The sequence below is a fragment of the Terrabacter sp. NPDC000476 genome, from assembly GCF_040300125.1.
Taxonomy (GTDB): domain Bacteria; phylum Actinomycetota; class Actinomycetes; order Actinomycetales; family Dermatophilaceae; genus Terrabacter.
Genome location: NZ_JBEPDF010000001.1, coordinates 2,345,795 through 2,403,465 on the forward strand (window position 1 = coordinate 2,345,795; position 57,671 = coordinate 2,403,465).

48 protein-coding genes and 1 pseudogene (2 of these 49 running past the window's edge) are annotated in these 57,671 nt (G+C 73.8%); 25 read left to right on the plus strand and 24 right to left on the minus strand.

Annotation, left to right across the window (positions count from 1 at the left end; translation table 11 throughout):
- Positions 1-571 carry the end of a PepSY-associated TM helix domain-containing protein gene (locus tag ABT295_RS11055; RefSeq protein ID WP_352394398.1) on the plus strand. 854 nt of this gene lie to the left of the window's left edge, so only the last 571 of its 1,425 coding nucleotides appear in the window; its start codon lies off the left edge, out of view; the stop codon is at positions 569-571.
- A gap of 175 nt (positions 572-746) precedes the next feature.
- Here ABT295_RS11055 and ABT295_RS11060 read toward each other — a convergent pair whose 3' ends face one another.
- Both ABT295_RS11060 and ABT295_RS11065 read right to left on the minus strand, forming a co-directional pair.
- On the minus strand, positions 747-1,940 hold the full coding sequence (locus tag ABT295_RS11060) for a glycine C-acetyltransferase (protein ID WP_352394399.1): 1,194 nt from the start codon (positions 1,938-1,940) through the stop codon (positions 747-749).
- 87 nt (positions 1,941-2,027) lie between these two features.
- Complete coding sequence (locus ABT295_RS11065; RefSeq protein WP_352394400.1) at positions 2,028-2,927, minus strand: alpha/beta fold hydrolase; 900 nt, start codon at positions 2,925-2,927, stop codon at positions 2,028-2,030.
- Between the two features lie 120 nt (positions 2,928-3,047).
- On the opposite strand from ABT295_RS11065, the gene ABT295_RS11070 reads away from it, so the two are divergent.
- The 5 genes from ABT295_RS11070 to ABT295_RS11090 all read left to right on the plus strand — a co-directional run bounded on the left by ABT295_RS11070 (position 3,048) and on the right by ABT295_RS11090 (position 6,057).
- Positions 3,048-3,341, plus strand: coding sequence for a hypothetical protein (locus tag ABT295_RS11070; RefSeq protein WP_352394401.1), 294 nt, complete (start codon positions 3,048-3,050; stop codon positions 3,339-3,341).
- Complete coding sequence (locus tag ABT295_RS11075) at positions 3,319-3,687, plus strand: hypothetical protein (RefSeq protein WP_352394402.1); 369 nt, start codon at positions 3,319-3,321, stop codon at positions 3,685-3,687. Before ABT295_RS11070 ends, ABT295_RS11075 begins: the two co-directional genes overlap by 23 nt.
- A gap of 342 nt (positions 3,688-4,029) precedes the next feature.
- A complete protein-coding gene (locus ABT295_RS11080) occupies positions 4,030-4,275 on the plus strand; it encodes a hypothetical protein (protein ID WP_352394403.1) in 246 nt (81 codons plus the stop codon).
- Between the two features lies 1 nt (position 4,276).
- Positions 4,277-5,659 (plus strand): DUF4331 domain-containing protein, encoded by a 1,383-nt coding sequence (locus tag ABT295_RS11085; protein ID WP_352394404.1) that lies wholly within the window; start codon positions 4,277-4,279, stop codon positions 5,657-5,659.
- Positions 5,660-5,661: 2 nt separating this feature from the next.
- Positions 5,662-6,057 carry a hypothetical protein gene (locus ABT295_RS11090; protein ID WP_352394405.1) on the plus strand — a complete coding sequence of 132 codons (396 nt, stop codon included), beginning with the start codon at positions 5,662-5,664 and terminating at the stop codon, positions 6,055-6,057.
- A gap of 48 nt (positions 6,058-6,105) precedes the next feature.
- Here the strand turns inward: ABT295_RS11090 and ABT295_RS11095 are convergent, their stop codons facing one another.
- Both ABT295_RS11095 and tdh read right to left on the minus strand, forming a co-directional pair.
- On the minus strand, positions 6,106-6,783 hold the full coding sequence (locus ABT295_RS11095) for an alpha/beta fold hydrolase (protein ID WP_352394406.1): 678 nt from the start codon (positions 6,781-6,783) through the stop codon (positions 6,106-6,108).
- Between the two features lie 11 nt (positions 6,784-6,794).
- The gene (gene tdh / locus ABT295_RS11100) at positions 6,795-7,832 is read right to left on the minus strand and encodes an L-threonine 3-dehydrogenase (RefSeq protein WP_352394407.1); all 1,038 of its coding nucleotides are present in this window, start codon (positions 7,830-7,832) and stop codon (positions 6,795-6,797) included.
- Positions 7,833-7,864: 32 nt separating this feature from the next.
- Here tdh and ABT295_RS11105 point away from each other — a divergent pair, with 32 nt between their 5' ends.
- Complete coding sequence (locus ABT295_RS11105) at positions 7,865-8,401, plus strand: Fur family transcriptional regulator (RefSeq protein ID WP_352394408.1); 537 nt, start codon at positions 7,865-7,867, stop codon at positions 8,399-8,401.
- 213 nt (positions 8,402-8,614) lie between these two features.
- On the opposite strand, the gene ABT295_RS11110 is transcribed toward ABT295_RS11105, so the two are convergent.
- From ABT295_RS11110 to ABT295_RS11125, 4 genes are read right to left on the minus strand one after another with little or no spacing between them, the layout of a single operon-like run.
- Positions 8,615-10,813, minus strand: coding sequence for an alpha-galactosidase (locus tag ABT295_RS11110; RefSeq protein WP_352394409.1), 2,199 nt, complete (start codon positions 10,811-10,813; stop codon positions 8,615-8,617).
- A 1-nt stretch (position 10,814) separates the two neighbouring features.
- A complete protein-coding gene (locus ABT295_RS11115; protein ID WP_352394410.1) occupies positions 10,815-11,732 on the minus strand; it encodes a carbohydrate ABC transporter permease in 918 nt (305 codons plus the stop codon).
- A 1-nt stretch (position 11,733) separates the two neighbouring features.
- Positions 11,734-12,627, minus strand: a complete 894-nt coding sequence (locus ABT295_RS11120; protein ID WP_352394411.1) for a carbohydrate ABC transporter permease — start codon at positions 12,625-12,627, stop codon at positions 11,734-11,736.
- A 14-nt stretch (positions 12,628-12,641) separates the two neighbouring features.
- Entirely contained in the window at positions 12,642-13,994 is a 1,353-nt protein-coding gene (locus ABT295_RS11125) for an ABC transporter substrate-binding protein (RefSeq protein ID WP_352394412.1), read from the minus strand.
- A 359-nt stretch (positions 13,995-14,353) separates the two neighbouring features.
- Here ABT295_RS11125 and ABT295_RS11130 point away from each other — a divergent pair, with 359 nt between their 5' ends.
- The 6 genes from ABT295_RS11130 (at position 14,354) to ABT295_RS11155 (ending at position 22,333) form a co-directional block, all read left to right on the plus strand.
- Positions 14,354-16,351 (plus strand): beta-galactosidase, encoded by a 1,998-nt coding sequence (locus ABT295_RS11130; RefSeq protein WP_352394413.1) that lies wholly within the window; start codon positions 14,354-14,356, stop codon positions 16,349-16,351.
- 2 nt (positions 16,352-16,353) lie between these two features.
- Positions 16,354-17,130, plus strand: a complete 777-nt coding sequence (locus tag ABT295_RS11135) for a DeoR/GlpR family DNA-binding transcription regulator (RefSeq protein WP_352394414.1) — start codon at positions 16,354-16,356, stop codon at positions 17,128-17,130.
- Complete coding sequence (galT, locus tag ABT295_RS11140) at positions 17,130-18,257, plus strand: galactose-1-phosphate uridylyltransferase (protein ID WP_352394415.1); 1,128 nt, start codon at positions 17,130-17,132, stop codon at positions 18,255-18,257. The genes ABT295_RS11135 and galT overlap by 1 nt, the downstream gene beginning before the upstream one ends.
- Positions 18,254-19,438, plus strand: coding sequence for a galactokinase (gene galK, locus ABT295_RS11145; protein WP_352394416.1), 1,185 nt, complete (start codon positions 18,254-18,256; stop codon positions 19,436-19,438). The genes galT and galK overlap by 4 nt, the downstream gene beginning before the upstream one ends.
- Before the next feature lie 66 nt (positions 19,439-19,504).
- A complete protein-coding gene (locus ABT295_RS11150; RefSeq protein ID WP_352394417.1) occupies positions 19,505-20,854 on the plus strand; it encodes an MFS transporter in 1,350 nt (449 codons plus the stop codon).
- A 36-nt stretch (positions 20,855-20,890) separates the two neighbouring features.
- A complete protein-coding gene (locus tag ABT295_RS11155) occupies positions 20,891-22,333 on the plus strand; it encodes a pyridoxal phosphate-dependent decarboxylase family protein (protein ID WP_352394418.1) in 1,443 nt (480 codons plus the stop codon).
- A 64-nt stretch (positions 22,334-22,397) separates the two neighbouring features.
- Here ABT295_RS11155 and ABT295_RS11160 read toward each other — a convergent pair whose 3' ends face one another.
- Positions 22,398-23,042: a superoxide dismutase gene (locus ABT295_RS11160; RefSeq protein WP_345506036.1), complete on the minus strand. Its 645-nt coding sequence runs from the start codon at positions 23,040-23,042 to the stop codon at positions 22,398-22,400.
- A 92-nt stretch (positions 23,043-23,134) separates the two neighbouring features.
- On the opposite strand from ABT295_RS11160, the gene ABT295_RS11165 reads away from it, so the two are divergent.
- Positions 23,135-26,269 (plus strand): AfsR/SARP family transcriptional regulator, encoded by a 3,135-nt coding sequence (locus tag ABT295_RS11165; RefSeq protein WP_352394420.1) that lies wholly within the window; start codon positions 23,135-23,137, stop codon positions 26,267-26,269.
- Positions 26,270-26,305: 36 nt separating this feature from the next.
- Here ABT295_RS11165 and ABT295_RS11170 read toward each other — a convergent pair whose 3' ends face one another.
- Entirely contained in the window at positions 26,306-29,788 is a 3,483-nt protein-coding gene (locus tag ABT295_RS11170; RefSeq protein ID WP_352394421.1) for a DEAD/DEAH box helicase, read from the minus strand.
- 171 nt (positions 29,789-29,959) lie between these two features.
- Between ABT295_RS11170 and ABT295_RS11175 the strand changes: the two genes are divergently transcribed.
- Genes ABT295_RS11175 through ABT295_RS11185 form a run of 3 tightly spaced genes read left to right on the plus strand, consistent with a single transcriptional unit; the run spans position 29,960 to position 31,473 of the window.
- Complete coding sequence (locus ABT295_RS11175) at positions 29,960-30,439, plus strand: acyl-CoA thioesterase (RefSeq protein WP_352394422.1); 480 nt, start codon at positions 29,960-29,962, stop codon at positions 30,437-30,439.
- On the plus strand, positions 30,436-30,918 hold the full coding sequence (locus ABT295_RS11180; RefSeq protein ID WP_352394423.1) for a TY-Chap domain-containing protein: 483 nt from the start codon (positions 30,436-30,438) through the stop codon (positions 30,916-30,918). Before ABT295_RS11175 ends, ABT295_RS11180 begins: the two co-directional genes overlap by 4 nt.
- A gap of 27 nt (positions 30,919-30,945) precedes the next feature.
- Complete coding sequence (locus ABT295_RS11185; protein ID WP_352394424.1) at positions 30,946-31,473, plus strand: hypothetical protein; 528 nt, start codon at positions 30,946-30,948, stop codon at positions 31,471-31,473.
- An 18-nt stretch (positions 31,474-31,491) separates the two neighbouring features.
- Here the strand turns inward: ABT295_RS11185 and ABT295_RS11190 are convergent, their stop codons facing one another.
- From ABT295_RS11190 to ABT295_RS11200, 3 genes are read right to left on the minus strand one after another with little or no spacing between them, the layout of a single operon-like run.
- Positions 31,492-32,307, minus strand: coding sequence for an SDR family NAD(P)-dependent oxidoreductase (locus ABT295_RS11190; protein WP_352394425.1), 816 nt, complete (start codon positions 32,305-32,307; stop codon positions 31,492-31,494).
- 10 nt (positions 32,308-32,317) lie between these two features.
- Positions 32,318-33,289 (minus strand): NADPH:quinone oxidoreductase family protein, encoded by a 972-nt coding sequence (locus tag ABT295_RS11195; protein WP_352394426.1) that lies wholly within the window; start codon positions 33,287-33,289, stop codon positions 32,318-32,320.
- Positions 33,290-33,303: 14 nt separating this feature from the next.
- Positions 33,304-35,598, minus strand: a complete 2,295-nt coding sequence (locus tag ABT295_RS11200) for an exo-beta-d-1,3/1,6-glucosidase (protein WP_352394427.1) — start codon at positions 35,596-35,598, stop codon at positions 33,304-33,306.
- A gap of 77 nt (positions 35,599-35,675) precedes the next feature.
- On the opposite strand from ABT295_RS11200, the gene ABT295_RS11205 reads away from it, so the two are divergent.
- Positions 35,676-36,944, plus strand: a complete 1,269-nt coding sequence (locus ABT295_RS11205) for a DUF4921 family protein (protein ID WP_352394428.1) — start codon at positions 35,676-35,678, stop codon at positions 36,942-36,944.
- Positions 36,945-36,978: 34 nt separating this feature from the next.
- Here the strand turns inward: ABT295_RS11205 and ABT295_RS11210 are convergent, their stop codons facing one another.
- The 3 genes from ABT295_RS11210 to ABT295_RS11220 all read right to left on the minus strand — a co-directional run bounded on the left by ABT295_RS11210 (position 36,979) and on the right by ABT295_RS11220 (position 39,395).
- Entirely contained in the window at positions 36,979-37,269 is a 291-nt protein-coding gene (locus tag ABT295_RS11210) for a DUF3072 domain-containing protein (RefSeq protein WP_352394429.1), read from the minus strand.
- A 51-nt stretch (positions 37,270-37,320) separates the two neighbouring features.
- Positions 37,321-37,854 carry a sigma factor gene (locus tag ABT295_RS11215; protein WP_352394430.1) on the minus strand — a complete coding sequence of 178 codons (534 nt, stop codon included), beginning with the start codon at positions 37,852-37,854 and terminating at the stop codon, positions 37,321-37,323.
- A gap of 83 nt (positions 37,855-37,937) precedes the next feature.
- Positions 37,938-39,395, minus strand: coding sequence for a flavin-containing monooxygenase (locus ABT295_RS11220; RefSeq protein WP_352394431.1), 1,458 nt, complete (start codon positions 39,393-39,395; stop codon positions 37,938-37,940).
- Between the two features lie 87 nt (positions 39,396-39,482).
- Here ABT295_RS11220 and ABT295_RS11225 point away from each other — a divergent pair, with 87 nt between their 5' ends.
- The gene (locus tag ABT295_RS11225) at positions 39,483-41,504 is read left to right on the plus strand and encodes an oxidoreductase (RefSeq protein WP_352394432.1); all 2,022 of its coding nucleotides are present in this window, start codon (positions 39,483-39,485) and stop codon (positions 41,502-41,504) included.
- A gap of 69 nt (positions 41,505-41,573) precedes the next feature.
- Here ABT295_RS11225 and ABT295_RS11230 read toward each other — a convergent pair whose 3' ends face one another.
- Genes ABT295_RS11230 through ABT295_RS11245 form a run of 4 tightly spaced genes read right to left on the minus strand, consistent with a single transcriptional unit; the run spans position 41,574 to position 44,931 of the window.
- Entirely contained in the window at positions 41,574-42,869 is a 1,296-nt protein-coding gene (locus ABT295_RS11230) for a glycosyltransferase (protein ID WP_352394433.1), read from the minus strand.
- Between the two features lies 1 nt (position 42,870).
- Positions 42,871-43,905, minus strand: coding sequence for an LLM class flavin-dependent oxidoreductase (locus ABT295_RS11235; protein ID WP_352394434.1), 1,035 nt, complete (start codon positions 43,903-43,905; stop codon positions 42,871-42,873).
- Entirely contained in the window at positions 43,902-44,549 is a 648-nt protein-coding gene (locus ABT295_RS11240) for a 2'-5' RNA ligase family protein (protein WP_352394435.1), read from the minus strand. The genes ABT295_RS11235 and ABT295_RS11240 overlap by 4 nt, the downstream gene beginning before the upstream one ends.
- Positions 44,494-44,931: a MarR family winged helix-turn-helix transcriptional regulator gene (locus ABT295_RS11245; protein ID WP_352394436.1), complete on the minus strand. Its 438-nt coding sequence runs from the start codon at positions 44,929-44,931 to the stop codon at positions 44,494-44,496. The genes ABT295_RS11240 and ABT295_RS11245 overlap by 56 nt, the downstream gene beginning before the upstream one ends.
- 90 nt (positions 44,932-45,021) lie before the next feature.
- Between ABT295_RS11245 and ABT295_RS11250 the strand changes: the two genes are divergently transcribed.
- From ABT295_RS11250 to ABT295_RS11260, 3 genes are read left to right on the plus strand one after another with little or no spacing between them, the layout of a single operon-like run.
- Positions 45,022-46,911 carry an ABC transporter ATP-binding protein gene (locus tag ABT295_RS11250; protein WP_352394437.1) on the plus strand — a complete coding sequence of 630 codons (1,890 nt, stop codon included), beginning with the start codon at positions 45,022-45,024 and terminating at the stop codon, positions 46,909-46,911.
- An 18-nt stretch (positions 46,912-46,929) separates the two neighbouring features.
- On the plus strand, positions 46,930-47,481 hold the full coding sequence (locus ABT295_RS11255) for a PH domain-containing protein (protein WP_352394438.1): 552 nt from the start codon (positions 46,930-46,932) through the stop codon (positions 47,479-47,481).
- On the plus strand, positions 47,478-48,989 hold the full coding sequence (locus ABT295_RS11260) for a PH domain-containing protein (RefSeq protein WP_352394439.1): 1,512 nt from the start codon (positions 47,478-47,480) through the stop codon (positions 48,987-48,989). Before ABT295_RS11255 ends, ABT295_RS11260 begins: the two co-directional genes overlap by 4 nt.
- A 26-nt stretch (positions 48,990-49,015) precedes the next feature.
- Here the strand turns inward: ABT295_RS11260 and ABT295_RS11265 are convergent, their stop codons facing one another.
- Together ABT295_RS11265 and ABT295_RS11270 are read right to left on the minus strand one after the other, a co-directional pair.
- A complete protein-coding gene (locus ABT295_RS11265; protein ID WP_352394440.1) occupies positions 49,016-50,320 on the minus strand; it encodes an ankyrin repeat domain-containing protein in 1,305 nt (434 codons plus the stop codon).
- Positions 50,317-51,273: an SMP-30/gluconolactonase/LRE family protein gene (locus tag ABT295_RS11270; RefSeq protein WP_352394441.1), complete on the minus strand. Its 957-nt coding sequence runs from the start codon at positions 51,271-51,273 to the stop codon at positions 50,317-50,319. The genes ABT295_RS11265 and ABT295_RS11270 overlap by 4 nt, the downstream gene beginning before the upstream one ends.
- 139 nt (positions 51,274-51,412) lie before the next feature.
- Here ABT295_RS11270 and ABT295_RS11275 point away from each other — a divergent pair, with 139 nt between their 5' ends.
- Together ABT295_RS11275 and ABT295_RS11280 are read left to right on the plus strand one after the other, a co-directional pair.
- On the plus strand, positions 51,413-52,612 hold the full coding sequence (locus tag ABT295_RS11275; RefSeq protein ID WP_352394442.1) for a sensor histidine kinase: 1,200 nt from the start codon (positions 51,413-51,415) through the stop codon (positions 52,610-52,612).
- Positions 52,605-53,252, plus strand: a complete 648-nt coding sequence (locus ABT295_RS11280; RefSeq protein ID WP_352394443.1) for a response regulator — start codon at positions 52,605-52,607, stop codon at positions 53,250-53,252. Before ABT295_RS11275 ends, ABT295_RS11280 begins: the two co-directional genes overlap by 8 nt.
- Before the next feature lie 304 nt (positions 53,253-53,556).
- Here ABT295_RS11280 and ABT295_RS11285 read toward each other — a convergent pair whose 3' ends face one another.
- Entirely contained in the window at positions 53,557-55,377 is a 1,821-nt protein-coding gene (locus ABT295_RS11285; protein WP_352394444.1) for a BCCT family transporter, read from the minus strand.
- 270 nt (positions 55,378-55,647) lie between these two features.
- Positions 55,648-57,029, minus strand: a pseudogene (locus ABT295_RS11290) (cation:dicarboxylate symporter family transporter).
- Between the two features lie 122 nt (positions 57,030-57,151).
- Here ABT295_RS11290 and ABT295_RS11295 point away from each other — a divergent pair.
- Positions 57,152-57,671: the start of a sensor histidine kinase gene (locus ABT295_RS11295; protein WP_352394445.1), read on the plus strand. The gene runs 1,151 nt beyond the window's last position; 520 of the gene's 1,671 nt are visible here — the first part of the coding sequence; the start codon lies at positions 57,152-57,154; its stop codon lies beyond the right edge, outside the window.

The window sequence follows — 57,671 nt, forward strand, 5'->3', positions numbered from 1 at the left end:
GGGGGCTGCGGGCGACGAGGTCAGCGTGGCGAACCTCGACACGGCCGTCGAGGTCGGTTCGCGTTCGGGGCTCGCCCACCCGATGACCGTGGCGCTGCCATCGGACGACCGCGGCGTCTACTCGGTCATCGGCTACGCGTTCGACGACCCGGGCGCCGAGCGCACCGTCCACGTCGACCGCTTCGGCGGCCAGGTCGTCAGCACGTACGGCTACGACGACTACCCGACCCTGGCCAAGGTCGTCAGCCAGGGCATCGCCCTGCACGAGGGCCGCCGCCTCGGCACGGTCAACTTCTGGCTGACGGCGCTCTTCTGCGTGGCCGTGGTCGTCTCGTGCGTCACCGGGCCGCTCATGTGGTGGCGGCGTCGGCCCCGCGGCGCCGGCGCCGTCGGTGCACCCCGCGGCCGTATGCCGCTCGTGGCCTCACCGCTGCTCGCCGTCGTCGTCGTGGCGCTGGCGGTCTTCCTGCCGGTGTTCGGCGCGTCGCTCGTGCTCGTGCTCCTGCTCGATCGGTTCGTCATCCGCCGGGTGCCCCGGCTGCGCCAGGCGTTCAGCACCGCGGACCGGTAGCCGGGGAGCGGGACCTCGCAGGGTGCGAGGAGCCGCCCCGAACCGCGCCGTGGCGCAGTTGCAGCGCAGAGTCGGCCGCGCACGCGGCTGCAACTGCGCCACGGCGCGCTTGCAGCCGAGTTTCGGCCCCGCACGCGGCTGCAACTGCGCCACGGCGGGGTTGCAGCCGGCCCGGTCAGGCGACCGCGTCCCGGGCGGCGACGAAGGCGTCGACGCAGGCACGGACGTCGGCCTCGGAGTGAGCGGCCGAGAGCTGCACCCGGATCCGGGCCTTGCCGCGCGGCACGACGGGGAAGCTGAAGGCGATGACGTAGACGCCGTTGCCGAGCATGTGGTCGGCGATCTGCGCGGCGCGGCGGGCCCCGTCCTCGCCCGGGAACATGACCGGGCGGATGGGGTGCGTGCCGGGCAGCAGCTCGAAGCCGGCCTCGGTCATGAGCGAGTGGAACAGGGCCGTGTTGGCCTTGAGCGTCTCGCGCTTCTCGGCCGAGCCCTCGACGAGCTCGAGCGCGGCCATCGACCCGGCGACGACCGACGGGGCGACCGAGTTGCTGAAGAGGTAGGGGCGCGAGCGCTGGCGCAGCAGGTCGACGATCTCGCGGTGCGAGCTGACGTAGCCGCCGGAGGCCCCGCCGAGCGCCTTGCCGAGGGTGCCGGTGAGGATGTCGACGCGGTCCATGACGCCGAAGAGCTCGGGCGTGCCGCGGCCGCCGTCGCCGACGAAGCCCACGGCGTGCGAGTCGTCGACGAAGACGAGGGCGCCGAACTCGTCGGCCAGGTCGCAGATCTGGTCGAGCGGTGCGTAGGAGCCGTCCATCGAGAAGACGCCGTCGGTGACGACGACCGTGCGCCTGGCCCCGGCGTCACGGGCGGCCTCGAGCTGCGCCCGCAGGTCGGTCATGTCGGCGTTCCTGTAGCGATAGCGCATCGCCTTGGAGAGGCGCACGCCGTCGATGATCGAGGCGTGGTTGAGCTCGTCGCTGACGATCGCGTCCTCGGCGCCGAAGAGCACCTCGAAGACGCCGCCGTTCGCGTCGAAGCACGAGGAGTAGAGGATCGTCGCCTCGGTGCCGAGGAACTCGCTGATCGTGTGCTCGAGCGAGGTGTGCAGCGTCTGGGTGCCGCAGATGAAGCGCACCGACGCCATGCCGAAACCCCACTCGTCCAGCGCCTTCTTCGAGGCCTCGACGACGGCGGGGTCGTCGGCCAGGCCGAGGTAGTTGTTGGCGCAGAAGTTGAGCGCGTCGGCCTTGAGGGTGGTGATGTGCGCCGACTGCGGCGACGTCAGCTCGCGCTCGTTCTTGTAGAGGCCGGCATCCTGGATCTCTCGCAGGGTCGCGGCGATCTCGTCCTTGACTGAGCCGTACATCGGTGTCCTTCGCGGGTCGTGGCCGGTGGGCGCGTGGGTGGCGCGGTGCGGATGGCGCCACCCAGCGTATGCCGTGCGGCGCGGCCGTCAGCGGCCCGCCAGGGCGAGCAAGTCGTCGAGCACGTCGCCCATCCGCATGAGCAGCGAGACGTGTCCCTCCCCCTCGACGAGGTGGGCCCGGGTGCCCGCCACGTGCGCGGCGAGCCACCGGGCGTGCGCGATCGGCACCATGAGGTCCTCGGTGCCTTGCCACACCGCCGTCGGCACCTCGATCGCGCCGAGGTCGAAGCCCCACGGGCGGGAGTGGGTCAGGTCGTCGTCGCGCCAGCCGACGATGCCCTGGGCGCCGGCGTGGCGTGAGGCGGCCGCGAGGTAGGCGGCGAGCTCCCCCGTCATCGCCGCCACGTCGACGGGCGGCAGCAGGCCCCCGAGCTCGCGGGCGATGTCGTCGGCGTCCGCCGAGAGCACCGGCGTCCCGTGCTCCGTGAGGAAGGCCGTCAGCGCCTCGGGCCCCGCCGCGACGGCGGCGTACTCGGCGACGTTCTCGGGCCCCATGCCCGCCGTGAGGTCGAGCCCGTCGGCGTCCGGCGGCGCGATGCCCACCCCGGAGGTCGCGGCGAGGCAGCGGTGGGGCAGCACGGCCGCGCAGGCGAGCGCCCTCGGCCCACCGCCCGACCAGCCCAGGGTGACGAAGCTGTCGTGACCGAGCGCGTCGAGCACCGCGGCGGTGTCGCGGGCGTCGTCGGCGACGGTGGCGGTCGTCGCGGCGTCGGGCCGCGGCGTCGACCGCCCGTAGCCGGGCCGTGAGACGGCGATCGTGCGCAGGCCCCGCTCGGTGGCCGGCCGCTCGAGGATGCCGAAGGGCACGGCGGCTTGCGGCGTGCCGTGGTGGAAGACGAGCGGCAGCCCGTCCGCCGGGCCGGTGGTCAGCACCTCGAGGGTGCGGCCGTCCGGGGCGTCGACGAGGTGCGTCTCATGATCGGTCATGCGCTCACTGAACCACGCCGACGGGCCTGTCGCCCCACGAGCCCGGGCGTCCCCGATGTACGACTGGCAGTCAGGTCGAAACGGCTTCGTGACGCAACCGTGCGCGCGCATACTCGTCGGGTGATGCTCACCCAGCGGCAGGCAGACATCGCTGTCATGTTCCTGTCGGCATCGGGCGGAGCGGTGGTCGGCGTCGCGGCCAGCGCCTGGTGGTGGGCGGTGGTCGGCGTGGCCGGTCTGGCGACTGCCGGTTGGCTGCTCCACGTCCGCTCCCGTCAGAACGCCGCCAATGCCGAGATGAGCGCCCTGGTGTCCGACGTGCACCTCGAGGGACTGCTCCGACGAGTGGTCGCCCAAGAGCTCGAGCGACGGGGGATCAAGGAGGAGAACGATGCAGATCCAGATACCTCATGACGTCGAGCTGGCCCGGGCGTTGCGCGGGTCTCCGGACGTCCGCGTCATCAGGGGCATCGAGGGTCCAGTACGCGTCGAGGGAGACGCTGCCGGTCTGTCTCGGGCCCTGACCACCTTCTGGCTTCGGAGAGCGCGGCCGTGGGGTCATCGGATCGACGCGACCCGTCGGCCACCGTCGACCGAGGAGGCGCCCGACGTCCCGTCGGGGTGCATCGTCGTCATCGACCCTGCCGGCCACGAACACGGGCCCTACTGCGATCCCGGCACGATGGGGGATTGGCTGACCGATCGGTTTCTCGCGCTGGGCGAAGAGGAAGGCATGGCCGGTGGACTCGTCGGCGTGTGACGGGCGAGCACCTCGTCCGTGATGCTGCGAGCTCGGGCCGGCTACGCCCTCGGGCGACGCACCCGTGCCCCCTCGGGGCCGGGCAGCACCTCGTCTGCTCTTGCAACCGACGCCCCGCCGGCGGGCACGGCGGCCTGCGGCGATGATCCAGCATCGGGCGCGGTGTCATGGTTCGTCCCCGGTCGACCCCTTTGTGAAACAGATTCGCGATGAAAGCTGTTGCGGGACTGTTCTTTTCGAGATCCGTGGGCGTAGCGTGACCGGTTGACGACCCCTCGACCGTGTTGCGCCCGCGACCGGCCATCCCGCCGATCCGTGGTTCCGCTGTTCGAAGGAGAAGTCATGTCCACGTCACGTCGAAGCTTCTTGGCCGTAGCAGGAGCCGGAGCCGTCACCACGGCGGCCGCCGGCTCCGCGGTCGCCGCTCCCGCCACCGCGGGCACCGCGGGCAGCGGACGGGGTGAACCCCTCGTCGCGCACGTGAGCGACCCGGAGCACGGCACGATCGTGCTCTACGTCGGCACGCGCGAGGTGGTCGTCCACGACCACGACCTCGTGCGCCGCCTCAACCGGGCTGCGAGGCGCTGACATGTCCTCTCACCGCGAAGCCCCAGAGATCTCGAAGGACCCCGTCGCCGACAACACCGACGTCTACGCCTTCGTCAGCCCCGACAAGCCGGGGTCGGTCACCCTCATCGCGAACTTCATCCCGTTCCAGAACCCGCAGGGCGGCCCGAACTTCTACGAGTTCGGCGACGACGTCGTCTACGCGATCCACGTCAGCAACCGGGACGACGCCAAGGCCGACGTCACCTACGAGTTCCGTTTCACCACCAAGGTCCTCGACAAGAAGACGTTCCTCTACAACACGGGACCGCTCACCTCCATCGACGACCCGAACTGGAACCGCCCGCAGTTCTACTCGGTGACCCGCATCGAGCGTGGCGAGAAGCCTCGACAGCTCGCCAGCCGGCTCGCCTGCCCGCCGGTCAACATCGGTCCCCGCAGCACCCCGAACTACGGCGCCACCTTCACCCCGGCCGGCGTCCACCCCATCCGCGGGGGCCGCACCGTCTTCGCCGGGCAGCGCGGTGACGCCTTCTTCGTCGACCTCGGCAGCATCTTCGACCTCGGCGCCCTGCGCCCGTTCCAGAACCTCCACCTGCTCCCGCTGCCCAGCGTGGCCGGCGTCAACGGGCTGCAGGGGCTCAACGTGCACACCATCGCCCTGCAGGTGCCGATCTCCGACCTGAGCCGCGACCACCGCGTGCCCACCGACCCGATGCGGGGCTCCTCTGTGATCGGCGTGTGGGCCACGGCGAGCCGCCAGAAGGCCCGCATCTGGGACGACTCCCACGGGCGGCACCGCGGGCACGGGCCCTACGCCCAGGTGTCCCGTCTCGGCAACCCGCTCTTCAACGAGGTCATCACGCCGATGGCCGAGAAGGACCGCTGGAACGCCGTCGCGCCGCGCTACGACAGCGCCTTCGCCAAGTACGTCGCCCGCCCCGAGCTGGCCAAGCTGCTGCCGGCCCTCTACCCCGGGGTCTTCCCGAACCTCGCGGCCTACACGAAGGACCGCGCCGACCTCCTCGCGATCCTGCTCACCGGCATCCCCGCCGGGGTCGTGCCCGGCTTCCAGAACTACACGGGACCGCGGCAGGCCGACCTGCTGCGGCTCAACCTCGCGGTGCCGCCGAGCACGTCGCCCAACCCGATCGGTCTCATCGCCGGGGACGCAGCCGGCTTCCCGAACGGCCGGAGGCTGATCGACAACGTCGTCGCCATCGAGCTGCGAGCGGTCGCGGGAGCCACGATCCCCCTCGTGGACCCCTCGTTCACCCCGGATGCCGCGGCGGCCGCCCTCACGGACGGCACGTCGAACACCAACCTCGCGGTGCTGCCGCACTTCCCCTACATGCCCGACCCCGCCGGCGGCTTCCAGACCGCTCCCGGGGTGCCGGCCGCCTGACCGTGGGCACCGCCGAGAACCCCGACGCCGGCCAGGGCCCGGTGCTGCTCGACATCGGAGGGGACGTGGGTGCCCTCGTCGTCACGATGCCCGGGTCGACCGACGGTCTCGAGGTCGAGATCCGCCCGGCCGGGTCGACGGCGCGCGGCTCCGGTCACGACCACCACCACGATCATGACCACGGACACGACCACGGCCACCAGCACCAGCACGGCCACCGGCATCCGCACGTCGCCGTGGTGGGCCGACCGAGCGCCGGTGGGGTCGTGCACACGCTCGTCTACCCGTCGGTGCCGGAGGGCGCGCACGAGCTCGTGCCGCTGCCCGACGGCGTGGTAGAGCTCACGGTGGAGGTGCGTGGCGGCGCCGTGACGCACGCGACGTGGCCCACCGGCTGAGCTGACGGCCGCCGGCCGCCCGGCCCGGTCCCGCTCCCGGGGCCGTGGTCAGGCGGCCGGGTCGGTGTCGTCGAGGAAGGCGTGCGCGAGGTCGGCGAGCTCTCGCGCCGACTCGGTGTTGACGAGCGAGCCGGCACCGTCGACGACCTGCACCCGCGCCGTCGGCAGCTGCTGCGAGAGCGCTTGCGCCGCAGTCACTCCCGCCTTGTCCTTGGACCCGGCGACGAGCAGCACCGGCGCCGTCACGTCGCGCAGCGACTCCGTGCCGTCGAAGCCCTTGAGCGCATCGAGCACGGCGAGCATCCGGGGGCGCGAGACGCCCGCGTCGACGAGCTTGCCCTCGGGCACGAGGCGCATCGCGATCTTCTGCAGGCGCAAGGCTCCCCGTCCGGGCCGCACGAGCGCGCCGGCCAGCACGAGCCGCCCCACGAGCTCGGGCCGCTGCACGGCGAGGCGCAGCGCGACGCTCGCCCCGACCGACACCGCGACGAAGTCGGCCTGTCGCACGCCCTGCAGCTCGAGCTCGTCGGCCACGCCGTCGGCGGCGGCCGCGAGGTCGAAGCCGACGGGGTCCTTGGGCCTCAGGCCCTTCATCCACGGGGCCGTCATCGGGCGACCCGCGCCGTAGGCCGAGACGAAGTCCTGCCACGCGATCGGTGACTGGCCGAGGCCGTGGAGGAGGACGAGGGGGCGGGGACGGTGCGGCTGGTCGGGTGCGGACGGCATACGAAAACCCTTCAGCTCCAGTCGAGGACGACCTTGCCGCACTGACCGGAACGCGCCGTCTCGAAGGCCTCCTCCCACTGCTCGGCCGGGAAGCGGTGCGTGATGACCTGCGCGACGGCCGAGCGGAAGCGCTCGCTCGTCGCGATCATCTGCGACATGGCGTACCAGGTGTCGTACATCTCGCGGCCGTAGATGCCCTTGAGCGTGATCATGTGGGTGATGACCTTGCCCCAGTCGAGGTCGTAGGACTGGTGCGGCAGGCCGAGCAGCGCGATGCGGCCGCCGTGGTTCATGTTCGAGATCATGTCGCTGACGGCGGGCGCGGCGCCCGACATCTCGAGACCGATGTCGAAGCCCTCCTTCATGCCGAGGTGGGCCTGCGCGTCGGCGAGGCTCTCGCGGGTCACGTTGATCGTCAGGTCGGCGCCGGCGTGCTCGGCGAGGGAGAGCCGGTAGTCGCTCGCGTCGGTGACGACGACGTAGCGCGCGCCCGCGTGCCGGGCGATGGCCGCGGCCATGACGCCGATGGGCCCGGCGCCCGTGATGACGACGTCCTCGCCGATCATGGGCCACTGGAGCGCCGTGTGCGTCGCGTTGCCGAGCGGGTCGAAGACCGCACCGAGGTCGGGGTCGAGGTCGGCGGGCTGGACCCAGACGTTGCTCGCCGGGATGACGACGTAGTCGGCGAAGGCGCCGTCGCGGTTGACGCCGATGCCCTCGGTGCGGATGCAGAGGTGGCGGCGCCCGGCGCGGCAGTTGCGGCAGCGACCGCAGACGATGTGCCCCTCGCCCGAGGCGCGGTCGCCGACGGCGACGCCGGTCACGTCCTCGCCGATCTCGACGACCTCGCCGTAGAACTCGTGCCCGATGACGAGGGGCGGCTCGACCGTCGAGGCCGCCCAGTCGTCCCAGCCGGCCAGGTGCAGGTCGGTGCCGCAGAGCCCGGCCCGCAGCACCCGGATCTTGACGTCGGCCGGACCGCACTCGGGCTCGGGGCGGTCGACGAGGGAGAGGCCGGGGCCTGCGGTCAGCTTGGTGAGTGCGCGCACGGGGAGAGTCTGCCACTGCCGATAATGGGGGCGTGACCCCCTCGAACGCCCCGCGTGCCACCCGCAGCTCGGCTGCCCCGGGGGGTGACAGCGGGCGCGTGACCGCCGTCGTCGCCCGGCTGCGGGCGGGCGGCGAACGGGTCACGCCCGCCCGGCACGCCGTCCTGCGCGTCGTCGACGCGGCCGACGTCGCCGACGAGCACCTCGACGCCGAGCAGATCGGCGCCCGGGTCGCGCTCCTCGCGCCGAGCGTGCACCGGGCCACCGTCTACCGCACGCTGGCCGCGCTCGTCGACGCCGGCGTGCTGGCGCACGTCCACCTCGGCGGGTCGGCGACGGTCTACCACCTGACGGACCCCGCGCCGGCGGGCGACCGGGCGGCGCCGCACCACCACGAGCCCGACCATGCGCACGTCCAGTGCCACGTGTGCGGGCGGGTGCTCGACGTGGCGCCGGAGCTCTTCGACGACGTGGCCGCACGGCTGCGCGCCGAGCTGGGCTTCGAGCTCGACACCGGCCACGCCGCGCTGCTCGGCCGGTGCGCCGACTGCGCCACCGTCCCACTCTGACGGGAGTCCTCCCTCACAGTGGCGAACGCCCGGGTGCGCACCCTCTCGGGCGGGCAGCGGCGTCGCTTCACCGTCGAGAGGCCACACTCTGCGAGATGGACCCGGTCGAGAGGCCAATGATCGTCGCCGAACGGTGGCCTCTCGACCAGCCGACACCCGCATCTCTTGGCCTTTCGACGGTTGAGGTGGGGGTGGGGGCGGGCGGGGACGGGGTCAGCGGGCCTGGACCTCGAGCAGGTAGCCCTGCGCGGGCGCGAGCACGGGCAGCGGCAGGCCGACGCCCGAGAGCACCGACCCCGGCACCCGCACCCCGTCGGCGGCGAGCGCCTGCTCCCACCAGGCCGGTCCCGTGTTCTGCACGACGGCCGCCAGGCCCGCCTCGGGGCGGAGGCGGACGGCATACGCCCTCGTCGGGTCGAGCCCCGGCAGCGGCACGCAGCCGGTGACGGCGTCGCGGCCGGTGACGAGCCGGGCGATCGTGTAGGCCGCGTGCGTGCGGTCGGCGTCGACGGTGCCCGTGACGAGCACCGTGCCGTCGGGCGTCTCCGAGCGCACGAGGTCGCCGGTGTGGAGCAGCGGCCGCAGCTCGCGCGCCAGGGCGGTCCACGCCGTCAGCGCCGTCAGCTCGTCGTCGGTGCATCCCGTGATGTCCCACTCGAGGCCGGGGTGGCCCTGCAGCGCGAGCAGCATGCGGAAGCCGAGGTCGAGCGTGCGGTGCGTCGTGTGCGCCGTGGCGGGGCCGATGTGGGTGCCCATCAGCTCCGCCGGCACGAGCAGGCTCGTCCAGCGCTGGATGGCGGCCCGCTCGAGCGCGTCGTTGCAGTCGCTCGTCCAGATGCGGTCGGTGTGGTCGAGCACCTCGAGGTCGACGCGCGCGCCGCCGCTGCTGCACGACTCGATCTCGAGCCGCGGGTGGCGGGCCCGCAGGTCGTCGAGGAGGCGGTAGTAGGCGAGCGTGTGCTCGTGGACCGCCGGGGCGTCGACGCGACGGCCGGACCCGTCGGCCTCGCCGACCGTGTGCACGGCCTCGAGGAGGTCGCGGTTGTGGTCCCACTTGATGTAGTCGATGCCGAGGCCAGCGACGAGGGCGCTGACCCGCTCGAGCAGCTGGTCGTAGGCGGCGGGGTTCGTCAGGTCGAGCAGCTGCTGCCAGCGCCACTCGCGGGGCGCGCCGGCGGCGGGCCGGAGCACCCAGTCGGGGTGCGCGCGCACGAGGTCGCTGTCCTCGTTGACCATCTCGGGCTCGAACCACAGGCCGAACTCGAGGCCGAGTCCCTTGACGTGGTCGACGAGGGGGTGCATCCCCTCGGGCCAGACGTCCGCGGAGACGACCCAGTCACCGAGGCCGGCGCGGTCGTGGCGCCGCCCGCCGAACCAGCCGTCGTCGAGCACGAAGCGCTCGACGCCGATGCGGGCGGCCTGGTCGGCCAGCGCCTTGAGCTGGTCGAGGTCGGTGTCGAAGTAGACGGCCTCCCACGTGTTGAGCACGACCGGGCGCGGACGCGACGGGTGGCCCGCGCGGGCCCGGAGGCTGCGGTGCAGGCGGCGCGAGAGGCCGTCGAGCCCCTCCGTGGAGTGGACGAAGACGACGGTGGGCGCGGCATACGTCTCCCCCGGTCCGAGGCGGACCTCGCCCGGCGCGAGCAGCTCGCCGCCGCCGATCACGGCGTGGTGGCGGCCGGCGCCCTCGGGCAGCGACTCGACGAGGTGCTCGTGGTTGCCGCTCCACGCGGTGTGCACGGCCCAGACCTCCCCCGTGCCCCAGTCGAACCCGCGCGTGCCGGCCATGAGCAGCAGCGTCGCGTCGTGGCCGGTGCGCCCGCGGCGGCTGGCCCGCAGGTGGGTGCCGTGGTCGAGCCGGCTGCGCTGAGGCGAGCGCTCGCGGCACCAGCGGCCGGTCAGGTCGAGCACCTCGTCGGCCCGCACCGGCAGCGGCAGGATCGCCCGCAGCGCCGCGACGTCGAGGGGGACGTCGGCCACGGCGGTGTTCGTCACCGCCGCGTCGACGCGGAGCACGCCGTGCTCGTCGAGGGCGTGCCGCAGCTCGAGCCGGATGCCGTCCGCCGACGTCGCGCGCGTGACGAGCGCGCCGCCCTCGGCCGAGCACGACACGTCGTGCCAGCGCACGGCACCGGCGCCGCCGGCCCGGTGGCCGGCCCAGCCGGGCGTGCCCGCCCAGCCGTCCGCCTCGCCGGGCAGCACGGTGAGCGGCCACGGCTCGTCGAGGGCGCTCGGGGGCGCGGGGGCCGTCGTGAGGGCGGCGAGGGCGGCATACGTGCTCGCCCCGCCCTCGAGGACGGGACCCCAGTGGATCACCTCGGGCAACCCCGAACCGCCGGGGCGCGGCTCGAGCACGAGCGCGGTCCCGGCGGACTCGAGGTGGACGATGGACGGGGTGGTCAGGTCGGTCACGTCATCCCTTGGTCGCGCCGAGCGTCAGGCCCGCCACGAAGTGTCGTTGGAGCACGAAGAAGATCACCAGGGTCGGGATCGCGATGATCATCGATCCTGCCGCGACGAGGTTGTTGTCGGTGAAGAACTGACCCCGGAGGTTGTTGAGCGAGCTCGTCACCGGGTACTTGTCGCCCTGCTGGAGCAGCACGGTGGCCCAGAAGAACTCGTTGTAGATCCACGTCGTCTGCAGCACCGCGAGGGCGGCGAGCGCCGGCCGGCAGAGCGGCAGCGTGATCTGGAAGAACTGCCGCGTCACGCTGGCGCCGTCGATGACGGCCGACTCGTAGAGCTCCTTGGGCAGCGCCTTCATGTAGTTGCTGAGCACGAAGGCGCAGAAGCCCGTCTGGAAGGCCACGTTGACGAGGATGAGGCCCTGGAAGCTGTTGAGCAGCGTGCCCGACTCGCTGAACCAGAACGGCACCTCGATGGCACGGAACATCCGGTAGACCGGGATGAGCAGCGCCTGCGGGGGCAGCAGGTTGGCGGCCATGAAGAAGCCGAGCAGCGCGAAGTTGACCTTCCACGAGAAGCGCGCGACGACGAACGCCACGCACGCCGAGAGGAAGAGCGTCAGCAGCACGGCGGGCACCGTGATGATGAAGGAGTTCCAGAAGTGCAGGCCGAAGTCGCCCTGCTCCCAGGCGTTCTTGTAGTTGTCGAGCGTGAAGCCGCCCCACGAGATGTAGCCGTTCTTGGCCGTGAACGCGTAGTCACGGAACGAGTTGACGAGCGCGAGCAGCAGGGGGAACAGCCAGATCAGGGAGATGACGGTCAGCACGACCGGCAGGAACCAGCGGCGCCCGGACGAGGGCCCGCCCTCGCGTGGCTTGAGCAGCTCCTGGGAGCGCTCGGTCACGGGGTTCGCGGTGGCGGACATGTCAGTCCTCCTTCATGGCGATGCGGAGGTAGATGAAGACGAGGACGCTGGAGATCGCGAGCATGATCGTCGCGAGCGCCGAGCCGAAGCCGATGCGGCTGGCCTCACCGACGACGTTCTGCGTGACGAGCGTCGAGATGAGCTCGAGGCCGTTGCGGCCCTTGTTGATCACCCAGACGAGGTCGAACGCACGGAGCGACTCGATGAAGGTGACGACGAGGACGATGATGTTGATCGGGCGCATCACCGGGAAGACGACCTTGAAGAACGTCGTCGTCTCGCTCGCACCGTCGATCTTCGCCGCCTCGCGGAGCGACGGGTCGACGCCCTTGAGGCCGGCCAGGTAGAGCAGCATGATGTAGCCGGAGTGGCGCCACGTCGCGGCGACGAGGGCGGCCCAGAGGTTGACGCTCGAGTCGCCGTACCAGTCGGTGCTCCCGCCGGTCAGGGCGTTGAGCAGGCCCTGGTCGCGGGAGTAGATGAGCTGCCAGATGAAGCCGATGAGGGCCAGGGACAGCACGACCGGGAGGTAGATGCTCGTCTGGTAGAACCGCGTGCCCGCGACGCCGCGGTCGACGAGGATCGCGAAGAGCATGCCGAGCGGCGTCGCGACGAGGAACATCACCGCCAGCCAGATGAGGTTGTGCTGGATCGCCGGCCAGAACGGCGGGTAGATCGTCGTGATGTCCCGGTAGTTCTGGAGCCCCACCGGCTTGATGCCGGAGAGCGGCCCGATCCCGTCCCAGTTCGTGAACGAGAGCAGGACCGAGCCGATCGCCGGGATCCAGACGAGCCAGAGGACCAAGAGCGTCGGCACGACCACCATCAGCGCGACGACGATGCGGTCGCGCGCCGACAGCTGGTCGATGCCTCTGTACCTACGAGTGCCCGCCATGGTGATCGCCCCCGTCAGGAGCCGAAGATGCTCTTCTTCTGGGCCTGGATGCTCGTGCAGAGGCCGTCGATGTCCTTGGGGTTCTTGAGGAAGGTCTGGATCGCGGGGATCATGACCGTCGAGGCGAAGTCGGGGCGCGTGTCGCGGTCCATGAACTGCGTGATCGACTTCGCGGACTTGACGAACTCGGCCGACTTCTTCTGCAGGGCCGTGTAGCCGCTCGTGTCGGCCTTGTCGTTCGTCGCGATGACGCTCGGGTCGGCCTTGAGGGCGAGCAGCTGCGCCTCGGGCTGCGAGATGTACTGGAGCAGCTTCTTGGCGGCGGCCTCGTTCTTCGGCCGGGCGCTCATCATGTAGCCGTCGATGGGGGCCTCGACGGCGTCGGTGCCGATGGTCGAGTCGATCTCGGGGAACCCGAAGAAGTCGAGGTCGTCCTGCTCGGCGCCCTTGGTGAACTGCTGGGCGAGGAACGAGCCGAGGACGTACATGCCCGACTTCTTCTGCTGGAGCGACTGCGCCGCCTCCTGCCACGTGCGACCGAGCGAGTCGGACTGGTGCAGGGGGAGGATGCCGGCCCAGGTGTCGAAGACCTTCTTGACCTTGGGGTTGGTCCAGTCCTCCTTGCCGGCCATCAGGCTGACGTGGAAGTCGTAGCCGTTGACGCGCAGGTTGATCTGGTCGAAGGTGCCCATCGCGGGCCAGCCGTCCTTGTCGCCGAAGGCGATCGGGTCGAGGCCGTCCTTCTTCATCTGCGCGCCGAGGGCATTGAGGTCGTCGAGGGTCTTGGGGACCTCGTAGCCCTTCTCCTGGAAGACGCTCTTGCGGTAGAAGACCGCCCACGGGTAGTTCGTCATCGGCACGAAGTACTGCTTGCCGTCGGCGCCGGTCGACGCCTTCTTGAGCGCGTCGCTCATGCCGGTGATGCCCGACCACACGTCGGAGATGTCGCCGGCCAGGCCCTTCTCGGCGAAGAACTGCATGCGGTAGCCGGCGAACCACGTGAAGACGTCGTCCGGCGAGCCCTGCAGGTAGTTGTTGATGTTCTCCTGGAAGGAGTTGTGGTCGACGGTGTTGATCTTGACCGTCGTGCCCGAGTTCGCCTTGGCGAAGGCGTCCATGTAGGCCTGGACCGCCGCCTTCGGCACGGCGTCGGACTGGTTGGAACCGACCGTCACGGTGCCGGAGACGGCGCCGGTCGGGACGCCCGAGCCGGTGTTGCTGCTCGAGCCGCAGGCGGCGAGGCCGCCGGCTCCGAGGAGGGCGCCGATGCCGAGGGCGCCGCGCAGGACGGTCCGACGGTCCACGCCGCGGACGGAGGGGGGAACCATGCGGGCCAGGAACTCGGCCTCGCTCGAGGGGCGGGTCATTGCGGTCTCCTTTGACGCTGTGCCGGGTGCGTTGTCGGAGAGAGGCGATGAAGTCGAACATCCGCCACCAGAAACCTCCAACAACAAACAGAGGATGTCCGGGACGGCCGAGGCTGTCAAGGGATTCCGCGAGACCGGTCGACTTCCGCGACCGAACCGAGACACTTGCGCCTCTGACCTGCACGTTTACACCGTTGTAAACGTGCAACCGGGACACTCGACACGATCGGTGCGACCGTTCGCCGAGCCGTCGGGCAGCCCTGCTCCGACGTCACCCCCACACGTCGACGGTCGATACGACCAAGGATTGTGTTGGAAATTGTTGACATCGTCGCGACGGAGGCGACACCCTGTGTGGCATGCGCTCCTGGCCGACGAAGACCCTCGCACTCGGTGGCGACTACAACCCCGAGCAGTGGCCCCGCCCCGTGTGGGACGAGGACATCGAGCTCATGCAGCGGGCGAACGTCTCGTTCGTCAGCCTCGGCATCTTCTCGTGGAGCTGGCTCGAGCCGGCCAAGGGCGAGTACGAGTTCGAGTGGCTCGACACGATCATGGACAAGCTGCATGCCGGCGGCATCGCGGTCGACCTCGCGACGGCCACGGCCACCCCGCCCCCGTGGCTCTCGCACGCGCACCCCGAGATCCTGCCCGTCGACGTCGACGGCCACACCCTGTGGCCGGGCAGCCGCCAGGCGTGGTGCCCCACGTCGCCGGTCTTCCGTGACTACGCCCTCGCCCTGACCCGCCAGCTCGCGACGCGCTACCACGAGCACCCCGCGCTCGCGATGTGGCACGTCTCGAACGAGTACGCCTGCCACAACCTGCCCTGCTACTGCGACGAGTGCGCGCGCCACTTCCGCACCTGGCTGCAGCGCCGCTACGGCTCGCTCGAGTCCCTCAACGACGCGTGGGGCACCGCCTTCTGGAGCCAGCGCTACACCGACTGGGAGCAGATCCTGCCCCCGCGCCGCTCGACGACGTTCAACAACCCGACCCACGTGCTCGACTACAAGCGCTTCAGCTCCGACGCCCTGCTCGAGCACCTGCGGGGCGAGCGCGCGGTGCTGGCCGAGCTCTCCCCCGGCGTGCCCGTCACGACGAACTTCATGACCCTCGACCACTTCCGCCACCTCGACTACTCGCAGTGGACCCCCGACGTCGACGTCGTCAGCACCGACCACTACATCGTCGACGCCCTCGAGCACCCCCGGGCCGAGCTCGCCTACAGCGGCGACCTCACGCGCGGCCTGGCGGGCGGCGCGCCGTGGATGCTGATGGAGCACTCGACGAGTGCGGTCAACTGGCAGCCCACCAACCACGCCAAGGACTTCGGCCAGACGATCCGCGACGCGCTCGCCCACGTGGCCCGCGGCGCCGACACGATCGGCTGGTTCCAGTGGCGCCAGTCCCGCGCCGGGTCCGAGAAGTTCCACAGCGCGCTCGTGCCGCACGCCGGCGCCGACAGCGCCCGCTTCCGCGAGGTCGAGCAGCTCGGCCGCATCGCCGGCCGGCTCGGCGAGCTCGTCGGCAGCCGGGTCGAGTCGCGCGTCGCCGTCCTGCACGACTTCCAGGCGATCTGGGCGGCCGAGGGGCCGTGCATGCCGAGCTCCGAGCTCGACGCCCTGACCGCGGCCTCGGCGATCCACCGGGCGCTGCACGACCGCGGCGTCACGGCCGACGTCGTGCACCCGTCGACCGACCTCACGGCCTACGACCTCGTCGTCGTGCCGCAGCTCTACCTCGTCACCGACGCCCACGCGGCCGCCGTCGCCGCCGCGGCCGCGAGCGGCGCGGAGGTGCTCGTCACCTACTTCTCCGGCATCAGCGACGAGCACGACCACGTGCGGCTCGGTGGCTACCCCGGTGCCTTCCGCGACCTGCTCGGCGTCCGCGTCGAGGAGTTCTTCCCCCTGGGCCCGGTCGAGACGGTCGCGCTCGACGCGGGCACCGGCACGTGGTGGAGCGAGGACGTCACCGCCCTGCCCGGCACCGAGGTGCTGAGCACGTATGCGTCCGGTCCCCTCTCGGGTCGCCCCGCGGTGACGCGCCGGGCGGGCACCGGCGACGCCGGATCCGCTTGGTACCTCAGCACGTTGCCCGACGACGCCACGCTCGGCGCGCTCCTCGACGACGTGCTCGCCGCGGCCGGCGTCGACCCTGCCGTCGCCGGGCTCCCGCGCGGCGTCGAGGCGACCCGCCGCAGCGACGGCACGTCCTCGTGGCTCTTCCTGCTCAACCACACCGGGGCCGCGCAGGACGTGGCCACCAGTGGGTACGACCTCGTCGCGGACGCCCCCGTCGACGGCACCGTCCGCCTCGCCCCCGGCGGCGTGGCCGTGCTCAGGGAGGGCTGACCGTGCTGGCGAGCCAGAGGCGCTCGGTGATCCTCGACCTCGTCGAGGAGTCCGGCGCCGTCAAGGTGTCCGACCTCGTCGAACGGCTCGGCGTCTCGGACATGACGATCCGCCGCGACATCGAGCGGCTCTCGACCGACGGCCTCGTCGAGCGCGTGCACGGCGGCGCGCTCGCCCTCGGCGGCACCCGCAGCAGCGACGAGCCCGGCTTCTCGGCGAAGTCGCTGCTCCAGCTCGCCCAGAAGCAGACCATCGCCCGCGCCGCGGCCGCGCGGGTCGAGGCGGGCAGCGCCATCGGCATCTCCGCCGGCACGACCACCTACGAGCTGGCCCGGGCCGTCAAGGACGTGCCCTCGCTGACCGTCGTCACCAACTCGGTGCCGGTCGCCCAGCTGCTCCACGAGTCCGGTGCGCCCGGCCAGACCGTCGTGCTGACCGGTGGCGTGCGCACGCCGTCCGACGCCCTCGTCGGACCCGTGGCGGTGGCGGCGCTGCGCAGCCTCCACGTCGACCTCCTCTTCCTCGGCGCGCACGGCGTCGACGGCCGCACCGGCCTGACGACGCCCAACCTCGTCGAGGCCGAGACCAACCGCGCGCTCGTGTCGGCGGCCCGGCACGTGTGCCTGCTCGCCGACTCCTCGAAGTGGGGCACCGTGGGCCTCAGCACCTTCGCCGACCTCGCCGACGTCGACCTGTTCGTCACCGACGACGCCCTCCCCGAGCGCGCCCGTGCGGCCGCCCGCGAGAGCGTCGGCTCCCTCGAGATCGTGGAGGCCTGATGTCCACCACCAGCCGAACCGCCGCCCGGTTCACGTCGCGGCGGCTCGCCGACGGTCGCGAGATCATCTACGTCGACGAGCCGGGCACGCCGCCGCGCACCGCGGAGGACCCCCGCCCCGTCGAGCCGCGGGTCGAGTCGGGCGAGCTGCGCCACGACGCCCTCGTCGACGACTGGGTGGCCGTGGCCGCGCACCGCCAGCACCGCACCTTCATGCCTCCCAAGGACGAGTGCCCGCTCTGCCCCGCGGGCCACGGCTCGGTCCCCTCCGAGATCCCCGAGCGCGACTACCAGGTCGTCGTCTTCGAGAACCGCTTCCCGTCGTATGCCGTCACGTCCGTCGGTGCCGACGCGCCCGACCCCGACGGCATCTTCGGCACCCGCCCCGCCGTCGGGCGCTGCGAGGTCGTCTGCTTCACGAGCGAGCACGAGTCCTCCTTCAAGGACCTCTCCGTCGACCGCGTGCGCACCGTCGTCGACACGTGGGCCCAGCGCACCGAGGCCCTCGGCGCGCTCCCCGAGGTCGAGCACGTCTTCTGCTTCGAGAACCGCGGGCGCGAGATCGGCGTGACGCTGCCGCACCCGCACGGCCAGATCTACGCCTACCCCTACCTGCCCGACCGCACCAAGGCGCTGCTCGAGGCGGCCCGCCGGCACCACGCGCGCACCGGCCGGCTGCTGGGCGCCGACATCCTCGCCGCCGAGCAGGCCGACGGCTCGAGGGTCGTGGTCTCGGGGACGCACTGGACGGCATACGTGCCCTTCGCGGCGCGCTGGCCCGTCGAGGTGCACCTCGCGCCGCATCGCGACGTGCCCGACCTCGTGGCGCTCGACGACGACGAGCGCGACGAGCTCGCCGTCGTCTACCGCGACCTGCTGGGCCGGCTCGACCGCTACTACGTGGCCGACGACGGCTCCCCCGTCACGCTGCCCTACATCGCGGCCTGGCAGCAGGCACCGGCCCGCACGGGGCGCGACGTCTCGCGCCTGCACCTGCAGCTCATGTCGGTGCTCCGCGGCCCGGGACGCCTCAAGTTCCTCGCCGGGTCGGAGTCGGGCGTCGGCGGCTGGGTCAACGACGTCGCGCCGGAGCGGGCCGCGGCGCGCCTGCGGGAGGTCGCACCGTGAGCGAGCGCTCCTCGGACGACGTCGTCCGCTCGGTCACCGCGGCCTTCGCGAGCGCCTACGGCGGCGCGCCGACGGGCGTGTGGTCGGCGCCGGGCCGGGTCAACCTCATCGGTGAGCACACCGACTACAACGGCGGCCTCTGCCTGCCGATCGCCCTGCCGCACAGGACGTTCGCCGCGGTGTCACGCCGAGACGACGATTTCCTGCGTGTCTCGTCGGCGCAGCAGGACGGCGTCGTCGAGGTCGCGCTCGACGACGTCTCCGCCGAGACGCCGGGTGGCTGGGCGTCCTACGTCGCCGGCGTCCTCTGGGCGCTGCGCCGTGACGGCCTTTCCGTCGGCGGGCTCGACGTGCTCGTCGACTCAACCGTGCCGCTCGGCGCCGGTCTCTCCAGCTCGGCGGCGCTCGAGTGCTCGGTGGCCGCGGCCGCGAGCGACCTCTTCGGGCTCGGGCTGCTCGAGAGCACCGCGGGTCGCGCCCACCTCGCCGCACGCTGCGTCGAGGCCGAGAACGACATCGCGGGCGCCCCCACGGGCGGCATGGACCAGTCGGCCGCCCTGCTCTGCGGCGAGGCGGCGGCGCTGCTGCTCGACTGCCGCTCCGGCGACACACGCCAGGTGCCCTTCGACCTCGACGGCGCCGGGTGCGTGCTGCTCGTCACCGACACCCGCGCGGAGCACGCCCTCGTCGACGGGCAGTACGCCGCGCGGCGCGACGCCTGCGAGCAGGCGGCCCGGGCGCTGGGCGTCGACACCCTCCGCGAGATCTACCCGAGCGGCCTCGACGACGCGCTCGCGCGCCTCGACGACGAGGAGGTGCGCCGGAGGGTGCGTCACGTCGTGACCGAGATCGAGCGGGTGACGCAGACCGTCGACGCCCTGGGCTCGGGCGACCTCGACGAGGTCGGCCGGCTGTTCGACGCCTCGCACGCGTCGCTGCGCGACGACTACGAGGTGTCCTGCGAGGAGCTCGACGTCGCGACCGGGACGGCCCGCCGGCACGGCGCACTCGGCGCGCGGATGACGGGCGGCGGCTTCGGAGGATCGTGCATCGCCATCGTCCGCGCCGACGACGCGGACGCCGTGGCGGCTGCCATCGCGGACGCGTTCGCCGAGCAGGGCTTCACGGCCCCGGCCTCGTTCACCGTCACCGCGTCCGCCCCCGCCGCCCGCGACCGCTGACCGCGACTCCTGACCGGCTCGTCCTCACCTCCACCGTCGCGCGGGCGGGCTCACTAGGGTGCGTGCATGACCCCGGCGACGCCGCCCGCACCGAGCACCGCCCTGCCCGCCGTCGTGCGGCGCGGCTACGGCCTGGGGTCGGTCGCGACCGGGTCGTTCGGTACGGTGCCGGGCCTGCTCCTGCTGCCCTACCTCACCGACCGGCTCGGCGTGCCGGCCGCGGCCGCCGGCGTCATCGTCTTCGCCCCCAAGGCGTGGGACGTCGCGCTCAACCCGGTCGCCGGCCGGGTCAGCGACCGCTCCACCCACGCGGACGGGCGCCGCCGCCCCTTCCTCATCCGCGCCGGCCTGCTGCTCGCCGCGGCCTTCGCCCTGCTCTTCCTCGGGCCGACGGCGCCGCAGTGGCTCGCGGCCGGCTGGGTGGCCGTCGCCTACCTCGCGTGCGCGACGGCGTACAGCTTCTTCCAGGTGCCCTACGTCGCCATGCCGGCCGAGATCACCGACGACTACGACGAGCGCACCCGGCTCATGACCTGGCGGGTCGCGATCCTCGCGCTCGCCATCCTCGTCAGCGGCGGCGCCTCGCCGGCGATCCGCGACGCGTTGGGGCCCGACTGGGGCTACCGCGCCGTCGGCCTCTTCGTGGCGGCGCTCATCGCGCTCGGCGCGTGGGGTGCGTGGCGCGCCACGGCCTCGGCGCCTGTGCGCACGGGAGCCATGACGGGCGCGACGTTCGGCGACCAGCTGCGGGTCATCCGCTCCGACCGGCCGTTCCGGCTCCTGCTGACGACCTTCGTGCTGCAGGCCCTCGCGACCGGGGCGATGCTCGCCGGGGTCGACTACGTCGCCCGCTGGGTCATCGGCACGCCGCTGTCGGCCACCCTGCTCTTCGCCTGCTTCGTCGCGCCGGCCCTCGTCGTGACCCCGCTCTGGCAGCGGTTCGGCACGGCCCGCGGCAAGCACGCGGGCTACCTCGTCGCCTCGGTCCTGCTCGGCGGCGGCGCGCTCGTCCTCGTCCTGCTCCGCGCACTGCCGGAGGGCGCCGTCTACGCCGTCGTCGCGGTCGTCGGCATCGGCTACGCGGGCGCGCAGATGTTCCCGCTCGCGATGCTCGCCGACGTCACGAGCCGCACCGCCGAGGCGCGCACGCGGGTCGGGCTCTACACCGGCGTCTGGACCGCCGGCGAGACGCTCGGCCTCGCCCTCGGACCCGCCGCGTATGCCGTCGTGCTGGCTCTCGGCGGCTACGTGTCCTCGACGGGATCGACCGTGCCGCAGTCGAACTCCGCCCTGACCGCGATCACGCTCGGCTTCTCGCTCGTGCCGGCGGCGCTCGTCGCCCTCTCGCTCCTGGCCCTCCGCGCCCTTCCCGCCCTCGCCCTCCCCCGGTTCGATGTGTTCCACGATCACGGGTGACCGCCAGACACATCGACCCGACGGAGAGGTGCCCCGATGACGATGGACCACGACGAGATCCGCCGGACGCTGACGGCGATGCGAGCGCGCGACCTCCCGACGCACGGGGGTCGCACCCTCGCCTACGTCTACGACTCGGGCCTGGCCTCGGCGGACGCGATCGGCCGCGAGGCGCTCGCAGCCTTCGCGTCGACGAACGGCCTCGACCCCACGGCGTTCCCGTCACTGCTGCGGATGGAGAACGACCTCGTCGGCATCGCCGGGCGTCTCGTCGACGCTCCGGCGGGGTTCGCCGGTGTCGTCACGTCGGGCGGCACCGAGTCGATCGTGCTCGCGGTCCTCGCCGCCCGTGACGCACGGCCCGAGGTCACCGCTCCCCGGATGGTCCTGCCGACGACGGCCCACGCCGCCTTCCACAAGGCCGCGCACTGGCTCGGCGTCGAGCCCGTCCTCGTCGACGTCCACCCGGTGACGAAGCGCGCCGACCCCGAGGCGATGGCCGCCGCCGTCGACGACCGCACCGTCCTCGTCGTCGCGTCGGCGCCGTCCTACGCCCACGGCGTCGTCGACCCGGTCACGCCGATCGCCGCAGCCGCCGCAGCCGCCGGGGCCCGGTGCCACGTCGACGCGTGCATCGGGGGCTGGGTGCTGCCGCACCTGCGGGGCTCCGAGCCCGACCAGCCGCCGTGGACCTTCGCCGTCCCGGGCGTGACGAGCGTGTCGCTCGACCTGCACAAGTACGCCTACACCCCCAAGGGCGTGTCGGTGCTCCTCCACGCGTCCGCCGACCTCCGGCGCTCCCACCTCTTCGCGTCGGCGCGATGGCCCGGCTACACGATGCTCAACACGACGGCGCAGTCGACGAAGTCGGGCGGACCGCTCGCCGCGGCCTGGGCCGTCGTCCACCACGTCGGCGCCGAGGGCTACACGACGCTCGCCCGGCAGGCGCGCACGGCGACGCTCGACCTCGCGGCTGCGGTGGACGGCATACCGGGTCTGTCGCTGGCCGCTCCCCCGGACTCGACGCTCCTCTCGCTCGTCGCCGACGAGACGTGCGACGTCTTCACGATCAGCGACGAGATGCTCGGGCGGGGATGGTTCGTGCAGCCGCAGATGCGCTTCCGCGACCTGCCGGCCACGCTCCACCTGACTCTCAGCGCGGCGACGGCGGCGTCGTCCGACCTCATCGCCACCGACCTCGCCGACGCGACGGCGGCGTCCCGCGCGGCCGGGCCCGCCATGCCACCGGCCGAGCTCGTCGCGAGGGCCGCGTCGGTCGACCCGGCGACCCTCGACGAGGCGACGTTCACCGGCCTGCTCGCCGCCGCAGGACTCGCGGGCGCCGACGACGGGGCCCTCGTGCTGCCCGAGCGGATGGCGCCGGTCAACGCGCTGCTCGACGCCCTGCCCCCGGAGCTGCGCGAGGTGCTGCTCCTCGGCATCGTCGACCGCCTCGCCCGGCCGACCCCGCCGGCCTGAGGGGCCCGGGGACGGCGAAGGGCGGGCACCGTGCGGTGCCCGCCCTGCGTCGTATCGGTGTCGGTCAGCCGGGGATGATCAGGCCCGACGTCGCCTTGGCGCGCTCGAGGCGGGCGGAGACGTCCTCCCAGTTGACGACGTTCCACCAGGCGTTGACGTAGTCGGCCTTGACGTTCTCGTACTGCAGGTAGAACGCGTGCTCCCACATGTCGAGCTGGAGCAGCGGGATCTGGCCGACCGGGATGTTGCCCTGCTGGTCGAACAGCTGCATGATGTGCGGCCGCGCGGCGATGGTGTCCCACGCGAGGATCGACCAGCCGGAGCCCTGGATCGCGTTGGCGTTGGCGTTGAAGTGCGCCTTGAACTTCTCGAAGCCGCCGAAGTACTCGGTGATCGCCGCGGCGACCTCACCCTCGGGCTCACCGCCGCCGTCGGGGCTCATGTTCTTCCAGAAGACGGAGTGGTTCGTGTGGCCGCCGAGGTGGAAGGCGAGGTTCTTCTCCACCCCGTTGAGCGCGGCGTAGTCGCCGGACTCGCGCAGCTCTTCGAGCTTCGTGACGGCCGCGTTGGCACCGTCGACGTAGGCCTTGTGGTGCTTGCTGTGGTGCAGCTCCATGATGCGAGCGCTGATGTGCGGCTCGAGGGCGGCGTAGTCGTAGTCGAGCTCGGGAAGCGTGTAAGCCACTTGTCGTTCCTTTCTGGAGACCATTCGGCTCCGACCACTCTATGCCGCGCCGAGACGGCGCCGACAGGGTGTCGGGAGCAGGCTGCGGGAGACGTACCCACTCCATGGATCCTGCGATGTCAAGCCCACTCGAGGTCAAGGCGGCGTCCGGCGAAACCGACTCGGGCAGCGACGTCCTGCGCCATGATCGGCTCGTGCTGGACGTGAGGCTGCTCGGCCCCGTGCGCCTGCTCCGCGACGGTCGACCCGTCGCCCTGGGCGGGGCGAAGCAGCGCGCCGTCCTCGCCCTGCTCGCCCTCGAGTCGCCGCGCGCCGTGGCGGTGACGACGCTCGTCGACGCGGTCTGGGGCGACGCACCGCCCGCGAGCGCCCGCAACGCCGTGCAGGTCTACGTCTCCGGCCTGCGCACGGCCTTCGGCACCGACGACGCGCGCATCGAGCGGGTCGGCGACACCTACCGCCTCGTCGGTGCCGGCATCGGCAGCGACGTCGGGCGCTTCACGGAGCAGGTCGCGGAGGGACGGGCCGCGCTGCGCTCGAGCAGTGCCGAGCGCGCCGCGGCACTGCTCGAGCACGCCCTGCGATCGTGGGACGGCACGCCCTTCGCCGGCCTGGAGGACCTGCCCGTCGGGGAACGGTCGCGCCGCCTCGTCGAGGAGGCACGGGCGACGGCCCAGGTGGAGCTCGTCGACGCGCTGCTCCGGCTGCGCCGACCGGCGGACGCCGCGGTCGTGGCCGAGGCGCTCGTCGGTGAGCGCCCGCTCGACGAGCACGCGTGGACGCTGCTCGCGTCCGCGCAGTACCACGCCGGCCGGCAGGCGGCCGCGCTCGCCACGTGCCGCCGGCTGCGACGCGTCCTCGCCGAGGAGCTCGGCGTCGACCCCTCACCCCCGTCGCTGGCCGTCGAGGCCGCCATCCTCGCCCAGACCCTGCAGGCCCCGCCGTCCGCGGGCGGCGGGGCCGCGGGGGCGGTGCCGGGCGAGGCCACGGCGGCCGACGCCGACGCCGCCGATCCTGCGGCCACCGACGGGTCGGCGGGCGGTGCGGCGCTGCCCGCGCTCCCGGATCCCTTCGTCGGGCGCGACACCGAGGTCGAGCACGTGTCGGCCCTCCTCGCCGCCGCCCGGGTCGTCACCTTGACCGGGTTCGGGGGCCTCGGCAAGACGACCGTCGCCACGGCCGTCGCACGCCGGCTCCGGCCGTCCCGCCCCGCCGTGCACTTCTGCGACCTCTCCGCCGAGCTGTCCTGGGCGACCGCCGTCGACCGCGTCTGCCGCGTCCTCGCGCTCGAACCCACCGACGACCCCGTCGCCACGCTGGCAGGGGTCGCCACGGGCACGCTCGTCGTGCTCGACAACGCGGAGCAGGTCGCGGACGTTGGGCGCGGTGTCGGTGAGCTGCTCCGCGGGACCGGCCTCACGCTGCTCGTGACGAGCCGCCGACCGTTGCGGGTGGCGGGCGAGCACGTGGTGCGGCTCGAGCCGCTGCCGACGGCGGCCGGCCCCGACGGCGGCCCGTCGCCCGCCGCCAGGCTCTTCCTCGCGCACGCCGAACGCGTGCGGGCGGGGGCGGGTCGCGCCCCGCTGGAGCGCACCGAGGCGCTGTGCACGCTCCTCGACGGCATCCCGCTCGCCCTCGAGCTGGCCGCGAGCCGCACCCGGGCGCTCACGGTCGAGCAGCTGGGTGAGCGACTGCGCCGTTCACCCGTCGGCGGTGCGGCGAGCGGCCTCGGCGACGCGCGTCGCACCGACCTGCCCGGGCGCCAGGCGGGCCTCGCCGTCGTGCTCGACGCCTCGATCGAGCTGCTGCCACCCGAGGCCGTGCTCCTGCTCCGCGTGCTGGCCCGCCTCGGCGGCTGGGCGTCCACCGAGCTCGTGGAGCAGATCCACGACGCCGTCGCCGCCGGAACCCCGCCGGCCGCGGGGCCGGACTTCCTCGACGCCCTCGAGGACCTCGTCGACGTCGGCCTCGCCGAGGTCGACGGCGCCGGCCGCGTCCGCCTGCGGACGCCGGTGCGTGACCACGTCCTCGCCCGACGTGATCCGTCCGTCGACGAGGCGGTCGGGGCGAGCGTCGGCGACCACGTCGAGGACCTCGTCGTCGCCACCGCGCCGCTGCTGCACGGGCCGGCGGCACCGGACGGCATCCGTCGGCTCTCGCACGACCACGACGCCGTGCTCGCGGCGCTCGGCCACGCCATCGCCGCCGACGACCGGCGCCGCGCGCACGCCATGACGCTCGGCCTCGGCCGCTACTGGCTGCTCACCGGCCGGCTCGTCGAGGGGCGGCGGTGGCTCGACGCGGCTCGCGGCCTCGACCACGACGGCGCCGACCGCATCCGCCTCGACCTGCTCGCCGGCACCTACGGCAGCTACGTCAACGACGCCGACGCCGTCGGCCTGCTCGAGGACGCCCTGGCGCGCGCCGACGCCGCAGGGCTGCCCGTCGACCGCCTGGTCGTCAACGGGGCGTGCTGCCTGGCAGCGATGACGGCCCACCTCGGCGACGTCGCGGCGGCCGAGCGCTGGGCGTCGGAGGCGGCCGGGCTCGCCCGGCGCAGCGGTGAGCCCGCGCTCGTCAGCCTCGCGCGCGACCTCGCGGCGCACGTGGCGAGCTACACCGGCAACGCCGAGTTCGCGCTCGAGGCCTCGCTGGCCGGCATCACCGACGCCCGGCGCGCGGGCGACCGGTTCGACCTCGTCAACCTGCTCTCGAGCGCTGCCGAGAACCTGCTCGACCTCGGGCGCGGCGACGAGGCGGTGCACCTGACCGACGAGGCGTTCGCCCTGACCCGCGACCTCGACGTGGGCCCGGTCGTGGCGCACGTGCTGATGATGCGCGGTCTCGCCCTGGCCGGTGTCGAGCGGGCGCGGGAGGCCCGCGGGTGCCTCCTCGAGGCCCTGCGCATGGCCGAGGACCGCTACCCCGACCGCTTCATCGTCGGGGCCATCCTCACGGCCCTGGCCGTCGTCGCCGCCCAGGAGGGTGACGACGTCGAGGCCGCGCGGCTCTGGGGCAGCGGCGACGCGGTCTTCGCCGACGAGGGAGCGGTGCCGGCGAGCACGGCCGGGGCGTTCCTGCGCGCCTCCCTCGGGGTCGTCGCCCAGCGCCTCGGCGCGGAGCGGCTCGCCACCCTGCACGCCGTCGGCGCCGGCGCCCCCCACGACGTCGTCGCGCGACTGCTCGGCCAGACCGGCGTCGACGGTGTGGCGGGCTCCCCGACGCGAGAGACCGGGCGGGCCGTCCCGTGACGGAGGGCCCGCCCGGCGCGCGACCCGGGGCGTGGCTCAGTCGAGGCCGAGCAGGTCGCGCACGTCGTCGGCGCTGATGGCGCCGGAGAGCGCGCCGCCCTCGTCGACGACCCGCTGGAAGAGATCGCGCTTGTGCTCCTGCAGGGCCACGACCTTCTCCTCGATGGTGCCGGCGGAGACGAGGCGGTAGACGGTGACGGGGCGCGACTGCCCGATGCGGTGGGCGCGGTCGATCGCCTGCGCCTCGGCGGCCGGGTTCCACCAGGGGTCGAGGACGTAGACGTAGTCGGCCTCCGTCAGGGTGAGCCCGAAGCCGCCCGCCTTGAGGCTGATGAGGAACGCCACCGCGTCGCCCTCGCGGAACCCGCGCACCACCGACTGCCGGTCGGTGGTCGAGCCGTCGAGGTAGGCCGTCTCGAGCCCCGCGCGGCGCAGGGCCGCGTCGACGATGCGCAGGTAGCCGGTGAACTGGCTGAAGACGAGCGCCCGGTGGCCCTCGGCCGCGAGCTCGCGCAGCTGCTCGACGAGGAAGTCGACCTTGGCGGAGGTGGCCTTGCCCGCGTGCGCGTCGTCGACGAGGGCCGGGTCGAGTGCCAGCTGCCGCAGCCGGGTCAGCGCCGCGAGGATGGCGACGCGGTTGGCCTCGGGGTCGTCGAGCAGCCCGAGCACCCGCTGCCGCTCGCGCTGCAGGTGCTGGTCGTAGATGTGCCGGTGCACCGGGTGCGGGTCGAGGCCGAGCACCTGGATCTGCTTGGGCGGCAGGTCGATCGCCACCTGCTCCTTGGTGCGCCGGAGCATGATCGGGCGGATGCGGCGGCGCAGCAGGTCGAGCAGCTCGGGCCGCTCCCCCGACTCGATGGGCTTGCGGTAGCTCTTCGTGAAGACGTCGGGCCGGGGGTAGAGGCCCGGCGCCGTCAGGGAGAGCAGCGACCAGAGGTCCATGAGCGAGTTCTCGAGCGGCGTGCCGGTCACGGCGAGGGTGAAGGGCGCGGCGAGCTTGCGCACGGCGATGTGGGTCTTGGCCTGGCGGTTCTTGACGAACTGCGCCTCGTCGAGCACGACCCCGGCCCAGCGGACGGCCTGGAAGGCGGCGTCGTCGAGGCGGAGCACGGCGTACGAGGTGAGCACCACCTCGGCGTCGGCCACGACGTCGGCGAGCGGGTGGCCGCGCTTGCGCTCGGTGGCCGTGACCGCCACGGCCCGCAGCTGCGGCGCGAACGTCTCGAGCTCGCCGAGCCACGTGCCGACGACGCTCGTCGGGGCGACGACGAGCACCGGCCCCCGCGTCCGCGGCGACCCGGCGCCGAGCTCGCCGCGGTCGTGGGCGCGCACGAGGGCCGCGATGACCTGGAGCGTCTTGCCGAGGCCCATGTCGTCGGCGAGGATGCCGCCGAGGCCGGCGTCCCAGAGCCGCGCGAGCCAGTGGTAGCCGTCGAGCTGGTAGGGCCGCAGCGTCGCCCGCAGCCCATCCGGCACCGGTGCCAGCGGACCGGACTCGAGCGACCCGAGCGCCTCGACGCTTGCCGCCCACCGGGCGCTCTGCGCGTCGACGACGCCGAGCGCGACGAGCTCGTCCCAGAGGTCGGCGTGGTGCGCGCTGAGGCGCAGGGCACCGGTCTCGGGGTCGGCGATCTCGCGGGCCTCCTCGATGAGATCGCGCAGCCGGTGCAGCTCGGGGCGGTCGAGGCGGAAGTACGAGCCCGAGTCGAGGAGCATGATCTCGTCGCCGCGGGCGAGCGCGCCGAAGAGCGGCTCGAACGGCACCTCCTCGCCGTCCACCTCGACGGAGACGTGCAGGTCGAACCAGTCGCCGGGGTCGTCCGCGCCGGACCACGCACGCCGGTCACCCGCACCGTCCGCGTTGCCGGAGTCGCCGGAGTCGCCGGCTCCGAGCCGCACGACGGGCGCCGCGGTGACCTCCTCGTAGGCCGGCACCTCGCCGTCGACCTCGACCGTGACGTGCTCGTCGGCCTCGAGCAGGGGCAGGGTGGCCGACACGAACCGGGCGGCCTCGAGACCCGTCAGCACGACGCGGGGCACGAGGTAGGCGTGGCCGGCGACGTCGGAGCGCAGGGCACCGGGCACCGCCCGCAACGACGTGGCGGCCTGCACGGCCGCCGACTCGGCGTCGCGGTCGCGGCCGCCCACCGTGCCGAAGCGGGCCGTGGTGAACGGGCGGGGACGCCCGTCGTAGGCGTGCCCGAGGTCGAGGCGCAGCTCGCCGGGCACGTCGCTGACGACGCGGACGTGCACCGTCACCTCCTCGGGCCGCGACGGCTCCGAGGGCTCGGGGGCCGGCAGCGGCACCTCGGAGCGCACCCGGATGCGCCGGCGCAGGCCGGGCACGACCGAGCGCAGGAAGGTGCCGCGCTCGTCGGCGGGCACCCGCAGGCCGGCGAGCGCCGCCGTGAGCCCCTCGGGCCCGAGGTCGAGCTCCTGCTCGAGGGGCACGAGCGTCAGCGACCCGTCGTCGCCCTCGACCGCCACGGCGTGCACGGGGTCGCCGAGGTGGAGCAGCTCGCCCGTGGCGTCCTCGGGCAGACCGTCGAGCTCGACGTCGAGGTCGAGGTCGCCGCTGCCGTCGGCTGCCCGCCGCACGTGCAGCACGAGCGAGGCGGCCTCGTCGGCGACGGAGACCGGGCCGGTCACCCCCTCGCCGGGCAGCAGCTCGATGCCGGCCGCGACGGCCTCGCGCAGCAGCGGCCACACCTCGGCGCTCGAGTCGAGCGAGAGCGGTGGGGTGGCCGAGAAGTACGTCGTGCCGCCGGACCCGCGGCGGGCGACGTCGTGCAGGCGCCCCATGATCCGCTCGTGCTCGGGCAGGAACCGGATGCCCGGTCGCCACTGCGGCAGGGCGTCGTGCCACGACAGGGTGCGGTGCCACGTGCCGGCCCGGGTCCACCGGCTGGGGCGCAGGCCGTAGCTGAGCTCGGGGACCCCGCCCCGGCCCCGCTGGTCGCGGTAGACGGTGTCGACGAAGAGGCCCGCCGGCATGAGGTCGCCGCGCGGCTGCGGACGCTCCGCCGCCGGGTCGGCCTCGACGGGCCGCTCGCGCAGCCGCCCGAACACCTCCGACCAGTGCGCGGAGCCCGGCAGGGCCGCGTGTCCACCGGGGCCACCCGCGCCGCCGTCGGGCGCGTCGACCCCGTCGACCCCGTCGCCGCTGTCCGTCCCCGGGGGCTCGAGCAGGTGCCCGCGCGCGACGTCGCGGGCCGTCAGCATGAGCGCGACGACGTGCTTGCAGTCCTGGCCCACCGGGCAGCTGCAGCGGCCGCTCCAGAGGTGCGAGCGGCCCTTCGGGTGCGGCCGAGCCTCGATGATCGTCTGGTAGGTCTCGGCGCCGCTGCCCTCGATGGTGCCGAGCAGCATCATCCCGTCGGGCCGCGTGGCGAGCGAGCGCACCCGGCGTTCGGCGGCATACGCCTCCCCGCGGTCGAAGGTGCGCGAGCCGACCTGCTGGGCGATGTCGGGGTCGGTGACGTCACCGACCCACGTCGCCCGACCCACGCTCCATGCCACCCGACGACTCTACGGTCGCTCACCGACAGCGGCGCACCGTCCGTCCACAGCCTTCGGGCGGTCGGACGCGGTTCGGTCCGGCGAGGTGGCTCCGGTCCCGCGGACTTCCGCCGGACCGAGCACGGGTCACCGCCCCGGAACCACGCCGGAGGCCTCGGGCAGGATGGGCCCATGGCCGACACCCCCGAGCGCGACCCGCGCACCCTGACGCTCGCGGACTTCCCCGTGCACCGCCCCGTCACCACGCGGTGGTCCGACAACGACATGTACGGCCACCTCAACAACGCCGTCTACTACGAGCTCTTCGACTCGGCCATCAACGGCTGGCAGGCCGAGCACGTGACTGTCGACCCCACGGGCGATCCGACGCAGGGGGTCGTCGCCGAGTCGGGGTGCGCCTTCTACGCCGAGGTCGCCTTCCCGGCGCCGCTCGTCGTCGGGGTGCGGGTCAGCCGGCTCGGGCGCAGCAGCGTCACCTACGAGCTCGGCCTCTTCGTCGACCCGGTGCGCAGCGCCGAGCCCGACCCCGGCATCAAGGCGCTCGGCCACTGGGTGCACGTCGAGATCGACGCCGCCACGCGCCGCCCCACCCCCATCCCCGAGCACCTGCGCGCCCTCATGGAGACGGCGGTCGCGGGGGCACGCGCGTGACCGACCCGCTCGAGGAGACGTGGGAGGCCTGGACGGCCCGCCTCGGGGCCGACCTCGCCGGCCTGGCCGCCGACGACTGGGTGACCTTCAGCGTGCGCGCCCCGTCACCCCCGCCGAGCCCGGATGCCGGGTCGCCGGCTTCACGCCCCAGGCCGCGGTTCGGGCGTGCGCGGCGGGGAGCCGCGGGCTCGTCCGGGGCGACCGTGCCCGACGTCTTCGTCCAGGTGCGCCGGCTCGAGGGCGTGCTCGCGCTCGAGTGCATCGGCGACACGCAGTTCGAGGGCCTCACCGACCTGACGCCTGCCCAGCAGTCCGCCCTCGAGGCGCTCGGTTGGGTGCGGGCGGGTGACGACCCGGAGTTCGACGTGGCCCTGACCGAGGGCGCCGCCGCTGCGGCGCTCGTGGCCGCGAGCCTGCGCACCGTCCTCGGGGCGGCCACGCCGGCCGACGTGGACGTCCGCCGCGCGCCGCGTCCCTGACCCGTCGCTCGCTCCTATCCTCGGAGGATGGACGATGCCGCAGCGGAGCCGCCGGTCGCCTCCACCGCCGATCCCTTGGCCCAACAGCGCGCCGAGCACCTCAAGGAGCGGGTCTACATCACGTTCACGGCGCTGGCCGTCGTGCTCGCGCAGCGCGCGCACGCCGAATCGGCGGGGAGGGCCGCGTCGACGCTCTTCATCGCCGTCATCGGGACGCTGCTCGCGGTCTTCCTCGCCGACGTCGTGTCGCACCTCGCCGTCCACGCCTCGCTGCCGACCGCACCCGAGCTGCGGCACATGGTCCGGGTCAGCTTCGGCACGCTCGGCGCCGTCGGCCTGCCCTTCGCCTTCATGGGGCTGGCGGCAGCCGGCGTCTGGACCCTCGACGGGGCGTTGCGCGCCTCCACCATCGCGCTCGTCGCCGCCCTCGCCGTCATCGGGTGGGTCGCGGCGCGCCGGGCGCCGCTCTCGTTCGGTCAGCGTCTCGTCGTGCTCTTCGGCGAGTTCGCCCTGGGCCTCGCCGTCATCGGGCTCGAGGTCCTCGCCCACGGGTGACCGCGCCGGGCGACGGAGTCAGCGCGCGGCACCGAGCCGACGGGCCGAGCGCTTCATGACGGCCGTGTAGACCGGGCGCGCGAACCGCTTGGCGCGCCAGGCGATCCGCCCGTCGCGGTCGGTGAGGATGACGTCGCGACGGGCGTCGATGCCGCGCACGACGACGGCGGCGACCTCCTCGGCGGAGCGCTTCGACCCGCTGACCATCTTCTTGCCGGCCGCCTCCATGTCGGCGTCGGCGCCCTGGAACGAGGCCCCGAGGTTGGTGCGGAAGAAGGACGGGCACACCACCGACACGTCGACCCCGTGCGGGGCGAGCTCGTGCGACAGCGTCTCGCTCAGGGCGACGACGCCCGCCTTGACGGTGTTGTAGGCCGCCATCCCCGGCGCGTGGACGAGGCCGGCGAGCGAGGCGGTGTTGACGATGTGGCCGTGGCGCTGCTCCTTGAGCAGGGGCGTGAAGGTGCGGCAGCCGCGCACGACCCCGAGCAGGTTGATGTCGACGATCCAGTGCCACTCGTCCATCGTCGCGACGTCGATGCGGCCACCCGCCGCCACGCCGGCGTTGTTGACGAGCAGGTCGAGCCCGCCCCACGTGGAGCGCACGTGCTCGAGCGCCGCCGCCCAGGCCTCGTCGCTGCGCACGTCGAGCGGGAGGTATGCCGTCCGCTCGGGCAGCACGTCGGGCCGCGACTGCGACACGTCGGTCGCGAGCACGAGGTCACCGCGCGCGTCGAAGGCCCGCACGAGCGCCAGGCCGAGGCCGGAGGCCGCGCCGGTGACGAGGACGCGTCGGGGAGAGGTGGACGGGGCGCGGTTCGGGCGGGACGGCATACGCCCCAACCTAGTCGCGGACGGTCAGGGTGACCTTGCCCTGCGCGCGGCGTCCGTCGATCTCGGCGAGCGCGGCGGCCACGTCGGCGAGCGGGTGGCGCGTGCCGATGGGCGGGTCGAGCGCACCGGACTCGAGGAGCGGGAGGAGCGCCTGCCACTGGGTGCGCAGGTAGCCCGGGTCGGGCATCCAGAACGCGCCCCACCCGACGCCGACCACGCTGATGTTGTTGAGGAGCAGGCGGTTGACCTTGACCTCGGGGATCTGCCCGGCGGTGAAGCCGATGACGAGCAGGCGGCCCTCGGGCGCGAGGCAGCGGAGGCTGTCGGTGAAGCGGTCGCCGCCGACGGGGTCGACGACGACGTCGACACCGCGACCCTCCGTCAGCGCCTTTGCGGCGGCGAGGAACCCGTCCGCGAGCACGACGTGGTGCGCACCCGCCGCTTGCGCGGTCGCGGCCTTCTCCTCGGACGACACGACCGCGATGACGCGCGCGTCCATGGCTCGGGCGAGCTGGATCGCGGCCGTCCCGATGCCTCCGGCGGCGCCGTGCACGAGCACCACCTCACCCCGCTCCAGCTGCCCGCGACGGGTCAGCGCGAAGTGCACGGTGAGGTAGTTCATCGGCAGCGCCGCGCCCGTGGCGAACGACAGGCCGTCGGGCAGCGGGAACACCATCGCCTCGGGCACGGCCACCGTCTCGGCGAAGGCGCCGAGCACGGGGAAGGCCGCGACGCGGTCACCCGGCTGGACGGCGCTGCCCGGCGCCGCCTCGCGCACGACGCCGGCGCACTCGGCCCCCGGCAGGAACGGCAGCTCGGGGCGCATCTGGTAGAGCCCGCGGCTCATGAGGACGTCGGGAAAGCTGACGCCGGCCTCGTGCACGTCGACGAGGACGTGGCCGGGCTCGAGCGTCGGCTCGGGCACCTCCTCGACGCGGACGGATGCCGGGCCGTCGAGGTTCGTGATGCGTGCGGCTCTCATGGCTCCGACCCTAGTCAGACATCGCGCCCGGGCGTGATGGTGAAGGTCACACCGTGGAGGTCGGCCTCGCGCGAGCTGCGCCCGACGAGCAGGCGGAACTCCCCCGGCTCGACGACCCGCCGCCCGGCCGCGTCGACGATCGAGCACGCCGCCGCCGGCACGTCGAGCCGCACCCGCACCGACTCCCCGGCAGGCACCGTGACGCGGCGGAACGCCTTGAGCTCCTTGGCCGCCCACGTGACGCTCGTGACGACGTCCGTCACGTAGGCCTGCACGACCTCGTGCGCCGGCCGGCTGCCGGTGTTCGTGAGCGTCACCTCCGCCACGAGCACGTCGGCCGGCGCGAGCTCGGCCTGCTCGATCGCGGGCTCGGACCACTCGACCGTCGTGTAGCCCAGGCCCTCGCCGAAGACGAACTGCGGCTCCTGCGTCAGGTCGGCGTAGCGGTGCCCGTGCTGGCCCCTGACCTGGTTGTAGTAGGTCGGCTGCTGGCCGACGTGCCGCGGGATCGAGACGGGCAGCCGGCCGGCGGGCTCGACGTGCCCGAGCACCAGCTCGGCGAGCGCCCGACCGCCCCGCATCCCCGGGCTCACCGCCTCGATGACGGCTGCCGCGCGCAGGGCGCTCGGCGGCACGACGCACGGCTTGGCGTGCAGGAGCACCACGACGACAGGGGTCCCGGTCGCGACGACCGCGTCGAGCAGCGCGACCTGCCCGCCCTGCAGCTCGAGGGTGGCGGTCGAGCACCCTTCTCCCGTCAAGGCCATCGTGTCGCCGAGCACGACCACGGCGAGGTCGGCGTCGCGCGCCGTGGCCACGGCCTCGGCGAGCTGGTCCGCGTCGACGGGCGCGGCGGCGGAGACCGGCGGGCGCGGCTGGCCGTCGGGGAAGAGGGGCCCGTCGGGGTCGGGCACGAGGGTCTCGATCTCGGCTCCCCGGGCGTGCGTCACCGTCCACCCGGGAGGCACGACGGCCCGGAAGCCGTCGAGGACCGTCTCGACGGTCTCGCGGGGGTGCCCGTCCGGCATCCAGTCCACCTGGCCCGAGGCGCCGGCCCAGTCGCCGAGGTTGGCCTGCGGGTCGTCCGCGTTCGGCCCGAGCACGGCGACGGTCCGCGCCGTCGCACCCGGGTCGCCGACGGCATACGGCAGCGTGCCGTCGTTCGTCAGGAGCACGAGGGAGCGTCGGGCGACGTCGAGGTTGAGCGCCGCGTGGTCCGCCGAGCCGATGACGAGCCGCTGCCGCCCGGCGTCCGGCGGGCGGGGGTTCTCGAAGAGCCCGAGCTCCAGCTTGACGCGCAACACCCGCCGCACGGCCGCGTCGACGTGCGACTCGTCGAGCAGGCCCCGCGCCACGGCCTCCTGCGCGGCGTCGAAGAACGCCGGGGTCGTCATGACGAGGTCGTTCCCGGCCCGCACGGCCACCGTGGCCGCCTCGACGTCGTCGGCACAGACCTTCTGCTCCCAGACCATCCGGCCGACGTTGTCCCAGTCGGTGACGAGGGTGCCGGTGAACCCCCACTCGCCCTTGAGCACCTCGTCGAGGAGCCAGGCGTTCGCCGTGACGGGCACCCCGTCGATGGCCTGGTAGCCGAGCATGAAGGTGCGGCAGCCCTCCTGGACGGCGCGCTCGAACGGCGGCAGGAACCACGACGTCAGCTTGCGGCGGCTGAGGTCCGCCTCGCTCGCGTCACGTCCGCCCTGGGTCTCCGAGTAGCCGGCGAAGTGCTTGGCGCACGCGAGCACCGCTGTGGGGTCGGTGAGTCCGTCGCCCTGGTAGCCGCGCACCATGGCCGCCCCGAGCTCGCCGATGAGGTACGGGTCCTCGCCGAACGTCTCTCCGACGCGGCCCCAGCGCAGGTCGCGGGTGATGCAGAGCACGGGCGAGAAGGTCCAGTGGATGCCGGTCGCCGACACCTCGACGGCGGTCGCGCGGGCGGCCCGCTCGACGAGCTCCGGGTCCCAGGTGGCCGCCATCGCGAGCTGGGTCGGGAAGATCGTGGCGCCGGGCCAGAACGAGTGGCCGTGGATGCAGTCGTCGGCGGTGAGCAGCGGGATGCCGAGCCGCGTCCGCTCGGCGAGCGCGATCGCCTCGACCATCCGCTCCGGCGACGTGTGGAGGATCGACCCCGCCAGCTTCGTGCTGACGATGTCGTCGAGGTCGCCCCGCGCGTCGAGCTGCAGCATCTGGCCGACCTTCTCGGCCAAGGTCATCCGGCCGATCAGGTCGTCGAGCCGGTCCTCCACCGGCAGGGAGGCGTCCCGGTAGGCCCAGGTCGTGCGCTGGTCTCGTGCGTCGTCGTCGGCCACCTGCACGACGCTAGCCCAGGACCGCACCTTCCTGCGTGGCGCGTCCGGGCGCCCTAGGCTGGCCGGGTGATCGAGCCGTGATCGAGCCGCTGACCCGCCTGCCGGACGGGACCGTCAAGCAGGTCAACCCCATCACCGGGACGAAGGTCTGGACGCTGCCGGGCCGGGCCGCGCGACCGCTCGGCCAGCCGATGCACCACCCGCTGCCCATCGACCCGGCCGACCACGACTCGCACTGCGCGTTCTGCGCGGCGCGCAAGCGGGAGACGACCCCCGAGATCGCCCGGCTCGTGCGGGACGACGCGGGGTGGCGCGAGGTGCGTGGCGTGCTCGCCGACGACCTCGACGAGACCGTGGCGGAGTTCCGGCTCATCCCGAACCTCTTCGAGATCCTCAGCTACGACTACTGGCACCTGGCCCACGGCTGGGAGCCGACAGAGGCCTCCCGCGCGCGCCGGACGGCATACCTCGCGAGCGCCGGCGGCCGCGCGCACGTGACGGCCCTCGCCCGCATCCGGATGCGGGCGCGCGGCGCCGAGGGGGCCGACGCCGAGCCACTGGCGCACGACGACCTCGAGCGCGAGGCCGTCGGCCTCTTCGCCGGCAACCACCAAGTGGTCGTCGCGCGACGGCACCACCTCGACGGCGCGACCGACGACAGCCAGCTCGCGGGCTCGGGCACCCTGACGCCCGAAGAGCACTGGCAGTACACGGATCTCACGATCCGCGCGATGCGCGACCTCTACCGCGACAACGACTGCGCGCGCTACGTGTCGGTCTTCCAGAACTGGCTGGCGCCGGCCGGCGCGTCGTTCGACCACCTCCACAAGCAGGTCGTCGCCATCGACGAGCTGGGCACCCAGAAGGAGGACGAGATCGCCCTCGTGCGCGACGAGCCGGACGTCTTCGCGCGGTGGGGCGCCCGGTATGCCGCCGAGCAGGGTCTCGTCGTCGCCCGCACCGAGCACGCGGTGGCGTTCGCCGGGGTGGGCCACCGCTACCCGGCCCTCGTCGTGCACGTGACCGGTCCCGGCGCGTGCCCGTGGGACCTCACGGACGAGCAGCGGCGCGACTTCTCGGACCTCGTGCACGCCTGCCACGCCGCGACCGGGGTGCACGTGCCGTCCAACGAGGAGTGGCACCACCGCCCGCCGGGCGTCGACGTGCCGATGCCCCTCCGCGCCGTGCTGAAGTGGCGCATCTCCACGCTGGCCGGCTTCGAGGGCGGCACGAAGATCTACGTCAACACGATCAGCCCGTGGGACGTGCGCGACCGTGCCGTCGCCCGGCTGCGCGAGCTCGCCCGGGCCGGCGCCCTGTCCGACCGCGTCACGATCGGTCGGTAGGGCGACAGCCCGCGCGGTGGGACGGCCGGACCGGTCAGAGCTCGCTGCCGGTGCCCTCGGTGCGCCCCTCAGTGACGCCGCGGCCCGTCGCCGACTGCAGCCGGTCGATGTGCTCGGAGGCCTCGGCCTTGGTGAGGTCGGCGGGCAGGGTCTCGCCGGCCTCGCGGGCGAGGGTCTCGAGGTAGCTGCGCTGCGCCCCCGTCATGGCCTCGTCGCCCGTGACCCAGTCCTCGGGGTCCTTGATGGTGGAGTCGCCCCCGGCGGCCGCGGCCGCGCCGGTGGCGCCGATGACGTCGTCGTTCGAAGGTGTGTTCGATTCGCTCATGCGCTGCCCATACCCACTTCGTGCCCCGCGCGCGCCGCGGGGCACGTCGGGTCAGCTCGCGGTGGCCCCGGCGGGCCCGGCGGGCCCGGCGAGGCCGGCGATGCCCGAGCCGGGGGCGGCGGGTGCGCCGAGGGCGCCGAGGGCCGTGCGCAGACGCGCACACGCCTCGGCGACCGGGATCCCGAGGGCCTGGGCCACGTCGCGGACGGGGTGCCCGCCGTAGTACGCGAGCTCGAGCACGCGGTCGTGGCCGGGGTGGCCGTCCGGCTCCTCGTGCGCCTGGACCGAGGTCAGGGGGTGCCGGGTGTGTCGGGCGTGCGCCACGGCGCGGCGGTGCGCGAGGCCGAGCACCCAGGCCACGGCGCCGCGCGACGTGCCGGCGCGGTCCGCCGTGCGCCACACCTCGACGAAGACGTCGCCGCACACCTGCTCGGCCTCGTCGAGGTCGCGCACGATGCGGCGGACGAGGCCGAGCACCCGGGCGGCGAGCAGGTCGTAGAGCTCGGCGAGCGCCGCCTCGTCGTGCCGGGCGATCCGGGCGACGAGCAGCGCCGCGTCGGCCTCGAGCGATCCCTGCTGCGCCATGCGATTCTCCCGTCGTCGTTCCGGACGGGGTCGTACCCGATCACACCGCCCCGGAGTCGATCGCGTGGGCGCGTCGGCCCCGTTCAGCGGGCGAAGGACATCCCCTCGGTGACGTCGCCGTGGAGCATGTCGCGGCGGTCGAGCAGGTAGTTCTGGCGCATCAGCCAGGGCGCGCCGTCACCCTGCTGCGGCAGCTCGTCGGCCGCGCGCTGCACGTAGCCGGAGCGCAGCGGCAGCAGCGGCCGACCCACCATGCCGCCCGGCGCGCGGGGCACGGCGACCCGCCACCCGTGCCGGTCCATGTGGTCGAGCAGCCGACACAGGTAGCGGCTCGCGAGGTCGGCCCGGAGGGTCCACGACGCGTTGACGTAGCCGATGCACATGGCGAGGTTGGGCACCCCGGCGAACATCGTGCCGCGGTAGACGGTGAGGTCGCCGGTGCGGCAGGCCTCTCCGTCGACGCTGAGCGCGATGCCCCCGGCGATGCGGATGCGCAGGCCGGTGGCCGTCACGACGACGTCGGCGCCCAGCTCCCGGCCCGAGCCCAGCCGGACGCCGCCCTCGGTGAAGCTCTCGATCGTTTCGGTCACGACGTGCGCCCGGCCGTCCCGCACGGCCGCGAAGAGGTCGCCGTCGGGCACCACGCAGAGGCGCTGGTCCCACGGGTCGTAGGTCGGGGTGAAGTGGTCGGCGACGAGCTCGCTCGACCCGAGCGCCCGCATGGCGCCGCGGGAGAGGAGCGACCTCAGCAGGGCGGGCCGGCGGCGGCTCAGCTCGTAGACGCCGAGCGCGCCGAGGACGTTCTTCCACCGGGCCGCCGAGCCGGCCGCGCGCGGTGGCAGCACCCGCTGCAGCGCGTTCCGCACGCGGTCACGACGGGGCAGCGAGGCGATCCACGTCGGGCTGCGCTGGAGCATCGTGACGTCGGCCCCGCGCTCGGCCAGCGCCGGCACGAGCGTCACGGCGGTGGCGCCCGACCCGACGACGACGACCCGGCGCCCTGCCACGTCGAGGTCGTCCGGCCAGAACTGCGGGTGCACGACGCAGCCCCCGAAGTCCTCGAGGCCGGGGAGCCGCGGGTCGTGCGGCCGGTCGTAGTCGTAGTAGCCGCTGCAGAGGTAGAGGAACCCGCAGGTCAGCCGGTCGCGCCCGCCGGCGTGCTCGACGGTGACGAGCCAGCGCGCGTCGGCGCTCGACCACTCCGCGGCGACGACCCGGTGGCCGAGGCGCACCCGCTCGGTGATGCCGTGCCGGTCGGCCGTCGCCCGCAGGTAGTCGAGGATCTTGTCGCCGTCGGCGATGGCGTCCGGGTCGGTCCACGGCTCGAAGGGGAAGCCGAGCGTCATCATGTCCGAGTCGGAGCGCACCCCCGGGTAGCGGAAGAGGTCCCACGTGCCCCCGATCGCGTCGCGCGCCTCGAGCACCGCCCACGTGCGCGCCGGCGCCGACCCGGGCGACGACGTCGCGAGCCGGTAGGCCGCGCCGACACCCGAGATCCCGGCGCCGACGACGAGGACGTCCAGGTGCTCGAGATCGCTCACCCCGCCATTCTCACCCACGCCGGCCGGCACTGTGACGCAGGCCGCGTGCAGGGCTACCGGGCGGTAACCAGCGGCTACCCTCGGCGGGTGACGACGGCATACCCCCACCTGCTCGAGCCCCTCGACCTCGGCTTCACGACGCTGCGCAACCGCGTCGTCATGGGCTCGATGCACACCGGCCTCGAGGACCGGGCCCGCGACTTCGACCGGCTCGCGACCTACTACGCCGCGCGGGCGCGGGGCGGCGCCGGCCTCATCGTGACGGGTGGCTTCGCGCCCGACCTGGCCGGCGCGCTCTATCCGGGCAGCTCCGTCCTGGTCACCTCACGCCAGGCCCGGCGGCACCGCGTCATCACCAACGCCGTGCACCGCGAGGGCGGCAGGATCGCCCTGCAGGTGCTGCACGCCGGCCGCTACGCGTACTCCCCGCTCGCCGTGTCCGCCTCGGCCGTGAGGTCACCGATCTCGCGGTTCACCCCGCGCGCGCTCGGCCCGCGCGGCATCCGGCGGACCATCGCCGCGTACGCCCGCTGCGCCCGGCTCGCTCGCGAGGCCGGCTACGACGGCGTCGAGATCATGGGCTCGGAGGGCTACCTGCTCAACCAGTTCCTCGCGCCGCGCACCAACCACCGCACGGATGCGTGGGGCGGCTCCCCGGAGAACCGGCGTCGCCTGCCCGTCGAGGTCGTCCGCGCGGTGCGCGAGGCGGCCGGGCCGGACTTCGTCGTGGTCTACCGCCTCTCGGTGCTCGACCTCGTGCCCGACGGCCAGAGCTGGGACGAGGTCGTCGCCCTGGCCCGTGAGGTCGAGGCCGCGGGCGCGACGATCCTCAGCACCGGCATCGGCTGGCACGAGGCGCGCGTGCCGACGATCGTCACGTCGGTGCCGCGCGGCGCGTTCACCCGCGTGACGGCACGGTTGCGCCCCGAGGTCACGGTGCCCGTCGTCACCTCGAACCGCATCTCCATGCCCGACCTCGCCGAGCAGGTCGTCGCCGACGGCAGCGCCGACCTCGTGTCGATGGCCCGGCCCTTCCTCGCCGACCCCGAGTGGGTGGCCAAGGCCGCGAGCGGCCGCGCCGACGAGATCAACACCTGCATCGCGTGCAACCAGGCCTGCCTCGACCACACGTTCGCGCGGAGGACGGCCACCTGCCTCGTCAACCCGCGCGCCGTCCGCGAGACCACGCTCGTGCTGGCGCCCAGCCGCCGGACCAAGCACGTGGCCGTCGTCGGCGCCGGCCCCGCCGGGCTCGCGGCCGCCGTCGCCCTCACCGAGCGCGGGCACCGCGTCGAGCTCTTCGAGGCCCGCGGCGAGCTCGGCGGCCAGTTCGCCATCGCCATGCGCATCCCGGGCAAGGAGGAGTTCGCCGAGACGATCCGCTACCACCGCCGCCGGCTCGAGCTCGCAGGCGTCACGGTGCACCTCGGCCGCCGCGCGGAGGTCGGCGACCTCACCGGCTTCGACGAGGTCGTCGTCGCGACGGGTGTCGAGCCGCGCGTGCCCGATGTCCCCGGCATCGACCACCCCACGGTCGTCACGTATGCCTCCGCCGTCCGCGGCGAGGTGCCGCTGGGTCGGCGCGTGGCCGTCATGGGTGCCGGCGGCATCGGCGTCGACGTCAGCGAGTTCCTCACGCACGTCGAGTCGCCCCTGACGGTCGAGCAGTGGATGGCCGAGTGGGGCGTCGGCGAGCCGGCCGCGTCGCGAGGCGGCCTCGTCGCGGCGACGCCCGAGCCGTCACCGCGCGAGGTGCACCTGCTCCAGCGCAAGGCGACCCCGATCGGGCGCGGGCTCGGCAAGACGACCGGTTGGGTGCACCGGACAGCCCTGAAGGCCAAGGGGGTCCACCACCACGTCGGCGTCAACTACGAGCGCATCGACGACGAGGGCCTCCACATCACGCACGGCGAGGACCGCACCGACCCCCGCGTGCTCGCCGTCGACACGATCGTGCTCTGCACCGGGCAGGAGTCGGTCAACACGCTGGGTCCGGCGCTCGCGGAGGCCGGCGTGAAGGTGCACGTCGTCGGCGGCGCCGACGTCGCGGCCGAGCTCGACGCCAAGCGCGCCATCCGCCAGGCCACCGAGCTCGCCGCCACCATCTGACGGGCGCGTGCGGCACGCGCGACACACGAAGTCCCGACCGGCCTGCCGGTCGCCGCTGCACCGGCTCGGTCAGCCCGACCTGGTGCGTTCGGAGGGTCCGCGCAGGTACCCGTCGACGAGACGGGCCGCGTCGCCGGCGCCGTCCTCGGCCCGCACCCGTTCACCGAGGGCGTATGCCGCCGCGCGGGCTCCCGGGGACAGCGCCACCTCGAGCGCGCGCTCGAGGCGCTCCGCCGTGAGGTCCTTGCGGGCGATCGGCGCGGCCGCCACCCCGAGGTCGGCCACCCGGCGCCCCCAGTACGGCTGGTCGGCCGCGTGCGGCACGACGACCTGCGGCACCCCGGCGCGCACGGCGGCGGACGTCGTGCCCGCTCCCCCGTGGTGGACGACGACGGAGCACCGCGGGAGCAGGACGTCGTGGGGCACCGGGCCCACCGCACGCAGGTCCTCGCGGGCGGGGACCGTGAGCCCGGCGAGGCCCGCCGACACGACCCCGCGCGACCCGAGACGGCCGAGCACGTCGGCGACGATCCGCGACACCCCGCCCGGGTCGGGCGTCGGCATCGAGCCGAACCCGACGTAGACGGGCGGGTCGTCGCGGTCGAGGAACGCCTCGAGGTCGGCGGGCAGGGCCGAAGCCGTGTCGTCGTCGCGCACCCAGTAGCCCGTCTGGCGCAGGGCCGCGGGCCAGTCGGCCGCCGGCGGGACGACGTGCGGGCTCGCCGCGAGCAGGGTCGGCGTCCGCTCGGCGGCCGACGTGTAGTGGCGGAACCGCTGCCGGGGCAGTCCCCGTCGGGCTCGCACGAGGTCGCCGGCAGGTCGGAAGAGGTCGAGGGCGACACGTCCCGCGAGGGTGCTCCACGCGCGGTTCGCCCACGAGGCGGCGCGGGGCCGGAGGGCGAGGGCGACCGAGTGCCCGTGGGCGCTCGGCCACACCGGGGCGAAGACCGCGTAGAGGTGCGGCTTCGTCGGCCTCCCGCCCCGGTGACCCGGGTCGAGCAGGGCGTCGACGAGGTCGAAGGTCAGGGCGCCGGACACGACGGCGTCCGCCGTGTCGACGAGGCGGGTCACGTCACCGGCGAGCTGCTCGGCGGTGCCGGCCATGACCTCGCGCATGAGCCGCGCCTCGCGCACCTGCGTGCGCGCCGAGCCACGCAGCGACTCGCGCCCGAGCCCCTCGCGCAGCGGCCCCTCGAGGTCGAACGACAGCGGCTCGAAGTCGACGCCGCTGCCCACGACGACGTGACCGAGGTCGGCCGGCGCAGCGAGCGACACGGCATACCCCCGTCGCCGGAGGCGCTGACCGAGGGCCACGAGCGGCTGCACGTCGCCGCGAGAGCCCATGCCCAGCAGCAGGATCCGCACGTCAGCGCTCGCCGAGCTGCGCACGCACGCGCGGCACGACCTCCTCGGCGTAGAGGCGGATGCACTCCATGCGCTGGTCGTGCGGGAGGGTGCCGAAGGAGTACTTGAGCTGGAAGCGCGAGAGGCCGAGCACCTGCACGGTGTCGACGATCTTGGCGGCCACCGTGTCGGGCGAGCCGCAGTAGACGGCGCCCCCGGGTCCGAGCTGCGCGAGCGCCTGCTCCTTGCCCATGGGCGCCCAGCGACGCTCGCGGCCGAGCTTGTTCATGTAGGGCAGGAAGTGCGGCATGAACTCGTCGCGCGCCTGCTCGTCGGTGGCGGCGACGTAGCCCGGCGAGTGCACGCCGACCGGCAGCTCGTCCTTGCCCATCTCGGTCAGCGCGCGCCGGTAGAGGTCGGCGAGCGGCGCGAACTGGCGCGCGGACCCGCCGATGATCGCGATGACCACCGGGAAGCCGTAGTGCGCGGCGCGGACCACCGACTGCGGCGTGCCGCCGACGCCGACCCACACCGGGAGCCGGCCCGACTCGGTGGCGGGCATGATGCGGTCGACGCTCAGGGGCGGGCGCGTCGAGCCCTCCCAGCGGACCGGCTGCTCGGAGACGATGGCCGCGAGCAGGTCGAGCTTCTCCTCGAAGAGCGTCTCGTAGTCGGCGAGGTCGAGGCCGAAGAGCGGGAAGGACTCGATGAACGAGCCTCTGCCGACGGTGATCTCGGCGCGACCGTTGCTCACGGCGTCGACGGTGGAGAAGCGCTCGAAGACGCGGACCGGGTCGTCGCTCGAGAGCACCGTCACCGACGTGCCGAGACGGATGCGCTCGGTGCGGCTCGCGAGCGCCGCGAGCACCACGTCGGGCGCGCTCACCGCGTAGTCGTCGCGGTGGTGCTCGCCCACGCCGAAGAAGTCGAGGCCGAGCCGGTCGGCGAGCTCGCCCTCGGCGAGCACCTCCCGCACGACCGTGGCCGGGTGGAGCGGGGCGCCGTCGGGCCCCTCGGCGATGTCGCCGAAGGTGTCGAGGCCGAGTTCGAGGCTCATGGCCCCATCGTAGGTATGCCGGCCGCGGTCCAGACGGGCCACACCCTCCGGGCGTCGGGGTCCCACCGCCGCACCTCGACGACGGCCCCGTCGTGCGCGTCGCGCCCGTCGTGGGCGCCGTCGGCGTGCGCCGCCTCACGCAGCAGGGCGATCGCCCGCTCGACCTGCCCCGCGCCGAGGCCGCGCCCCAGGGTGAGGTGGGGCACCCAGCGCCCGACGGCGACCTGGCCCGTCACCTCGGGGGCACCCGCCATCGCCGCGGCGACCGTGGCGTGCAGGTGCAGCAGCCCGGCCGACGGCACGAGGAGGCGGGCCAGCACGAGCCGCGCTCCCCCGAGCACGACGAGCGGGCCGAGGCGGGCCGGCACCGGTCCGTCTCCGAGCGCCTGCGTGAGCGCGGGGCCCAGCCCGTCGTCGACGACGGCCGGCACCGCGACGGCGGCCGACAGGGTGACGTGGGGGACGTTCGTGTCGCCCTGGTGCGCGGCCTGGCTCGGCAGCCCCGCCTCGGCGAGCAGCTGCCACTCGCGGCGCACGGCCGCGTCGGTGACGGGGTCGACGAGGGCCTCGACCGACTGGAGCGGCACCTCACCGGCTCCCGGCGTCGAGGCGCGCGAGCAGCCGCGCCAGGGTGGCGCGGTCACGCTCGCCGAGCACGCCGAAGAAGGCCGCGCCCGCCCGGCGCCGCGCCTCGTCCACCTCGGCGAGCACGGCCCGCCCCTCGTCGGTCAGGACGACCGTCATGGCGCGGCGGTCGTCGGGGTCGGGCGCCCGTGTGACGAGGCCGCGCAGCTCGAGGCGGTCGACGACGTCGGTGGCCGAGCGCGGCGCGATGCGCAGGTGCTCGGCGACGACCCCGAGCCGGGTGGGCCCGTGGCGGCCGACGACCCGGAGGGCGCGGGCGTCGTGCGGCGACAGGTCCGGGCCGAGCCCGCTCGCCCACTGCCGGCGCAGGGCCCGTGCCGACTCCATGAGCAGCTCGTCGAGCGAGGGGTCCTCGCCCGGGGGACCGTCGACGTCGCGCACGGCAGCAGCATACGGGGCGGCGTTGCTACAAGACCTCATATTGAGGTAACCTCAGCATCATGGGAAGACGCCGACAGATGGAGTGACCACATGACCGTTCCCCCCAGCACCCCTCGCGGCGGCCGCGGCGGCCGTCAGCCCGAGACGATCGACCCCCTGGACCGCCGCCGGCTCGCCGAGTCGCCCGTGTCGGTCCGACGCGTGGCCCGACTCTTCCGCCCCCACGCCCGCACCGTCGTGGTCGTCACCGCAATCATCGTGGCCGTGTCGGTCATCTCGATGGCCCAGCCCTTCCTCCTGCGCACCGTCATCGACGACGCCCTCCCGGCGCGCGACGTGCGGCTGCTGCTCTGGGCCGTCGGCGGCATGCTCGCCGTCACCGTCGTCACCCAGCTGCTCGGTGTCGTGCAGACGTGGCTGACGACGAGGGTCGGCCAGCGGGTCATGCACGGCCTGCGCACCGACGTCTTCCGGCACCTCCAGCGGCAGTCGGTCGCGTTCTTCACGCGCACCCGCGGCGGCGAGGTGCAGTCCCGCCTCACGCACGACATCACCGGCATGCAGTCGGTCATCACCTCGACCGCGACCGGCGTCGCGAGCAACGCGACCACGGCGGTGGCGACGGCGCTCGCCATGGTCGCCCTCAGCCCCCGCCTCTCGCTCCTGTCGCTGCTCGTCGTCCCGCCGGCCGTGCTGCTGACCCGCCGGGTCGCCCTGCTGCGGCGCGACATCACGACGACGCGACAGCGCCGGCTCGCCGAGCTGCACAGCCAGGTGGAGGAGGGACTCACCGTGAGCGGAGCCACCCTCGTCAAGACGATCGGGGCCGCCGACGCGACCGCCGAGCGCTTCGCCGCCACCTCGACCGACCTCATCGACCTCGAGCTGCGCTCCCAGCTCGCCGGGCGCTGGCGCATGGCCACGATGCAGATCGTCTTCGCCGCCATCCCGGCCCTCGTCTACCTCGCCGCCGGCTTCCCGGCGACCTCGGGCGGCATGACGATCGGCACGCTCGTCGCCTTCACGACGCTGCAGGCCGGCATCTTCCGCCCGCTCATGGGGCTGCTCGACATCGGCGCGCAGTGGGTCACCTCGATGGCGCTCTTCAGCCGCATCTTCGGCTACCTCGACCTGCCCGTCGACGTCGCACCTCCGACGGATCCCGTTGCCGTGAAGCACGACCGCGTCCGCGGCGAGGTGCACTTCGAGGGCGTGCGGATGAGCCACGACGTCGACGCCGAGGAGCCGACGTATGCCGTCGACGACGTGACGCTGCACGTGCCCGCGGGCACGACGCTGGCCCTCGTCGGCGAGACCGGCTCGGGCAAGTCGACCCTCGCCGGCCTGCTCGCCCGGCTGCACGACCCGCAGTCGGGGCGCGTCACGGTCGACGGCATCGACCTGCGCGACCTCGACCCCGCCGACCTCGCCCGCATCGTCGGTGTGGTCTCCCAGGACACCTACCTCGTGCACGCCTCGATCCGCGACAACCTGCTCCTCGCCGCTCCGGGGGCGAGCGAGCGCGAGCTGTGGCAGGCCCTCGAGGCGGCCCAGGTCGCGGCGCTCGTCGACGGCCTGCCCGACGGGCTCGACACGGTCGTCGGCGCCCGCGGCCACCGCTTCTCCGGCGGCGAGAAGCAACGGCTCGCCATCGCCCGGACCCTGCTGCGCAACCCGCGCGTGCTCGTGCTCGACGAGGCCACGAGCGCCCTCGACACCGAGACCGAGCGCGAGCTGCAGCAGGCCCTCGACCGGCTCATGGCCGGGCGCACGACGCTCACCGTCGCGCACCGGCTCTCCACGGTCCGTGGCGCGGAGCAGATCGCCGTGCTCGACCAGGGCCGCGTCGTCGAGCTCGGCCGCCACGACGACCTCGTGCGACGCGACGGCCGCTACGCCCGCCTCGTCGCCGAGCGCGCGCTCACGGAGGTGTCCCGGACGGGCGGGGCGGCCGGGGCGGGCGGGACGCTCGCCGCCTGAGGACGGCAGGATGGTCGGGTGGAACCCACCGCTCCCTCGCCCGCCCGCCCCGATCCCGCGGTGCACGAACCCGCGCTGCCCGAGCCCGTCCTGCGCGAGCCCGCGCACCGGGTGTCCGACCGGGCCGTGCTCATGTGGACGGTCGACGCGGCCGCCCTGCTCGTGCTCCTGCTCGTCGGGCAGGTCGTCTGGTGGTTCGTCGACGACGCGCCGTCCCGCGCGCCGCACTGGGTCGTCGGCGCGGTGTGGCTCGTCGTCGGCGGCACGTACACCGCCGTCATGCCGCGGTGGCGCTACCGCGTGCACCGGTGGGAGGCGACGCCGCGGGCCGTCTACACGCAGAGCGGCTGGCTCTGGCAGGAGCGTCGCATCGCGCCCCTCAGCCGGGTGCAGACCGTCGACCTCGACCGCGGCCCGGTGGCGCAGCTGCTCGGCCTCGCGGCCGTGACGATCACGACCGCCTCCGCGGCCGGTCCCGTCTCGATCCACGCCCTCGACCTCCCGGTGGCCCGCGAGCTCGTCGACGCCCTGACGGCGGCCGCCGTCGAGCGCACGGACGACGCGACGTGACCGACGGCTGGCGGCGCCTCGACGCCCGGATGCTGCTCGTCCACCCCCTCGAGACCCTCGTCCGCTTCCTACCGGCCCTGCTGGCCGTCGTCTTCTTCCGCTCGGGGAGCGACGACCACGACCGGTGGGAGCTCTACGCCGTGCCGGTGCTCGTCGCCTACGGGGTGCTGCGGTGGGTGACGACGCGCTACCGCGTCGCCGACGGGCAGATCGAGCTGCGGCGCGGGCTCTTCACCCGGCAGACGACGACGGCGCGACTCGACCGGGTGCGCACCGTCGACCTGACGGCCCAGCTGCACCACCGGGTGCTCGGCCTCGCCAAGGTCGAGATCGCCACGGCCGGCGGCAAGGCCGACACGCTCGTGCTCGACTCGCTCAGCACCGGCGCCGGCCGCCGGCTGCGGGCCGAGCTGCTCCACCGGGCGGGCGGCGACGAGGGCACGGTGGCCCTGACGGCCGACGACCCGGGCACGACCCCCGCCGTTCCGACCGGGCAGCCCTCCGGGCAGCCGTCCGGGCAGCCGTCCGGGCACCCGTCCGGTGACGAGCTGCTCGTCCGGCTCGACCCGCGGTGGGTGCGCTACGCACCCCTCACGGTGACGGGCATCGCGAGCGCCGCGGCCATCGTCGGCTTCGTGTCGCAGGGCTTCTCGCGGTTCGTGCAGGAGCGGTCGGTCGTGCGCGAGGGGGCCACCTGGGTCGCGTCGCTCGCCTGGTGGGTCGACGTCGTGCTGCTGCTCGGCGTGGTCTCGCTCCTCGCGGTCGGCGCCTACGTCCTCACCTTCTGGGGCTTCCGGCTCGTCCGCAACGAGCGGGGCTCGCTCCACACCCGGCGCGGCCTGCTCACCAACCGGGAGACGAGCATCGACGTCGGCCGGGTGCGCGGCCTCCAGCTCGACGAGCCGCTCGGCCTGCGGCTCGCGGGCGCCGCCCGGCTGCGCGTCGTCACCTCCGGGCTGCTGCGCGAGCGCGGCGGCTCCGACTGGCTGTGCCCGCCCGCCCCCGACGAGGTCGTGACGCCCCTCGCCCTGCGCATCCGCGACGACGTGGCCGCCGTCACCGGTCCGCTGACACCGCACGGCCCGGCCGCCCGCCGGCGCCGCCTCACCCGGGCCGTCGTGCCTGCCACGGTCGCCGCGGCGGCGCTCGTCGTCGCCCGGGTCGCCTGGGACTGGCACGGCTCGCTGCTCGTCGCCGTGCCCCTGCTGCTCGTCGGGGGCGTCGCGCTCGGCCTCGACCGGCACCGCGCCCTGGGGCACGCCGTCACCGAACGACACCTCGTGACGCGACAGGGCTCCCTCGACCGCCGCCGGGTGGTGCTCGACCGCGACGGCATCATCGGCTGGACGGTCGAGCAGACCTTCTTCCAGCGACGGGCCGGCCTCGCGACGCTCGTCGCCACGACGGCGGCCGGCCGGCAGCACTACGACCTCGTCGACGTGCCGGTCGCCACGGCCTACGCCGTGCTGGCCCGGGTCGACCCCGACCTGCACGCCGAGTTCGCCTGACGAGGGGCGCCTCCCGTCGCGCCGGCTCAGTCCGCCTCGAGGATCCGGGCGATCGCGGCATACCACTTCTGCCGGGCGTGCTCGAGCGCGGTGACCCCGTCCTTGTCGGCGATCGCACGGTCGGCGCCCGCGTCGAGCAGGATGCGGACGATCTGCTGGTGGCGCTCACCGCCGTCGCCGAGCAGGACCGCCTCGAGCAGTGCCGTCCAGCCGAGGTCGTTGACGTGGTCGACGTCGATCCCGGTCGTGACGACCCGGCGCACGTAGTCGACGTGGCCGCGCTCGCTCGCGGGGATGACCGACACGCCGCCGTAGCGGTTGCGGATCGTCAGGTCGGGCCCGGCGGGCAGCAGCACCTCGAGCATCGCGACGCTGCCGGTGACGCCCGTGACGAGCCACGGCGTGTCGTGCCGGTCGTCGAGCGCGTCGGGGTCGGCACCCATGGCGACGAGCACCCGGGCCGTCTCGACGTGGTCGCCGGTCGAGGCCAGCAGCAGCGCCGTCCGCCGGTGGCCGTCGCGCGCCTCGAGGTCGGCGCCGGCCCGCAGGGCGAGGGCCACGCCGTCCGCGTCACCGCGCGCGGCGGCCGCGAGCAGCGCAGCGTCGAGGTCTGCGACCGGCTTGTCGCTGGTGGCTCTCACGAGAACTCCTGTCAGTCGGTCGAACCCGCGCTCGCGGGCCATCTCGAGCGGGGTCAGCTGCTCGTCGCGCGAGCGTCTCACGAGCTCGGCCCCGCCCGCGACGAGCACCCGCACCGTGTCGACGTAGCGTTGCGTGTCGCGGCCCAACCACACCGCCTCGTGCACGGCCTGGTAGCCGATCCGGTTGACGTGGTCGCGGTCGATGCCGGCCCGCAGCAGCTCGCCGACGACGGCCGCGTGGCCGCGCTCGGCCGCGCGGATGAGGGCGGTGCCGTTCCAGCTGTCCTTGTCGTCGACGCGGGCGCCGTGCGCGAGGGCGAGTCGGAGCAGCCCGAGGCGGCCCTCGCTCGCCGCGATGAGGTATGCCGACTGCTGGGTGTCGTCCTTGGCGTCGACGTCCGCGCCCCGCTCGACGAGGGCGCGCGCCGCGGCCAGGTCGTCACGCCAGGCGGCGTCGCGCAGCGCGGCGTCGAGGCGCGCGCGTTGCGCCGTTCCGACCGACGACGGCGGAGCGGTGCGTGGCGGCGTGGTCTGCGAGGTGACGCGGGGTGTCGCCCGACTCCCGGTCGCCGGACCGACGGCGCTGCCGGCCGGTGTCGGGCCGCCGGGCGTCGGACCGCCGGCCGTGCAGGCAGCCGCCAGGGTCAGGACGGCGACGACGAGACCGGCGACGGGCAGTCGGGCGCTCATCGCGCGAGCGGCTCGGTGACGACCTCGTACGGCCCGGACGCCACCGGCTCGTCGAACTTGCTGTCGACGTAGAGCGTGCGGCCGCGCAGCACCTTGGCGGTGGTGAGCACGCGCGTGGGATCGGTGGCCTGCTGCGTCACGAGGTGCGCGCGCCGGCCGTCCGACGAGAGCCGCAGCGTGGCGAGCATCCGGGCGAAGTTGCGCACGACGGTGAGCCGCGAGCCGTGGCGCACGAGCCCGTCCGCGTCGGTGAGCACGGCGTCGCCGGTCGCGACCCGGCTCACGGCGCGGCTGCGCAGGTCGAAGCGCCAGAGCGCCCCGACGTTGCCCTGCGCGACGACGAGGGCGGACCGGTCGGCGGAGACGACGATGCCCCCGAGGTTGAAGCCGGCCTGCTGCTCGACGGTGCCGGTCGCGTCGGCCCAGAGCGTCGCGCTCCACGTGCCGCCGTGCCGTGCGACCCGGAAGACCTGCGGCGCGTTCGAGTTCGTGAAGTAGGCGGCGCCGTCCGGTCCGATGGCGACGTCGTTGAGGAAGACGTCGTCGCCCGGCGCCCGCAGCGCCGCGAGCAGCTCGCCACGCGGCGAGTAGACCCAGAGGTCGGGCCGGCCGGTGCCGATGCCGTTGGGCCCTCCGGCGACGTAGACGCGCCCGGCGGCATCCGTCGTGATGCCGCGCGCCGTGAAGCGGCCGTCGGTGCCGTCGCCGGCGAGCCACTCCTCGGTGCGGGCCGAGCGCGCCGAGCCCCGGTGGATCTCCCCGCCCGTCACCTCGCTGACGTAGAAGAGCCCGCGGCGCTCGTCGGCGCCGATGCCCTCGAACTTCGACCCGCCCGGGTCGCCCTGCAGCTGGTAGGTCGTCGGACGCCCGTGCGCGGTGGCCGAAGGGCTCGCCACGACGGGCAGGGTGGCCGCCGCGGTGAGGGCGGCGAGGACGGCGAGGGTGCGCTTCATGGTGGTCTCCGATGCTCGGTGGTGGCCGTTCCCCTCCACCTTCGCGCGCACGCACCCCCTCGCGCGTCGGGCGAGCGGCCACCCCCGGATAGCCGATCGGATGATGCCGGCCGGCCGCGTCGTGCCTAGGCTGCCGGTCATGGAGGAGGGCATCCTCGCGCCGGTGGCGCGTCTCGACCGGTGGCTCGACGCCGTCCTCGTCGTGCTGCTCGCGACCTGCTCCGCGCGCTACCTGCTGCGCCACGACCTCGACGCGACCGCCGTCCTCGTGCTCGCCGGCGCGGTCGTGCTGGGAGCCGTGCACCTGACGCGCCGCCGGGTCACGGGCCACGAGGCGTGGCCGCAGGTGTGGATCGCCGTCGTCGTCGCGCTCTGGGTGACCCTGACGCTCGTCGCCCCCTCGTTCGCGTGGACGGCCGTGCCGGTGGCCTTCGCGGTGCTCCAGGTGCTCCCGTTCCCGTATGCCGTGACGACCGTCGTGCTCATGACCGCGGTCGTCAGCGTGGCGTGGAGCCGCATCACGGCGGACCTCGACCCGACCGTCGTCGTCGGGCCGGTCGGCATCGCCCTCGTGACCGTGCTCTCCTACCGCGCCCTCGAGCGGGAGGCGCGCACGCGTCAGGCCCTCCTCGACGAGCTGACCGAGGCCCAGGCGGACCTCGTTGCCGCGCAACGCCGCTCAGGCGCCCTCGCCGAGAGGACGCGCCTCTCCCGCGAGATCCACGACTCGGTGGGGCAGGGCCTGTCGAGCATCACCCTCCTCCTCGCAGCGGCCGAGCAGGACTGGGACCGCAGGCCGCTCGTCGCCCGTCAGCACGTCACCGCTGCCGCGTCCGCTGCGCGCGACGGGCTCGACGAGGTGCGGCGGGTCGTGCGCGACCTCGCCCCGGCCGACCTCGACGGCGACGACACCGGCGAGGCCCTGCCCGCCGCGCTGCGGCGGCTCTCGGCCACGGGTGCGCACGGGCTCGACGTCGAGGTCCGCGTGCACGGCGACCCGGTGCCCGTGCCGGCCCGCACGGCCGGCGCGCTCGTGCGCTCGGCCCGGGGCGCGCTCGCGAACGTCGTCGAGCACGCCGACGCCTCGCGCGCCGTCGTCAGCCTCACCTACCTGCCCGACGAGGTGCGGCTCGACGTCCGCGACGACGGCGCCGGCTTCGCGACGGCAGCCACCACGGTGGCCGACGACGACCGCGGTCACGGCCTCGACGGCATCCGGCGACGGGCGGTCGAGCACGGCGGCAGCGCTGCGGTCGAGAGCGCCCCGGGCGAGGGCACGACCGTCTCGGTGCGCGTGCCCCTCACGGACGGTTCCCCTCCCGGCGGCCGACGTGGCTGAGCGGGGCGGGCCCGTGCGCGTCGTCCTCGTCGACGACCACCCCGTCGTCCGAGCCGGCCTGCGGGCCCTCGTCGACGGCCAGGACGGCATCGAGGTCGTCGGCGAGGCGAGCGACCTCGGGGGCGCCGAGCACGTCGTCACCGCGCAGCATCCCGACGTCGTGCTCATGGACCTCAACCTCGGCGACGGGCCGGGCGGTGTCGAGGTGACGGCCCGGCTGCGCGCCCTGCCCGACGCCCCGAACGTCCTCGTCCTCACGACCTACGACACCGAGGCCGACGTCCTGCGGGCCCTCGACGCGGGCGCCGTGGGGTACCTGCTCAAGGACGCACCGGCCGACCAGCTCTTCGCCGGCATCCGGGCGACCGCCCGCGGCGAGACCGTGCTGGCCCCGTCGGTCGCGGCGCGGCTCGTGCGGCGGGCGGCCTCCCCCGGCCCGGTCGTCACCGAGCGCGAGGTCGAGGTGCTCGAGCTGCTCGCCACGGGGCTCGGCAACCGCGAGCTCGCCCGCGAGCTGCTCGTGTCGGAGGCGACCGTGAAGTCACACCTCGCGCACATCTACACCAAGCTCGGCGTCGACACCCGGGCCGGCGCGGTGGCTGCAGCCATCGAACGCCGCATCATCCGCCCCGGCGGCTGACCCCCGCCGCCACCACCCCCCCCCCGCGCCAACCCAGCCAAGGCGCAGCTCGCGCGCCCGACACCAGCCCCACCACCACGCCAACCCAGCCAAGGCGCACCTCGCGCGCCCGACACCGCCCCCACCACCGCGCCAACCCAGCCAAGGCGCAGCTCGCGCGCGCGACACCAGCCCCACCACCGCGCCAACCCAGCCCTGGCGCGGCTCGCGCGCGCGCGGGACGGCGGGACCCTCAGACAGGTCGAGCGCCGCACCACCCAACCAGGCGGATGACGCGGCGCTCGACGACGGCTGCCCGAACGGGTCAGAGACGCATCGACGCCCCGACCTTGTCGGTCTGCTCGTCGACGTCGGCGGCGAGCCCGTGCCCGTCCATGACGTCGTCGGTGTCGACCGGCTCCCCGGCGGGCTCGGTCTGGACCATCTCGCCGACGCCCTCGCCGGGCGCGGTCTCCTCGAAGGTCAGGGCGAAGTCGTCGCCGTGCTCGCTGACGCCCGCGACGACGGCGTGCTCGACGGCCGCGACGGCATACTGCCGCCGGACGACCTGCGGATCGCGCGAGAGGTCCTTCACGAGCGCGACCGCCAACCCGACCATGATGACGAGGAAGGGCAGCGCGGCCACGATGGTGACGTTCTGCAGACCCGCCAAGGCGTCCTCACCACCGATGAGGAGCATGACCGCGGCCACCGCACCGGTCGCGGCGCCCCAGAAGACGACCGTCTTGCGCGACGGCTCGAGGGTGCCCTTCTCCGAGAGCGTGCCCATGACGATCGAGGCCGCGTCGGCGCCCGAGACGAAGAAGATCGCGACGAGCAGCATGACGACGACGGCCGTGACCGTCGACCACGGCAGGTTGCCGAGCATCGCGAAGAGCGAGCCCTCGGGCGAGGCCTGGCTCGCGATGTCCTGGCCGTTCTGCTGCTGGTCGATGCCGGCGCCGCCGAAGATGGCGAACCAGATCAGGGAGACGACCGACGGCACGAGCAGCACGCCGGAGACGAACTGGCGGATCGTGCGACCGCGCGAGATGCGCGCGATGAACATGCCGACGAAGGGGGTCCAGCTGACCCACCAGGCCCAGTAGAAGATCGTCCAGCCGGCGAGCCAGTCCTTCATGCCGTCGCCACCCGCGGCGTCGGTGCGGGCCGACATCATCGCGAGGTCCTGGAAGTAGGAGCCGATCGTCGTCGGGAGCAGGTTGAGGATGAAGACGGTCGGGCCGACGACGAAGACGAAGACGGCCAGGGCGAGCGCGAGCACCATGTTGATGTTCGAGAGCCACTGGATGCCCTTGGCGACGCCCGAGACGGCCGACAGGATGAAGCAGATCGTCAGCACGACGATGATGGCGATGAGCACGCCGTTGCCGACCGGGCCGATGCCGGCGACGATCTCGAGGCCGGAGCCGATCTGCAGGGCACCGAGGCCGAGCGAGGTGGCGGACCCGAAGAGCGTCGCGAAGATCGCGAAGATGTCGATGACGCGGCCGGCCGGGCCGCCCGCCCGCTTCTCGCCGAAGAGGGGCGCGAAGGCGGAGCTGATGAGCAGCGAGCGCCCCTTGCGGAACACGCCGTAGGCGACGGCGAGGCCGACGACGGCGTAGATGGCCCACGGGTGCAGCGACCAGTGGAACATCGTCGTCGCCATGGCGGTCTGCACGGCCTCGGGGTTGCCGGCCGCGCCGGTGCCGGGCGGCGGCTTCACGAGGTGCGTCAGCGGCTCGGTCACGCCGTAGAACATCAGGCCGATGCCCATGCCGGCGGAGAACATCATGGCCACCCACGACGACGTGCGGAACTCGGGAGCCTCGCCGTCACCGCCGAGCGGGATGTTGCCGTACTTGCTGGCCGCGAGCCAGATGACGAACACGACGAAGCCGGAGGCGACGAGCGAGAAGAGCCAGCCCGTGTTGTGCACGACGAAGTCGAGGCCGTTGCTGGCGCTCGTGCTGAGGCTGTCGGTGCCGAGCGCTCCCCAGAGAACGAAGGCGATGGCGACGCCGGCGGCGACGCCGAAGACGACCTTGTCGACACGCGACGGCGGGGCGTCGTCGTGGTTGACGGGTGGCGGCTCGAGCGCAGGGTGCAGCGCCTCGTCGGGACTCTTGGTCAGTTCACTCATACGTCATGGACGGCACCCGACGAAGGCGCCGTCTGTCTCCTCACCGTTACGTGTCACAGATGTCTGGTCGAACACTCAACTGTGTCGGGGTCAGCCGTCGAACGCAAAGTGAGCAGCACCGTCCCTCAGGGAACATCACCACGCACCTCGTGAATCACGCTGTCCGCGAATGGTTCCCGAGCGGCGAGGTGAAGATCGTGACATGCCCCACGTCGACGACGAAGGACCGCGAACCCCACGGTTCGCGGCCCCTCGGTCGGGCGGGAGAGGTCAGCGCGGGGCGCCGACCAGCTCGGTGTCGTGGCCGGGGGCGTCGGCCGGCACCTCGTCGCGGTCGTCGACCATGCTCGCCTCGTCGAAGCGGTCCTGGCCGGAGAGGACCCGGCCGGCCTTGTCGCGGTCGATCTCGCCGACCCACGTGCCGATGATGACCGTGGCGATCGCGTTGCCGGCGAAGTTCGTCAGCGCGCGGGCCTCGCTCATGAGGCGGTCGATGCCGACGATGAAGCCGACGCCCGGCACGAGGTCGGGCCGGTGCGACTGGAGGCCGCCAGCGAGCGTCGCGAGGCCGGCCCCGCTGACGCCCGCGGCGCCCTTGCTCGCGATGATCATGAAGACGAGCAGGCCGATCTGCTGGCCGATGCTGAAGGGCTTGTCCATGGCCTCGGCGATGAAGAGGCTCGCCATCGTCAGGTAGATCGCGGTGCCGTCGAGGTTGAAGGAGTAGCCCGTCGGCACGGTGATGCCGACGACCGGGCGGGAGATGCCGAGGTGCTCCATCTTGGCGATGAGGCGCGGCAGGGCCGACTCGGACGACGACGTCGAGAGGATGAGGAGGAACTCGCGCCCGAGGTAGCGCAGGAGCGAGAAGACGTTCATGCCGGTCGTGACCTTGAGGATCGAGCCGAGGAACGCGAAGACGAAGATCGCGCAGGTGATGTAGAAGGCGACCATGAGCTTGAGCAGGCTCGTCAGCGAACCGATGCCGGTCGCCCCGACGAGGGCAGCCATGGCGCCGAAGGCGCCGACCGGGGCGGCCCACATGATCATCGCCATGAGGCGGAAGACGAGGCGCTCGAGGTGCTTGATGCCGGCGAGGATCGGCTCGCCGCTCTTGCCCATCTTCTGCAGGGCGAAACCGACGAGGAGCGCGATGAGCAGGGCCTGGAGCACCGAGCCCGACGTCAGGGCGGAGACGAGGGTCTCGGGGATCAGCCCGAGCAGGAAGTCGACCGCGCCCTCGGAGTCCTTGGCGACGTGCCGGACGCGGCGATGGCGTCGGTGAGGTTGAGGCTCTCACCCGGCTTGATGATGTTGCCGACCACGAGGCCGATGCCGAGGGCGACCGTCGACATCGTGATGAAGTAGCCGAGGGCGAGACCGCCGACCTTGCCGACCTGTGCCGCCTTCCGCACCGAGCCGATGCCGAGGACGATGGTGCAGAAGATGATCGGCGTGATCATCATCTTGATGAGGTTGACGAAGCCGGTCCCGAGCGGCTTGAGGCTCTTGCCCACCTCGGGGAAGGCCCAGCCGACGAGGATGCCGGCGAGCATCGCCACGATGACGGCGATGTAGAGAAAGTGCGTGCGGTCGCGCTTGGGGGCCGGGCCCGGCTGGGCGTCGACGGCGCTGTCGGCGGTGGAACTCACGGTGACCTCCGTTGGCTGGGTCCCCCGCTGGGCACGGGACCGGTGAATGTTCCGAGGCTGCCCCTCCCAGGAACTAGGGTCACGGTTGTGTTCATTGAGTTCTCGCGACCGGGCGACGGTCGTTGAGACCGCCCCGGTGGCGTCGCCTCGCGGTCCGGGTGCTCGGCGCGCCCGGGCGCTGGAGCGTCGCCACGCAGACCTTCGCCCTCCAGGTGCTCATCGCGGTGCTCGTCGTCGTGGCCGGGCTGGCCGGCGCCTACGGCCAGGCCCAGCGCGCGGGTGACCAGCAGGCCATCGCGCGGGCGCGCGCCGTCGCCGTGACGGTCGCGGCGACGCCCGAGGTGGTGCGCGCGGTGCAGGGCTCGGACCCGACCTCCGCCCTCCAGCCGTATGCCGAGCGCGTGCGCGTCGCGTCGGGCACCGACTTCGTCGTCGTCATGAGCCGCGACGCGATCCGCTGGACCCACCCGGACCCGGCGCAGATCGGCAAGCGCTTCATCGGCCACACCGAGCAGGCCCTGGCGGGCGGCGAGGTCGAGGAGGACTACACCGGCACCCTGGGGCCCTCCTCACGCGTCGTCGAGCCCGTGACCGACGACGGGCGCGTCGTCGCGCTCGTCTCCGTCGGCATCCGCAAGGCGG

Bases quoted from the DNA above. Each gene is read 5' to 3' on its own strand.
- ABT295_RS11125 (WP_352394412.1), bottom strand. From the start codon at position 13,994: ATGACCCGCCCCTCGAGCGAGGCCGAGTTCCTGGCCCGCATGGTTCCC.
- ABT295_RS11085 (WP_352394404.1), top strand. From the start codon at position 4,277: ATGTCCTCTCACCGCGAAGCCCCAGAGATCTCGAAGGACCCCGTCGCC.
- ABT295_RS11095 (WP_352394406.1), bottom strand. From the start codon at position 6,783: ATGCCGTCCGCACCCGACCAGCCGCACCGTCCCCGCCCCCTCGTCCTC.
- ABT295_RS11250 (WP_352394437.1), top strand. From the start codon at position 45,022: ATGACCGTTCCCCCCAGCACCCCTCGCGGCGGCCGCGGCGGCCGTCAG.
- ABT295_RS11065 (WP_352394400.1), bottom strand. From the start codon at position 2,927: ATGACCGATCATGAGACGCACCTCGTCGACGCCCCGGACGGCCGCACC.
- ABT295_RS11080 (WP_352394403.1), top strand. From the start codon at position 4,030: ATGTCCACGTCACGTCGAAGCTTCTTGGCCGTAGCAGGAGCCGGAGCC.
- galT (WP_352394415.1), top strand. From the start codon at position 17,130: ATGTCCACCACCAGCCGAACCGCCGCCCGGTTCACGTCGCGGCGGCTC.
- ABT295_RS11215 (WP_352394430.1), bottom strand. From the start codon at position 37,854: ATGGCGCAGCAGGGATCGCTCGAGGCCGACGCGGCGCTGCTCGTCGCC.
- ABT295_RS11150 (WP_352394417.1), top strand. From the start codon at position 19,505: ATGACCCCGGCGACGCCGCCCGCACCGAGCACCGCCCTGCCCGCCGTC.
- ABT295_RS11210 (WP_352394429.1), bottom strand. From the start codon at position 37,269: ATGAGCGAATCGAACACACCTTCGAACGACGACGTCATCGGCGCCACC.
- ABT295_RS11265 (WP_352394440.1), bottom strand. From the start codon at position 50,320: ATGAGCGCCCGACTGCCCGTCGCCGGTCTCGTCGTCGCCGTCCTGACC.
- ABT295_RS11165 (WP_352394420.1), top strand. From the start codon at position 23,135: ATGTCAAGCCCACTCGAGGTCAAGGCGGCGTCCGGCGAAACCGACTCG.
- ABT295_RS11270 (WP_352394441.1), bottom strand. From the start codon at position 51,273: ATGAAGCGCACCCTCGCCGTCCTCGCCGCCCTCACCGCGGCGGCCACC.
- ABT295_RS11155 (WP_352394418.1), top strand. From the start codon at position 20,891: ATGACGATGGACCACGACGAGATCCGCCGGACGCTGACGGCGATGCGA.
- ABT295_RS11120 (WP_352394411.1), bottom strand. From the start codon at position 12,627: ATGGCGGGCACTCGTAGGTACAGAGGCATCGACCAGCTGTCGGCGCGC.
- ABT295_RS11285 (WP_352394444.1), bottom strand. From the start codon at position 55,377: ATGAGTGAACTGACCAAGAGTCCCGACGAGGCGCTGCACCCTGCGCTC.
- ABT295_RS11160 (WP_345506036.1), bottom strand. From the start codon at position 23,042: ATGGTCTCCAGAAAGGAACGACAAGTGGCTTACACGCTTCCCGAGCTC.
- ABT295_RS11190 (WP_352394425.1), bottom strand. From the start codon at position 32,307: ATGCCGTCCCGCCCGAACCGCGCCCCGTCCACCTCTCCCCGACGCGTC.
- ABT295_RS11185 (WP_352394424.1), top strand. From the start codon at position 30,946: ATGGACGATGCCGCAGCGGAGCCGCCGGTCGCCTCCACCGCCGATCCC.
- ABT295_RS11195 (WP_352394426.1), bottom strand. From the start codon at position 33,289: ATGAGAGCCGCACGCATCACGAACCTCGACGGCCCGGCATCCGTCCGC.
- ABT295_RS11275 (WP_352394442.1), top strand. From the start codon at position 51,413: ATGGAGGAGGGCATCCTCGCGCCGGTGGCGCGTCTCGACCGGTGGCTC.
- ABT295_RS11075 (WP_352394402.1), top strand. From the start codon at position 3,319: ATGCAGATCCAGATACCTCATGACGTCGAGCTGGCCCGGGCGTTGCGC.
- ABT295_RS11060 (WP_352394399.1), bottom strand. From the start codon at position 1,940: ATGTACGGCTCAGTCAAGGACGAGATCGCCGCGACCCTGCGAGAGATC.
- ABT295_RS11175 (WP_352394422.1), top strand. From the start codon at position 29,960: ATGGCCGACACCCCCGAGCGCGACCCGCGCACCCTGACGCTCGCGGAC.
- ABT295_RS11115 (WP_352394410.1), bottom strand. From the start codon at position 11,732: ATGTCCGCCACCGCGAACCCCGTGACCGAGCGCTCCCAGGAGCTGCTC.
- ABT295_RS11235 (WP_352394434.1), bottom strand. From the start codon at position 43,905: ATGAGCCTCGAACTCGGCCTCGACACCTTCGGCGACATCGCCGAGGGG.
- ABT295_RS11130 (WP_352394413.1), top strand. From the start codon at position 14,354: ATGCGCTCCTGGCCGACGAAGACCCTCGCACTCGGTGGCGACTACAAC.